The sequence below is a fragment of the Millisia brevis NBRC 105863 genome, from assembly GCF_001552615.1.
GTDB classification, from domain to species: domain Bacteria; phylum Actinomycetota; class Actinomycetes; order Mycobacteriales; family Mycobacteriaceae; genus Millisia; species Millisia brevis.
On sequence record NZ_BCRN01000014.1, the window covers coordinates 114,417 to 172,087 of the forward strand.

Annotated in this window: 47 protein-coding genes and 1 pseudogene (2 of these 48 cut by a window edge); 31 read left to right on the forward strand and 17 right to left on the reverse strand. The window is 70.1% G+C overall.

What is annotated here, in order from left to right; translation table 11 throughout:
• The 11 genes and pseudogenes from manA to recQ form a co-directional block, all read left to right on the forward strand.
• Positions 1 to 522, forward strand: partial view of a mannose-6-phosphate isomerase, class I gene (manA, locus tag MB1_RS18555; protein WP_066910787.1) — the final stretch only. 798 nt of this gene lie to the left of the window's left edge; 522 of the gene's 1,320 nt are visible here — the last part of the coding sequence; the start codon falls outside the window, past its left edge; the stop codon is at positions 520 to 522.
• Between the two features lie 500 nt (positions 523 to 1,022).
• A complete protein-coding gene (locus MB1_RS18560) occupies positions 1,023 to 2,126 on the forward strand; it encodes an alkane 1-monooxygenase (protein WP_084352180.1) in 1,104 nt (367 codons plus the stop codon).
• Between the two features lie 160 nt (positions 2,127 to 2,286).
• Entirely contained in the window at positions 2,287 to 3,792 is a 1,506-nt protein-coding gene (gene ahcY / locus MB1_RS18565) for an adenosylhomocysteinase (protein ID WP_066910790.1), read from the forward strand.
• A gap of 132 nt (positions 3,793 to 3,924) precedes the next feature.
• The gene (locus MB1_RS18570; protein ID WP_084352182.1) at positions 3,925 to 4,584 is read left to right on the forward strand and encodes a dTMP kinase; all 660 of its coding nucleotides are present in this window, start codon (positions 3,925 to 3,927) and stop codon (positions 4,582 to 4,584) included.
• A 4-nt stretch (positions 4,585 to 4,588) separates the two neighbouring features.
• Entirely contained in the window at positions 4,589 to 5,266 is a 678-nt protein-coding gene (gene mtrA, locus MB1_RS18575; RefSeq protein ID WP_066910793.1) for an MtrAB system response regulator MtrA, read from the forward strand.
• Positions 5,263 to 7,254 (forward strand): MtrAB system histidine kinase MtrB, encoded by a 1,992-nt coding sequence (mtrB, locus tag MB1_RS18580; protein ID WP_439646957.1) that lies wholly within the window; start codon positions 5,263 to 5,265, stop codon positions 7,252 to 7,254. The genes mtrA and mtrB overlap by 4 nt, the downstream gene beginning before the upstream one ends.
• Positions 7,251 to 9,029 carry an MtrAB system accessory lipoprotein LpqB gene (lpqB, locus tag MB1_RS18585; RefSeq protein ID WP_066910796.1) on the forward strand — a complete coding sequence of 593 codons (1,779 nt, stop codon included), beginning with the start codon at positions 7,251 to 7,253 and terminating at the stop codon, positions 9,027 to 9,029. Before mtrB ends, lpqB begins: the two co-directional genes overlap by 4 nt.
• Before the next feature lie 3 nt (positions 9,030 to 9,032).
• Positions 9,033 to 9,821 (forward strand): ComF family protein, encoded by a 789-nt coding sequence (locus tag MB1_RS18590; protein ID WP_066910799.1) that lies wholly within the window; start codon positions 9,033 to 9,035, stop codon positions 9,819 to 9,821.
• A 173-nt stretch (positions 9,822 to 9,994) separates the two neighbouring features.
• Complete coding sequence (hpf, locus tag MB1_RS18595) at positions 9,995 to 10,669, forward strand: ribosome hibernation-promoting factor, HPF/YfiA family (protein ID WP_066910802.1); 675 nt, start codon at positions 9,995 to 9,997, stop codon at positions 10,667 to 10,669.
• A gap of 345 nt (positions 10,670 to 11,014) precedes the next feature.
• A pseudogene (gene secA / locus MB1_RS18600) lies at positions 11,015 to 13,675 on the forward strand (preprotein translocase subunit SecA); the annotation flags it as partial.
• Positions 13,676 to 13,953: 278 nt separating this feature from the next.
• A complete protein-coding gene (gene recQ, locus MB1_RS18605; protein ID WP_218000273.1) occupies positions 13,954 to 16,059 on the forward strand; it encodes a DNA helicase RecQ in 2,106 nt (701 codons plus the stop codon).
• A gap of 130 nt (positions 16,060 to 16,189) precedes the next feature.
• Here recQ and MB1_RS18610 read toward each other — a convergent pair whose 3' ends face one another.
• Positions 16,190 to 16,798: an Rv3235 family protein gene (locus MB1_RS18610; protein WP_157084153.1), complete on the reverse strand. Its 609-nt coding sequence runs from the start codon at positions 16,796 to 16,798 to the stop codon at positions 16,190 to 16,192.
• 158 nt (positions 16,799 to 16,956) lie between these two features.
• On the opposite strand from MB1_RS18610, the gene MB1_RS18615 reads away from it, so the two are divergent.
• The 4 genes from MB1_RS18615 to MB1_RS18630 all read left to right on the forward strand — a co-directional run bounded on the left by MB1_RS18615 (position 16,957) and on the right by MB1_RS18630 (position 21,789).
• On the forward strand, positions 16,957 to 18,387 hold the full coding sequence (locus MB1_RS18615; protein WP_066910811.1) for a WS/DGAT/MGAT family O-acyltransferase: 1,431 nt from the start codon (positions 16,957 to 16,959) through the stop codon (positions 18,385 to 18,387).
• A gap of 106 nt (positions 18,388 to 18,493) precedes the next feature.
• Positions 18,494 to 19,105 (forward strand): DUF6912 family protein, encoded by a 612-nt coding sequence (locus MB1_RS18620; RefSeq protein WP_066910814.1) that lies wholly within the window; start codon positions 18,494 to 18,496, stop codon positions 19,103 to 19,105.
• Between the two features lie 46 nt (positions 19,106 to 19,151).
• On the forward strand, positions 19,152 to 20,288 hold the full coding sequence (locus MB1_RS18625) for a ferredoxin reductase (protein ID WP_066910952.1): 1,137 nt from the start codon (positions 19,152 to 19,154) through the stop codon (positions 20,286 to 20,288).
• A gap of 181 nt (positions 20,289 to 20,469) precedes the next feature.
• Positions 20,470 to 21,789 (forward strand): fatty acid desaturase family protein, encoded by a 1,320-nt coding sequence (locus tag MB1_RS18630; protein WP_084352149.1) that lies wholly within the window; start codon positions 20,470 to 20,472, stop codon positions 21,787 to 21,789.
• A gap of 61 nt (positions 21,790 to 21,850) precedes the next feature.
• On the opposite strand, the gene rsgA is transcribed toward MB1_RS18630, so the two are convergent.
• From rsgA to ybaK, 3 genes are read right to left on the reverse strand one after another with little or no spacing between them, the layout of a single operon-like run.
• Entirely contained in the window at positions 21,851 to 22,861 is a 1,011-nt protein-coding gene (gene rsgA / locus MB1_RS18635; RefSeq protein WP_066910817.1) for a ribosome small subunit-dependent GTPase A, read from the reverse strand.
• Positions 22,862 to 22,883: 22 nt separating this feature from the next.
• Entirely contained in the window at positions 22,884 to 24,203 is a 1,320-nt protein-coding gene (aroA, locus tag MB1_RS18640; protein ID WP_066910955.1) for a 3-phosphoshikimate 1-carboxyvinyltransferase, read from the reverse strand.
• A 2-nt stretch (positions 24,204 to 24,205) separates the two neighbouring features.
• Positions 24,206 to 24,763, reverse strand: coding sequence for a Cys-tRNA(Pro) deacylase (gene ybaK, locus MB1_RS18645; protein ID WP_066910820.1), 558 nt, complete (start codon positions 24,761 to 24,763; stop codon positions 24,206 to 24,208).
• 332 nt (positions 24,764 to 25,095) lie between these two features.
• Here ybaK and MB1_RS18650 point away from each other — a divergent pair, with 332 nt between their 5' ends.
• Both MB1_RS18650 and rsrA read left to right on the forward strand, forming a co-directional pair.
• Positions 25,096 to 25,833, forward strand: coding sequence for a sigma-70 family RNA polymerase sigma factor (locus MB1_RS18650; protein ID WP_439646958.1), 738 nt, complete (start codon positions 25,096 to 25,098; stop codon positions 25,831 to 25,833).
• Positions 25,830 to 26,129, forward strand: coding sequence for a mycothiol system anti-sigma-R factor (gene rsrA / locus MB1_RS18655; RefSeq protein ID WP_066910823.1), 300 nt, complete (start codon positions 25,830 to 25,832; stop codon positions 26,127 to 26,129). Before MB1_RS18650 ends, rsrA begins: the two co-directional genes overlap by 4 nt.
• 106 nt (positions 26,130 to 26,235) lie before the next feature.
• Here rsrA and MB1_RS27040 read toward each other — a convergent pair whose 3' ends face one another.
• Positions 26,236 to 26,310: a 50S ribosomal protein bL37 gene (locus tag MB1_RS27040; RefSeq protein WP_379200796.1), complete on the reverse strand. Its 75-nt coding sequence runs from the start codon at positions 26,308 to 26,310 to the stop codon at positions 26,236 to 26,238.
• Between the two features lie 215 nt (positions 26,311 to 26,525).
• On the opposite strand from MB1_RS27040, the gene MB1_RS18660 reads away from it, so the two are divergent.
• The gene (locus MB1_RS18660) at positions 26,526 to 28,028 is read left to right on the forward strand and encodes a sensor histidine kinase (RefSeq protein ID WP_066910826.1); all 1,503 of its coding nucleotides are present in this window, start codon (positions 26,526 to 26,528) and stop codon (positions 28,026 to 28,028) included.
• Between the two features lie 196 nt (positions 28,029 to 28,224).
• On the opposite strand, the gene MB1_RS18665 is transcribed toward MB1_RS18660, so the two are convergent.
• The gene (locus MB1_RS18665) at positions 28,225 to 28,479 is read right to left on the reverse strand and encodes a WhiB family transcriptional regulator (RefSeq protein WP_066910961.1); all 255 of its coding nucleotides are present in this window, start codon (positions 28,477 to 28,479) and stop codon (positions 28,225 to 28,227) included.
• A gap of 279 nt (positions 28,480 to 28,758) precedes the next feature.
• A complete protein-coding gene (locus tag MB1_RS26630) occupies positions 28,759 to 29,895 on the reverse strand; it encodes a diacylglycerol/lipid kinase family protein (protein ID WP_066910964.1) in 1,137 nt (378 codons plus the stop codon).
• A gap of 41 nt (positions 29,896 to 29,936) precedes the next feature.
• On the opposite strand from MB1_RS26630, the gene MB1_RS18675 reads away from it, so the two are divergent.
• Positions 29,937 to 30,362: a hypothetical protein gene (locus MB1_RS18675; RefSeq protein ID WP_157084154.1), complete on the forward strand. Its 426-nt coding sequence runs from the start codon at positions 29,937 to 29,939 to the stop codon at positions 30,360 to 30,362.
• Positions 30,363 to 30,413: 51 nt separating this feature from the next.
• Complete coding sequence (locus tag MB1_RS18680; protein ID WP_066910832.1) at positions 30,414 to 31,199, forward strand: ParA family protein; 786 nt, start codon at positions 30,414 to 30,416, stop codon at positions 31,197 to 31,199.
• A gap of 39 nt (positions 31,200 to 31,238) precedes the next feature.
• On the opposite strand, the gene MB1_RS18685 is transcribed toward MB1_RS18680, so the two are convergent.
• Both MB1_RS18685 and MB1_RS18690 read right to left on the reverse strand, forming a co-directional pair.
• The gene (locus tag MB1_RS18685; protein ID WP_066910834.1) at positions 31,239 to 32,459 is read right to left on the reverse strand and encodes an Rv3212 family protein; all 1,221 of its coding nucleotides are present in this window, start codon (positions 32,457 to 32,459) and stop codon (positions 31,239 to 31,241) included.
• 5 nt (positions 32,460 to 32,464) lie between these two features.
• Complete coding sequence (locus MB1_RS18690; RefSeq protein WP_066910837.1) at positions 32,465 to 34,120, reverse strand: DEAD/DEAH box helicase; 1,656 nt, start codon at positions 34,118 to 34,120, stop codon at positions 32,465 to 32,467.
• Positions 34,121 to 34,515: 395 nt separating this feature from the next.
• Between MB1_RS18690 and MB1_RS18695 the strand changes: the two genes are divergently transcribed.
• Positions 34,516 to 35,253, forward strand: coding sequence for a ferritin-like fold-containing protein (locus tag MB1_RS18695; protein ID WP_084352153.1), 738 nt, complete (start codon positions 34,516 to 34,518; stop codon positions 35,251 to 35,253).
• A gap of 73 nt (positions 35,254 to 35,326) precedes the next feature.
• Positions 35,327 to 35,554, forward strand: a complete 228-nt coding sequence (locus tag MB1_RS18700) for a DUF3107 domain-containing protein (RefSeq protein WP_066910840.1) — start codon at positions 35,327 to 35,329, stop codon at positions 35,552 to 35,554.
• 82 nt (positions 35,555 to 35,636) lie between these two features.
• On the opposite strand, the gene fasR is transcribed toward MB1_RS18700, so the two are convergent.
• Entirely contained in the window at positions 35,637 to 36,299 is a 663-nt protein-coding gene (gene fasR, locus MB1_RS18705; protein ID WP_066910842.1) for an HTH-type transcriptional activator FasR, read from the reverse strand.
• Positions 36,300 to 36,667: 368 nt separating this feature from the next.
• On the opposite strand from fasR, the gene MB1_RS18710 reads away from it, so the two are divergent.
• The 3 genes from MB1_RS18710 to MB1_RS18720 all read left to right on the forward strand — a co-directional run bounded on the left by MB1_RS18710 (position 36,668) and on the right by MB1_RS18720 (position 39,909).
• Positions 36,668 to 37,645, forward strand: coding sequence for a DUF3152 domain-containing protein (locus MB1_RS18710; RefSeq protein WP_066910971.1), 978 nt, complete (start codon positions 36,668 to 36,670; stop codon positions 37,643 to 37,645).
• 120 nt (positions 37,646 to 37,765) lie between these two features.
• Positions 37,766 to 38,974: a molybdopterin-synthase adenylyltransferase MoeB gene (gene moeB / locus MB1_RS18715; protein ID WP_084352192.1), complete on the forward strand. Its 1,209-nt coding sequence runs from the start codon at positions 37,766 to 37,768 to the stop codon at positions 38,972 to 38,974.
• Positions 38,975 to 39,030: 56 nt separating this feature from the next.
• The gene (locus MB1_RS18720) at positions 39,031 to 39,909 is read left to right on the forward strand and encodes a TIGR02569 family protein (RefSeq protein ID WP_066910847.1); all 879 of its coding nucleotides are present in this window, start codon (positions 39,031 to 39,033) and stop codon (positions 39,907 to 39,909) included.
• Between the two features lie 30 nt (positions 39,910 to 39,939).
• Here the strand turns inward: MB1_RS18720 and MB1_RS18725 are convergent, their stop codons facing one another.
• A complete protein-coding gene (locus MB1_RS18725) occupies positions 39,940 to 41,691 on the reverse strand; it encodes an NTP transferase domain-containing protein (RefSeq protein ID WP_066910850.1) in 1,752 nt (583 codons plus the stop codon).
• 44 nt (positions 41,692 to 41,735) lie between these two features.
• Positions 41,736 to 41,885, reverse strand: coding sequence for a hypothetical protein (locus MB1_RS25725; protein ID WP_157084155.1), 150 nt, complete (start codon positions 41,883 to 41,885; stop codon positions 41,736 to 41,738).
• A 59-nt stretch (positions 41,886 to 41,944) separates the two neighbouring features.
• Here MB1_RS25725 and MB1_RS18730 point away from each other — a divergent pair, with 59 nt between their 5' ends.
• Positions 41,945 to 43,399 (forward strand): aminotransferase-like domain-containing protein, encoded by a 1,455-nt coding sequence (locus tag MB1_RS18730; protein WP_066910853.1) that lies wholly within the window; start codon positions 41,945 to 41,947, stop codon positions 43,397 to 43,399.
• Between the two features lie 70 nt (positions 43,400 to 43,469).
• Here the strand turns inward: MB1_RS18730 and MB1_RS18735 are convergent, their stop codons facing one another.
• Complete coding sequence (locus MB1_RS18735; protein WP_066910856.1) at positions 43,470 to 43,775, reverse strand: MGMT family protein; 306 nt, start codon at positions 43,773 to 43,775, stop codon at positions 43,470 to 43,472.
• Positions 43,776 to 43,782: 7 nt separating this feature from the next.
• Positions 43,783 to 44,568 (reverse strand): alpha/beta fold hydrolase, encoded by a 786-nt coding sequence (locus MB1_RS18740; RefSeq protein ID WP_066910974.1) that lies wholly within the window; start codon positions 44,566 to 44,568, stop codon positions 43,783 to 43,785.
• Positions 44,569 to 44,672: 104 nt separating this feature from the next.
• Here MB1_RS18740 and MB1_RS18745 point away from each other — a divergent pair, with 104 nt between their 5' ends.
• Complete coding sequence (locus MB1_RS18745; protein WP_066910859.1) at positions 44,673 to 45,812, forward strand: DUF475 domain-containing protein; 1,140 nt, start codon at positions 44,673 to 44,675, stop codon at positions 45,810 to 45,812.
• 246 nt (positions 45,813 to 46,058) lie between these two features.
• Positions 46,059 to 47,411, forward strand: a complete 1,353-nt coding sequence (gene ilvA / locus MB1_RS18750) for a threonine ammonia-lyase IlvA (RefSeq protein WP_084352194.1) — start codon at positions 46,059 to 46,061, stop codon at positions 47,409 to 47,411.
• Positions 47,412 to 47,465: 54 nt separating this feature from the next.
• On the opposite strand, the gene treZ is transcribed toward ilvA, so the two are convergent.
• The 3 genes from treZ to glgX are packed head-to-tail and all read right to left on the reverse strand — an operon-like array spanning position 47,466 to position 54,846.
• Entirely contained in the window at positions 47,466 to 49,241 is a 1,776-nt protein-coding gene (gene treZ, locus MB1_RS18755; protein ID WP_245650255.1) for a malto-oligosyltrehalose trehalohydrolase, read from the reverse strand.
• Positions 49,242 to 49,255: 14 nt separating this feature from the next.
• Positions 49,256 to 51,637 (reverse strand): malto-oligosyltrehalose synthase, encoded by a 2,382-nt coding sequence (gene treY / locus MB1_RS18760; protein WP_066910862.1) that lies wholly within the window; start codon positions 51,635 to 51,637, stop codon positions 49,256 to 49,258.
• Positions 51,634 to 54,846, reverse strand: a complete 3,213-nt coding sequence (gene glgX, locus MB1_RS26635) for a glycogen debranching protein GlgX (protein ID WP_084352163.1) — start codon at positions 54,844 to 54,846, stop codon at positions 51,634 to 51,636. The genes treY and glgX overlap by 4 nt, the downstream gene beginning before the upstream one ends.
• Before the next feature lie 158 nt (positions 54,847 to 55,004).
• Between glgX and MB1_RS18770 the strand changes: the two genes are divergently transcribed.
• From MB1_RS18770 to bioD, 3 genes are all read left to right on the forward strand, one after another.
• Positions 55,005 to 56,285 carry an adenosylmethionine--8-amino-7-oxononanoate transaminase gene (locus MB1_RS18770; protein ID WP_439646959.1) on the forward strand — a complete coding sequence of 427 codons (1,281 nt, stop codon included), beginning with the start codon at positions 55,005 to 55,007 and terminating at the stop codon, positions 56,283 to 56,285.
• Between the two features lie 75 nt (positions 56,286 to 56,360).
• Entirely contained in the window at positions 56,361 to 57,542 is a 1,182-nt protein-coding gene (locus MB1_RS18775) for an 8-amino-7-oxononanoate synthase (protein ID WP_439646960.1), read from the forward strand.
• Positions 57,539 to 57,671, forward strand: the 5' portion of a protein-coding gene (gene bioD / locus MB1_RS18780) for a dethiobiotin synthase (protein ID WP_084352165.1). Its footprint extends 581 nt past the window's final position; only the first 133 of its 714 coding nucleotides appear in the window; its start codon is at positions 57,539 to 57,541; the stop codon falls past the right edge of the window. Before MB1_RS18775 ends, bioD begins: the two co-directional genes overlap by 4 nt.

The following is a 57,671-nucleotide window of genomic DNA, read 5'->3' on the forward strand; positions in this document are numbered from 1 at the left end:
AACCTGCACGCCTACCTCTCGGGCGTCGGCGTGGAGATCATGGCCAACTCCGACAACGTGCTGCGCGGCGGCCTCACCCCGAAACACGTCGACGTCCCCGAACTGCTGCGCGTCCTCGACTTCCGTCCGATCGACGCCTCGGCGCTGGTGCCGGAGGGGCCGGCGCCCGCCTGGTTCGATACCCCGGCGTCCGAGTTTCGGCTGGGCGCGATCGTCTTCGACCCGGCGATGACCGCTGAGGTCGGTGAGGTCGGCAAGGCCGGTGAGGTCGGTGAGGTCGGCAAGGTCGGGGGGACCGGGGAGGCCGGGGGACGGGTGCCCGTCGGGGCGGATGTCGCGTTGCCGGTCGGACGTCCGCAGATCGTGCTCTGCACGGCGGGCCGCGGTCTGCTGCGCTCCGGGGACGCCGAACTCGAGGTCCCGCGTGGGGGAGCCGCCTGGCTCGACGCCGGGGACGTGGTGGTGGCCTCGGCCGCCCAGACCGCAGAACCGACCTGCCTGTACGTCGCGGCTGCGGGCTGACTTCCGGAAGTGTATGGAATTCCGGGTCACATCAATCTTGCTGTGGTAGTCCGGTCACACCTTTAACGGCGAGCAGTTTCGATCACAGCGTGTCGATGGGGTACGGTCGCCGCGGAGTGTGATGCACCCGTTGCGACCCGCGGAAACGTGGCTCGACCACCATGGATGTGACTCCAGTATGGACATTGTGGTCCGATTTCGACACGGTCGGAGCAGTCCTTTTCGGAGACCGGCAGGTGTAGTGTCCGCTCGGAATGGCCGGTATTTGTACCTTTCACAGTACGAGCCCGCAAGTCTGTATTCGGGGGAGCAGGCTGGGTCCGGTCGATGCATACGTACGTCGTGGAAGGAGGCCGATGGCTTCGCCGGCATCGGAGGATGTACCGACAACGACCGCCCGCGCACCCCAGCAGGCCGAAAACCCCCGCTCCCGCCGGTCCGAGGGACCGATCGCCTCGGTCGGACGTCGGGTTCGACCGGATGCCAAACGGTATCTGTGGATGCTGGGCATCCTGGCGCCGGCCAGCGCGCTGCTGCCCTCGCAACTGGTGATGCAGACCGGATTGTCCATCTTCTGGTGGACCGGTCCGATGATCTTCTTCATCCTGATCCCGGTGGTCGACGGGCTGGTCGGCGAGGACGGCAACAACCCGCCGGACGAGGCGATCGAGACGCTGCAGAACGACCACTACTACCGGTGGCTGACGTACCTGTTCATTCCGGTGCAGTACATCAGCCTGTGGGTGGTGTGCTGGCTGTGGACCTACGGCACGCTCTCGCCGATCGACAAGCTCGGTCAGGCGATATCGCTCGGCCTGGTCGCCGGCATTTCGATCAACGCCGCCCACGAGATCGGCCATCGGTCGGACACCCTCGAGGGCTGGCTGGCCAAGATCGCCCTGGCGCAGACCTTCTACGGCCACTTCTACGTCGAGCACAACCGTGGACATCACGTCCGAGTCGCGACCCCGGAGGATCCGGCGAGCGCGCGCATGGGCGAGACGATCTACCGGTTCTTCCCGCGCACGGTCGCCGGTTCGATGCGCTCGGGCTGGATCCTCGAAACCCGTCGGCTCGCGTTGGCGGGCCGCAAGTGGTGGAGCCCGCGCAATCACATCCTGCAGGCCTGGATGTTCAGTCTGCTGATCTTCGCCGGGCTGATCGCCTTCTTCGGTTGGGGCATCCTGCCGCTGATCCTCATTCAGGCGGTCGTCGGGATCATGCTGCTCGAGGCGGTCAACTACGTCGAGCACTACGGGTTGCTGCGCAAGCGGGACGACAAGGGGCGCTACGAGTCGATCCGGCCCGCCCACAGTTGGAACAGCGACCGGCTGGTCACCAACATCTTCCTGTACCACCTGCAGCGGCACAGCGACCATCACGCCTACCCGGGGCGGCGGTACCAGACGCTGCGCTCCTGGAAGGAAGCGCCGCAGCTGCCGTACGGCTACGCGACCATGGTCGTCGCGGCGTTGTTCCCGCCGCTGTGGCGCCGGGTGATGGATCACCGGCTGCTCGACCACGTCGACGGCCGCATCGAGGACCTCAATCTGGCCCCGCACAAGCGGCGACGGTTGATCGCCCGCTACGGCGTCGACCGGTAGGTCGGGGCCACCCGCTAGCCTGGCTGTCGGTCCGATACCGTCGCCGCCTTCGCGCGCTGCGACGGTGCGGGCTCGATCGAATCGACACCGATCTGTTCGACAGCGATCGCTTCGACATCGATCGCCTCGATACCGTACGAACGACTGGAGGTCAGAGTCCGTGACACAGAGCGAGTCCGTGACGCAGGGTGGTAGGGATTCCGCGTCCGGTGGCCGCCTCGACTACGAGGTCGCCGACCTGTCGCTGGCGGACTTCGGCCGCCGCGAGATTCGCCTCGCCGAGCACGAGATGCCCGGACTGATGGCGTTGCGCCGCGAATACGCGGAGATCCAGCCGCTCGCGGGTGCCCGGATCACCGGGTCGCTGCATATGACGGTGCAGACCGCCGTGCTGATCGAGACGCTGGTCAGCCTCGGCGCCGAGGTTCGCTGGGCGTCCTGCAACATCTTCTCCACGCAGGACCACGCCGCCGCCGCGGTGGTGGTCGGACCGACCGGTTCGGTCGACGATCCGCGCGGTGTGCCGGTCTTCGCTTGGAAGGGCGAATCCCTCGAGGAGTACTGGTGGGCCGCCGATCGCGCGCTGAGCTGGCCCGACGCCGAGGACGGCACGCCGCGCCCGGCGAACATGATCCTCGACGACGGCGGTGACGCCACGATGCTGGTGCTGCGCGGCGCCCAGTTCGAGAAGGCCGGTGTCGTTCCCCCGGTCGACGAGGACGAGGACTCGCACGAGTACATCGTCTTCCTGACCCTGCTGCGGCAGAGCCTCGAGGAGCATCCCGGCAAGTGGACCGCGGTCGCCGAGTCGGTGCGCGGCGTCACCGAGGAGACGACCACCGGTGTGCTGCGGCTCTACCAGTTCGCCGCCGCCGGCGAGCTGGCGTTTCCGGCGATCAACGTCAACGACTCGGTCACCAAGAGCAAGTTCGACAACAAGTACGGCACCCGCCACTCGCTGCTCGACGGCATCAACCGCGGTACCGACGTGCTGATCGGCGGCAAGAAGGTGCTCGTCTGCGGCTACGGCGACGTCGGCAAGGGCTGCGCCGAAGCGCTGGCCGGCCAGGGCGCGCGGGTGACGGTCTCCGAGATCGATCCGATCAACGCCCTGCAGGCGCTGATGGACGGGTTCGACGTGCGGACGGTCGAGGAGGCGATCGGCTCGGCCGACATCGTGATCACCGCGACCGGCAACAAGGACGTCATCACCTTCGAGCACATGGCGCGGATGAAGGACCAGGCGATCCTGGGCAATATCGGCCATTTCGACAACGAGATCGACATGGCGGCCCTCGACCGCTCGACGAAGGTCACCCGCCAGGAGATCAAGCCGCAGGTCGACCAGTTCTTCTTCGACGACGGCCACTCGATCATCGTGTTGTCCGAGGGGCGACTGCTCAATCTCGGCAATGCCACCGGGCACCCCTCGTTCGTGATGAGCAACAGCTTCTCGAACCAGGTGATCGCCCAGATCGAGTTGTGGACCAAGCCCGACGAGTACGACAACGAGGTCTACCGGCTTCCCAAGGTGCTCGACGAAAAGGTCGCGCGCATCCACGTGCAGGCGCTCGGCGGTGAGCTGACCAAGCTGACCAAGGAGCAGGCCGAGTACATCAACGTCGATGTCGAGGGCCCGTACAAGCCCGAGCACTACCGGTACTGAGACGCACGCGGTCGGATGGCGGTCGCCGCGGCACCGGGGCACGGGCGTAAGGTCCGTGTTCCGGGACGCGGCGTCGCCGTCGGCCCGGCCGAGGCCGCGGTCGACGCAGGGGAGTGGACGATGGGTGAAGGAGTGCTCGTCGCCGTCGAGGGAGTCGACGGTGTCGGCAAGCAGACGCTGACGCGTGCCCTCACCCGCATCTGGGAGCAGGCGGGCGTCCGCGTCGCGCGGGTCGCGTTCCCGCGCTACGGGGAGTCGACCACCGCCGATCTCGCGGCCGAGGCGCTCACCGGTGACCACGGCGGGCTCGCCGACAGCCCGGAGGCGATGGCGGTGCTCTTCGCGCTCGACCGGGCGGCCGCGGCCACCGATCTGCGGCGGCTGCGCGCCGAACACGAGGTCGTTCTGCTCGATCGCTACGTCGCATCGAATGCGGCCTTCACCGCGGCCCGGTTGCACGAGTCCGCCGACGGGTCCGCGGTGCGCTGGATCGAACGGCTCGAACTCGGGCGATTCGCGCTGCCGGTGCCCGATATCCAGATCCTGCTCGACATCTCGATCGACGAGGCGGCCCGCCGGGTGCAGAAGCGATCGAACGAGGACGCCGGTCGGGCCCGCGATGCGTACGAGCGCGATCTCGACCTTCAGGAGCGCACGGCGGAGGTCTACCGCGACTTGGCCCGGCGCTCCTGGCTCTCCCCGTGGCGTCTCGTGGGCGCCGATCCGGACGTCCCACAACTCGCCACCGAGCTACTCCCTGTACAGACCCTCGACACGGAGATGACACGATAACCCCATGAAGCCCCGGATACTGGTAGTCGATGATGACGCGGCGCTGGCCGAGATGCTCACGATCGTGCTGCGTGGCGAAGGCTTCGAGCCGTACGTGGTCGGCGACGGCACCCAGGCGCTGGCCGCCGCTCGCGAGACGCGACCGGACCTGGTCCTGCTCGATCTGATGTTGCCCGGCATGAACGGGATCGACGTCTGCCGCGTGCTGCGCGCGGACTCCGGGGTCCCGATCGTGATGCTGACGGCCAAGACCGACACCGTCGACGTGGTCCTCGGCCTCGAATCGGGTGCCGACGACTACATCATGAAGCCCTTCAAGCCGAAGGAGCTCGTGGCGCGGGTGCGCGCCCGGCTGCGTCGCAACGAGGAGGAGCCGGCGGAGCTGCTGTCGATCGGCGACGTCGCGATCGATGTGCCCGCGCACAAGGTGACCCGCTCGGGCGTCCCGGTGCCGCTGACCCCGCTCGAATTCGACCTGCTGGTCGCGCTGGCCCGCAAGCCGCGGCAGGTGTTCACCCGTGAGGTCCTGCTCGAACAGGTCTGGGGCTACCGGCACGCCGCCGACACCCGCCTGGTCAACGTCCACGTCCAGCGCCTGCGCGCGAAGGTGGAGAAGGATCCCGAGAATCCCGAAGTCGTGCTGACCGTCAGAGGGGTCGGGTACAAAGCCGGACCCCCGTGAGCCCCCTTCGCCTACGACGTCGGCTGGCGAGCCTCTACGCACCGATCGGACAGTGGTCGCGTGCGCTGAGCGCGACGGCCGCACGCACCTGGCGGCAGTCGCTGCAGTTGCGGGTTGTCGTCTCGACGCTGAGCCTGTCGTTGATCGTGATCTCGATCCTCGGCATGGTGCTGACCAGTCAGATCACCGACCGGCTGACCGAGTCGAAGATCGACGCCGCCACCGAGGAGCTCGGCCGTGCCCGCAATACGGTCGACTCGCAGCTGGCGGGCGCCGAGAACGCGGCGACCCTGGCGAACCGGATCCAGTTGGCCCGATCGGCGCTGACCAACCGGGAGACCAGCAACGGCACCGACGAGTCGACCGCTGCCGGCACCTTCGACCCGGTGTTGATCGTGCCCGCCGACGGTCCGCGCGCCCAGGTGACCAGCGGCCCGGCCGAGCAGATCCCCGACCAGCTGCGGGCCTATATCCAGGCCGGGCAGGTCAGCTACCAGTTCGCCACCGTCACCGACGCCAACGGCAATCCCGGGCGGGTGCTGATCGTCGGCAGCCCGACCACCGGGGTCGATCCGTCGACCCTCGAGCTCTACCTGGTCTTCCCGCTCGCCGGTGAGGAGCAGACCCTCTCGCTGGTGCGCGGCACGCTGCTGATCGGCGGCGCCGTGCTGTTGGTGCTGCTGGCGGCGATCTCGCTGCTGGTGGCGCGGCAGGTGGTGCTGCCGATCCGGTCGGCCTCGCGGATCGCGGTGCGCTTCGCCGACGGGCGGCTGCGCGAACGGATGGCGGTACGCGGCGAGGACGATATGGCCCGCCTGGCGATGTCGTTCAACGAGATGGCCGAGAGCCTCTCGCGGCAGATCTCCCAGCTCGAGGACTTCGGCAATCTGCAACGACAGTTCACCTCCGACGTCTCCCACGAACTGCGCACCCCGCTCACGACGGTGCGGATGGCCGCCGACCTGATTCACGATTCCTCCGACGAACTCGACCCGACCCTGCGGCGGGCCTCGGAGTTGTTGGTCGCCGAACTCGACCGCTTCGAAACGTTGCTCGGCGATCTTCTCGAGATCAGCCGACACGACGCCGGCGTCGCGGAACTGTCGGTCGAGCAGCTCGACGTGCGGGCCTGCGTGCGGGCGGCGCTGTCGACGGTGCGGCACCTGGCGAAGGACAGCGGTACGGAACTGATCGTCGATCTCCCCGACGACGAGGTGATCGCCCAGGTCGATCCGCGTCGTGTCGAGCGGATCCTGCGCAACCTGCTCGCCAACGCGATCGACCACGGCGAGGGCAAGCCGGTGCTGATCCGGATGCGCGCCGACGACCAGGCGCTCGCGATCATCGTGCGCGACCAGGGCGTCGGCCTGCGCCCCGGCGAGGACAAGCTCGTCTTCAACCGTTTCTGGCGGTCGGATCCCTCCCGGGTGCGCCGCTCCGGCGGTACCGGCCTGGGCCTGGCGATCAGCCTGGAGGACGCGCGGCTGCACAACGGTCGTCTCGAGGCCTGGGGCGAGATCGGTTCCGGTGCCTGCTTCCGGCTGACCCTGCCGCGGATGCGTGGACGCCGGGTGACCAGCAGCCCACTGCCGCTGAGCCCGACCAAGCGGCGTCTGCCCGTCGGGATGGTGGATACCTTCTCCGACGAGCTGCCCGCCGACGCGTCCGCGCGCGCCGCCGACCTGGCGATCGTCGACACCTCGGGATCCGACGGCGCCGCTCGGCCCGAGCCGACTGCCGGAGCAGACCCGGACCTCGACTCCGGCACTGCCGCAGATATCGATACCGAGCGGAGCCCGTCGACCGCGGTGGTGCTCCAGGCGGTCCCGAGCAACGGCCGCTCGGACGTGGCGGCCCCGGATGTCGCGGCGTCCGACGGGACGGCGGCGGACCCGAAGGCCGCCGATGTGAGGGAGTCCGACCGGACGGCCGCGGAGGTGACGGCGGCGGGCGAGGACGCCGCGACGTCCGCGGAGCGGGCGCCGTGACGGTCGGTCCGGCCGGTCGGGTGCTGGCGCTGGTCGCGGTACTGCTGCTCGCGGCCGGTTGTGCGCGGCTGCCCAGCTCCTCGACGCCCCAGGCGTTGGGCACCCTGGCGAATGAGCACCCCCGCCCGGTTGTGCCGTACCCGGAGCCCGGTCAGGATCCCGATTCCCTCGTGCGGGACTTCCTGCAGGCGGGGATCGACCCGGTCGACTCGCATGCGGCGGCCCGCGCCTTCCTGACCCCGGACGCCTCGGCGGACTGGGACGACACCGCCGCCACCTCGATCGTCGACAAGGTCGAGGTCGTCGAGGATTCGCGCACCACGACCGATGCCTCGTACACGATCCGGGCCAATCAGGTCGGGTCGTTGGCGGCCGGTGGTCGATACCAGTCCGAGAACGGCCAGTTCCAGGCGACGATCACCCTGACGCGGGTCGACGGGGAATGGCGCGTCGATTCGGTGCCGGACGGGACGATCCTCGAGCGCGCGCAGTTCCGCAGCGCCTATCAGAGCAAGTCGATCTACTTCTTCGACACCTTGGGCCGCCAGTTGGTCCCCGATCCGCGCTGGATCAACGCGCCGCCCGAGCAGACCGTGCGCCGCATGATCGACCTGCTGCTCGAGGGGCCGAATACCACCCTGGCGCCGTCGGTCTCCCGTCCGCCGACCGGTGTGACGCTGCTCGCCGATCCGGTCAAGGCCGACGGCACCGAGGGACCGGTCGGGGTCGGCTTCGGCGGGGTTCGGCTCAACTTCGGCGGCCTGGAATCCCTCGATGAGCAGGCCCGCACCCGCTTCGCCGCCCAGGTGATCTGGACGTTGGCGCGCGCGGATATCGCCGGGCCCTACCAACTCGACGTCAACGGCGCGCCGATCGACCCGCAGCGGGAAGCCGGCTGGACCACCGAGGATGTCGCAAGCTTCGATCCCGGGGCGAGCACCGGCCCGAACGTCGGCCTGCACGCCCTGGTCAACGGGGCCCTCGCCACGGTCGACGAATCGGGCACCGTCACCCGCGTCGGCGGCTACTTCGGTGCGGACGGCAGCAACCTGACCTCCGCCGCGCTCTCCCGCGACGGGAGTCTGGTCGCCGGCGTCTGGGATACCGGGCAGGCCGGCGCAACGCCGGTCGACGTCCTGGTGATCGGTTCCTACGGCGGCAACGACGCGTTGACCGTCGCCCAGGGCACCTCGATCGGGCGGCCCACCTGGCAGCCGGACGGCGACGCGGTGTGGGCGGTGATCGACTCCGAGCGGGTGATCCGCGCGGTCGCGAACCGGGACACCGGAGAGGTGACGGTCGCCGACGTCGAGGCTGCGGCGATCACCGCGCTCGGCGGTCCGATCACCGAACTGCGGCTCTCGCGCGACGGGGTGCGGGCGGCGCTGATCGTCAACGGCGCGGCCTATATCGCGCTGGTCTCGGCCGGGCCGGGGGGCCGCTACGTGCTGCGCGATCCGCGCCCCGCCGCGGTCGGCTACGGCAGCGACGCGATCTCGGTCGACTGGGCGGGCGCGAGCTCGGTGGTGATCGCCCGGGCGACCGGTGAGGTCCCGGTGGTCCAGGCGGCGATCGACGGGTCCGGGGTCGACGCGCTGCCCAGCCTGAGCCTGGCGACCCCGCTGGTCACCATCGAAGCGTCGCCCAGCCGCATCTACGTCGCGGACTCGCGGACGGTGTTCAGCCTCGATCTGACCCTGCCCGCCACCGAGCGCATGTGGTTCCAGGTACCCGGCCTCGTCGGCGGCGCCGTCGTCCCCGTCCTGCCGGGCTGACCGGTGGGGGCGGCCGATCCGGTGCTCGCCCTGCTCGACCTCGTGCTGCCCCGCACCTGCGGAGGGTGCCGCATGCCGGGTACCCCGCTCTGCCCGCGATGCCGCGGACATCTCGAGGCCGGGCCGATCCGGCTGGCCCCGCGGGTCGACCCCGGCGTGCCCTGCTGGGCGCTCGGCGACTACAGCGAGGGGCGCCGGGCGACGGTTCTGGCGATCAAGGAGCATGGCCGTCGTGACCTCTGCCGCCCGGTCGGATCCGCTCTCGCCGGCGCGATCGGGCGGCTGCGCGTCGCCGGTGACCTCGACGAGGATCTCGCGGGACCCCTGCTGATCGTCCCCGCGCCGACCCGCGCGGTGGCCGCCCGACGACGCGGCGGCGATCCGGTGGTGGCGATCTGCCGGGCGGTCGCCGCCGAGCTGGGCCGTCCGCCGCGTCACCGGGTCGGCCGCGGCGGTGCATCGGTCGCGGTCGCGCCGATCCTGTCGCTCGATCGCGGTGCGCACGATTCCGTCGGCTTGACCGCGGCGCAGCGGCGCGCCAACCTCGCCGGCCGTCTGCGGATTCGCGCGCGGGAGGCGCGGCGGGCGATCGACTGGAGCCGGCAGCGCGCTCCCGGGATGGACCCGACGATCGTGCTGATCGACGATGTCCTGACGACCGGCGCGACGGCATCGGAATCGGTTGCACTCCTGCATGATTCGAATCTTCCGGTCGGCGCGGTGCTCGTGGTGGCCTCCGGCGCGCGCCGCCGCGTCGACCCCGAACGGTCAATTCGCCCGACACGCTGGTAAGCGGGCCCGGCAACGACTAACGTCGAGAGACCACCCGCACGAGCGGATGTTGCCAGGAGGTGTTGCTCATACATCTGGGGCGTCGGGTGCGGCGATTGTGTCGCTCGGCGCCTGTCGTATTCGCGCACGTGCCCGAATGATCGGGCACCGAAGAGGATTCAACGGAGGTACCGATGACTGCAGCCCCCGAGCGTTCGATCTTTGTGGACGACGGAACGGAGGAACGTCCGCTCGCCACGGTCGAAGTGGTGGTAACCGGACGCAACGTGTCCATTCCCGACCACTTTCGAGTTCATGTCAACGAGCGCCTCGGCCGCGTGGAGCGCTTCGACTCGGCGATTCATCTGATAAACGTCGAGCTGTACCACGAGCGCAACCGGCGCCAGGCCAAGAACTGCCAGCGCGTGGAGATCACCGCCAGGCGCAAGGGACCGGTCGTTCGCGCCGAAGCGGTTGCCGAGAACTTCTACGCCGCACTGGAAGCGGCGGTCACCAAGCTCGAAACGCGGCTGCGCCGTTCCAAGGAGCGCCGCCGGGTCAGTCACGGTGACAAGCGCCCGACGTCGGTGGCGGAGGCCACCGCTCCGCTGGCCGAGCCCACCGGCGACGCCGACGACTTCGCCCTGACCGAGGTCAGCGAGCGATACGAGCAGACCGCCGAGGACGGTCCGGGTCAGGTGGTGCGCACCAAGGAGCACTCCGCGATCCCGATGACGGTCGACGACGCCCTCTACCAGATGGAGCTCGTCGGTCACGATTTCTTCCTCTTCCACGACAAGGAACGCGGCGTACCCGCCGTGGTGTATCGCCGGCATGCCTTCGACTACGGCTTGATCACCCTGGTCTGACCCGACCGGTCCGACCCGAGGGGAACCGGTCGCGGTGATACCCCGACCGGTCCTCTCGAAGCCCTGTCCGCGATGGTCGCGGGGTGTCCGATCGCACGGATCGGCACCCCGCGATCGCACCGGTTCCCCGACGCTTTGTCGGCAACGCCTACCATGGGATGAGCCGGTCCCTCGTGTGCCGGCACCGCGCGGGGTCCGAAGGACCGGCATTCCCGAGTTCCTCGTCACCGCCCGGGCCCGTACGGCCGCTCCACGTGGGGCGACCGGAACAGACCACAGTAAGGACGAGTAGAGCCAGTGGCGTCGCTGTCGTTTTCCAAACTCCTCCGCGTCGGTGAGGGCCGGATGGTCAAACGGCTCGGTCACATCGCCGACCACGTCTCCTCGCTGGAGGAGGATTACCGGGATCTCGGCGACGAGGAGCTGCAGGCCCAGACCGCCATCTTCCGCGAGCGGCTCGACAACGGCGAGTCCCTCGACGACCTGCTCGGCGAGGCCTTTGCCGTCGCCCGCGAGGCCTCCCGCCGCGTCCTGGGTCAGCGTCACTTCGACGTACAGGTCATGGGCGGCGCGGCGCTGCATCTGGGCAATATCGCCGAGATGAAGACCGGTGAGGGCAAGACCCTGACCTGTGTGCTGCCGGCCTACCTCAACGCGCTGTCCGGTGAGGGCGTGCACGTCGTCACCGTCAACGACTACCTCGCCAAGCGCGACGCGGAGTGGATGGGCCGCGTCCACCGCTTCCTCGGGCTGGACGTCGGCGTGATCCTCTCGGGCCTCAACTCCGCCGAGCGTCGCGCCGGCTACGCCGCCGACATCACCTACGGCACCAACAACGAGTTCGGCTTCGACTACCTGCGCGACAATATGGCGCACAGCCTGGACGATTTGGTCCAGCGCGGACACAGCTTCGCGATCGTCGACGAGGTCGACTCGATCCTCATCGACGAGGCGCGGACCCCGCTGATCATCTCCGGACCGGTCGATACCTCGATCGAGTGGTACTCCGAGTTCGCGCGGATCGCTCCGCTGCTGAAGCCGGATGTGCACTACGAGGTCGACCCGAAGAAGCGCACCATCGGCGTGCACGACGCGGGTGTCGAGCTGGTCGAGGATCAGCTCGGTATCGACAACCTCTACGAGGCCGCGAACTCGGCGCTGGTCAGCTACCTGAACAACTCGATCAAAGCCAAGGAACTCTTCCACCGGGACAAGGACTACATCGTCCGCAACGGTGAGGTCATCATCGTCGACGAGTTCACCGGCCGCGTGCTGTCGGGTCGTCGGTACAACGAGGGCATCCACCAGGCGATCGAGGCCAAGGAAGGCGTCGAGATCAAGGCGGAGAGCCAGACCCGCGCCACGATCACCCTGCAGAACTACTTCCGTCTCTACGACAAGCTCTCCGGGATGACCGGCACGGCCGAGACCGAGGCCGCCGAGCTGCACCAGATCTACAAGCTCGGCGTGCTGCCGATCCCGACGAACCGCCCGATGGTCCGTACCGATCAGGGCGACCTGATCTACAAGACCGAGGAAGCCAAGTTCAACGCGGTCATCGACGACATCGTCGAACGCAATGACAAGAAGCAGCCGGTGCTGATCGGTACCACCAGCGTCGAGCGCTCGGAATACCTGTCGAAGCAGCTGACCAAGCGCGGTATCGCCCACCAGGTCCTCAACGCGAAGTTCCACGAGCAGGAGGCGACGATCATCGCCGAGGCCGGGCGCCTCGGAGCGGTGACGGTCGCGACCAATATGGCCGGCCGCGGTACCGACATCGTGCTCGGTGGCAACCCGGACATCCTCGCGGACGCCGAACTGCGGGAGAAGGGGCTCGACCCGGTCGAGACGCCGGACGAGTACCAGGAGGCGTGGAACTCGACGATCGCCGACCTGAAGAAGCAGGTCGCCGAGGAGGCCGACCTGGTGCGCGATGCCGGCGGCCTCTACGTGCTGGGTACCGAGCGCCACGACTCGCGCCGCATCGACAACCAGCTGCGCGGTCGCGCCGGCCGTCAGGGTGACCCGGGCGAGTCGCGCTTCTACCTCTCGCTCGGCGACGAGTTGATGCGCCGCTTCAACGGCCCGTGGGTCAACTCGATCATGAACCGCCTGAACATGCCCGATGACATGCCCATCGAGGCCAAGATGGTCTCCAAGGCGGTCAAGAGCGCGCAGACGCAGGTCGAGCAGCTCAACTTCGAGCAGCGCAAGGACGTCCTCAAGTACGACGAGGTAATGAACCAGCAGCGCCGCGTCATCTACGACGAGCGCAAGCGGATCCTGCGCGGCGAGAACATGGAGGGTCAGGTCGAGGAGATGATCACCGACGTGATCACCGCCTACGTCGACGGCGCGACCGCCGACGGCTACGTCGAGGACTGGGATCTCGCCCAGCTGTGGTCGGCCCTGCGCACCCTGTACCCGGTGTCGGTCGACCTGGACGAGTACCTCTACGACTCGACCGGCGAGCACAACGACATCTCCCGCGACGACCTGCTCGACACGCTGTTGACCGATGCGCGCGATCAGTACGCCAAGCGCAGCGAGGCGGTCAACGCGGTGATCGGCGAGGACGGCATCCGCAAGCTCGAGCGCGGCATCCTGCTACAGGTCCTCGACGAGCGGTGGCGCGAGCACCTCTACGAGATGGACTACCTGCGCGCCGGTATCGGCCTGCGGGGAATGGCGCAGCGCGACCCGGTGGTCGAGTACCAGCGCGAGGGCTACGACATGTTCTCCGGGATGCTCGACGGGGTGCGGGAGCAGTCGGTCAGCCAGCTGTTCAACTTCCCGGTCGATCGCTTGGCCCAGCAGGCCGCTCAGCAGGCGGCCGCGACCCGGGTCAACGTCACCGCGGCCAGCGCCGCGACGGCGGCCCGCGGCGGTGGCATCGCGGCACGGGCGGCCGCCCCGACGACCTCCCGTCCCGGCCCGACGAGGGTGGCGGTCGCGAAGACCCCGCCGGCCGATCTCGCGCCGGCCGCGCTGCGCGCCGAGGGACCGGGGACCCGCACCGGCGGCGCCGCCGCGGCGGCCAACGGCTCCGCGGGCAACGGTGCAGCGGGCAACGGTGCGGCGACTCGGGCCGAGGAGTCGGCGACCGACGTGGACGACGACGAGGAGCAGTTGACCTTCACCGGACCGTCCGAGGACGGCTCGGGCGTGGTCCGTCGGACCGGAGCGATCCCGAAGGTCGATGCCGCTGTGGCCGGCGGCACCCGTCGGCAGCGTCGTGAAGCGGCCCGCAAGGCGGCCAAGGCCTCGCGCGGTAAGGGGCGGTGACCCCCGGGGCGAGCCCCGGGCCGTCGATCGCGCCCGGGGCAAGCGCCCCGGCGGCGATCGAGGTCCTGCGCACCACCTTCGGATACGACGGTTTCCGGGGGGTGCAGGCGGACATCGTCGAGCATGTGATCGACGGCGGCGATGCGGTGGTGCTGATGCCGACCGGCGGCGGCAAGTCGCTGTGCTACCAGATCCCGGCCCTGGTGCGGCCGGGTACCGGCGTGGTGATCTCGCCGCTGATCGCGCTGATGCAGGACCAGGTCGACGCGCTGGCCGCCGTCGGTGTGCGCGCCGCCTATCTCAATTCCTCCCAGACCCCCGACGAACGCTCGCTGGTCGTTTCGGAGCTGCGGGCGGGGCGGATCGATCTGCTCTACCTCGCGCCCGAACGACTCACCGCCCCGGGAACTCTCGACCTGCTCGACGAGATTCCGTTGGCGCTCTTCGCGATCGACGAGGCGCACTGCGTCTCCCAGTGGGGCCACGACTTCCGGCCCGAATACCTGCGGCTATCGGTGCTGGGGGAGCGGCGTCCGGATGTTCCGCGTATCGCCTTGACCGCCACCGCTACTCGGCGTACCCGCGAGGAGATCGTCGAACGGCTCGGCCTCGCCGACGCCCGACGCTTCGTATCGAGTTTCGACCGGCCGAATATCGAGTACCGGATCGAACCGAAGGACGGCGCGGTCAAGCAGTTGCTGTCGTTCCTGCGCACCGAGCAGGCCGGCAACGCGGGCATCGTCTACTGCCTCTCGCGCGCCTCGGTCGACAAGACGGCACAACAGTTGCGGGCCAACGGAATCGACGCCCTGCCCTATCACGCCGGGATGGATGTCCGGGAGCGCGCCCAGAACCAGAGCCGATTCCTGCGCGAGGACGGCATCGTCATGGTCGCCACGATCGCCTTCGGCATGGGCATCGACAAGCCCGACGTACGCTTCGTCGCGCACCTCGACCTGCCGCGCAGCGTCGAGGGGTACTACCAGGAGACCGGCCGCGCCGGCCGCGACGGGGCCCCGTCGACCGCCTGGATGGCCTACGGACTGCAGGACGTCATCCAGCAGCGGCGGATGATCGAACAGTCGCAGGGCGACCAGACCCATCGGCGGCAATTGCAGCTGCACCTGGACGCGATGCTCGCGCTCTGCGAGACCGTCGACTGCCGACGGGTGCGCCTGCTCGACTACTTCGGTGAGGCCATCGAGCCCTGCGGCAATTGCGATACCTGCCGCACCCCTCCGGAGACCGTCGACGGCACGATCCCCGCCCAGAAAATCCTCTCGACCGTCGTCCGGCTGGACCGGGAGAAGGGCCGCAAGGTCGGCGCCGGACAGGTGATCGACATCCTGCTCGGCAACGAGACCGAACGCGTCCGCAGCGGGGGATACGCGAGCCTGTCGACCTTCGGCATCGGCGGTGAGATGGACGCCGCGCGCTGGCGCGGGGTCGTCCGGCAGCTGCTGGCGGCCGGATTGCTCGCCGCGCGTGGGGATTACGGGGTCCTGACGCTCACCGAGGCCAGCGGCGACGTATTGCGCGGTCGGCGGGAGGTGCGGCTTCGCCACGATCCGGTCCCGACGCGGCGCAGCCGCGGGTCCGGCGGCTCGAAGGCCGCGGCGTCGGTGCCGCAGCAGGACGCCGACCTGTTCGAACGGTTGCGGCGGTGGCGGACCGGCGTCGCCAAGGAGCAGGCCGTCCCGCCCTATGTGGTCTTCTCCGACGCGACGCTGCGTGCGATCGCGGCCGATCGTCCCCGGACGCTCGACGCGATGTCGGCGATCTCCGGGGTCGGCGCCAAGAAGCTGGACAGCTACGGCGCCGCGGTGCTCGCCGTCGTTGCCCGGGAGGACGGCGAGCAGGGCGACGGTGCTCCCGAGGACGGTGCTCCCGAGGACGGTGCGCGGGACGAGGGCGTGCGGGACAGCCGTGCGCAGGGGTCCCGTGGGCAGCGTGGCGGCGGGCGGCGTGCCGGTGTGCGCAGGACCCGCGCGCAGGACCCCGGAACGGGGCAGTTCGGCGGGCGGGACGATGACGACCCGGGGTTCTTCGACCGGGAACCGCCCGACGACTACGCGGACCCCGGCTTCCCGGAGGACTACTAGCGACGTTCGGCCGAACCCGGCGCTCGTGATCCGGCGGTCGTCGTGATCCGGTGCCGGAGGTGATCCGGCGTCGGTGGTGGTCCGCCCGCGGTGATCCGGCGTCGGTGGTGATCTGCCCCCGGGGTGATCCTCAGCCGAGCCGCAGGGCGGTGATCGCCCATTCCGGTCGCGACCGCACCCGCAATCGGCGGGCGGGCAGCGCCGCGCAGTACGGCGCCGCGGCGGGCGATGGATCCGCTGGGGTGCGACCGGCCGGCGGGGTGGGCGGTACGAGGCGGGGGCGATGGCGCTCGGCTATCGGTTGGACACATCCGGCGAAGGCGTGCAGCCGCCGACCGCGGGTGTAACTGCCGAACACCTCGGCCGCGCCGGCGGCCGTCCACTGCACGCGCACCCGGTGGACGCGGGCCGGCGTGGCGCAGGCCTGCGCCGGCCGATGGCGGCTGTGGGCCAGCACCGCGGCGATCGCCGGCTCGGAGAGATACCCGGTCAACTGGGCAACGGGCCGTCGGCGATCGACGACCTCGAGGACCATGCGCAGCGTCGACTCGGTGAAGGCGATGACGGCGCTGTCGGGTGCGACCGGCCGAGAACCGACCGGTGGGCACGACAGGGCGTCCGGGTAGGGGCGGTGCCGCCGCGCCGCGGGCATCCGGCCGGGGTCGTCCGGCTCGCAGGCGGGCGCGGGAATCACCAGGTGAGCGTCCTCGATTCCGTCAATCGCCGCCTCGACGCTCATCGCCGACCGTCCGCGCGGGCGGTGCATGCGATCCGCCGGCCCGATCCCCGGAATCCGCGGACACGACCCGGGTAGGCTGCAGAGGTTCGTGCGCGGATCTCGCTGTCGGTGCACGATGGGTAGCGACCGGCGGCGGCGGAAAGGCGGATGCTCGGAGCATGACCACGAGGCTGACGGTCCAGGACGCATCCTTCTTCTTCCTCGAGGGTGGCGCCACTCCGATGCATATCGGGTCGCTGGCCGTCTTCCGTACGCCCCGTGCCGGATTCAGTTATGACGACCTGCTCAATCTGGTCGAGAGTCGACTCCCGCTCGTGCCTCGCTATCGGCAGAAGGTGCGGCAGGTCGCCCTCGGATTGACCCGACCGGTATGGATCGACGACACCGACTTCGACATCACGTACCACATCCGGCGCTCGGCCCTGCCCAAACCGGGATCCGACGAACAGTTGCACGATCTGATCGCCCGGTTGATGTCCCGGCCGCTCGATCAGAGCAGGCCGCTGTGGGAGATCTATCTGGTCGAGGGCCTCGCCCGCAACCGCTTCGCGATCTTCGCGAAGTCGCACTCGTCGCTGGTCGACGGCGAAAAAGCTCTGGAAATCACGCATGTCATCTTCGACGCGCGTCGCACACGGCCGGTTCCCACCGACGAGGTGTGGGTGCCGGCGCGCGAGCCCGGCGATGCGGAACTGGTTTTCGAGGCCGTGGCCGAGATGGTGTCCCGACCGGGCGAGGCGGTCGCCCGTGCCCGCGAGGCGGTCGACGGGGTCGCCTCCGGCGTGGCCTCCGGGATCGGCGAGGCCGGTCGCGTGGTCGGCCGGTTGGCGGCCGTCGTGCGCACCGCCGCCCAGGTCGCCCCGGTCAGCCCGCTCAACGCGGTGGTCAGCCGGCACCGGCGCTACGCGGTGGCGGCGACCAATCTGGACGACTACCGGCTGATCAAGGCACGGCGCGGCGGCACGATCAACGACGTGATCCTCGCGGTGGTCGCCGGGGCGCTGCGCTCGTGGCTGCTCTCGCGCGGTGAGCCGATCACCGCCTCGACCACGGTGCGCGCGCTGGTGCCGATGTCGGTCTACGTCGCCGGGGAGACGGCGCCCGGAGCGATCCGGGATACCAGCGGGGTGTCCTCGATACTGGTGGATCTTCCGGTGGGGGAACCCAATCCGATGCTTCGGTTGTCCCATATCGCGCATTCGACCGCCGTGACCACCGGGCAATCCCCGGTCACCGCCGCGACGCTGGTGGCGCTGTCCGGATTCGCCTCGAATACCTTGCACGCCATGGGCGCCCGGGTGGCCAGCGGTTTCACCCAGCGGGTGTTCAACGTCCTGGTCACCAACGCTCCCGGCCCCCAGTCGCCGCTCTACGTCGGGCAGGCCCGGATGGTCGAGATGTATCCGGTACCCCCGCTGTTGCGCAACCAGGCGCTCGCGATCGGCCTGACGTCCTACGACGGGCACGTCTTCTACGGCCTGAACGCCGATCGGGAGGCGATGGCCGACGTCGAGGTGCTGCCCGGCATGTTGATCGAATCGCTCGAGGAACTCGCCGAGGTCGCCGGCATCACCGGGGATCGGCGATAGCGCCGCGCCGCCGCGGCGGGGTGGGCTGCGCCGTCGCCGTCGAGCCACCCATACTTGGCGCGGAGAACACGAGCGGCGTGTTCCCCGAGCGATCGGAGACTCGACGGTGAGGGTGTACCTGCCTGCCACGGTGCGCATACTGCGCGACCTGGTCGATCGGTCCGAGTTTCGACCGCTGGGCGGAACCGCCTTCGCGGTGACGCCGGCGCTGCGGGAGGCCTACGTCTCGGGTGACGACGAGGAACTCGCCGAGGTGGCGATGGCGGAGGCCGCGCGGGCGGCGATCCGGTTGCTCGCCGCCGAGGCCGACGGGCCCGAGCCGGCAGCGGCGGACACCGCCGCCGAGGCCGACGGTGCGCCCCTGGTCGTCGACCCCGACGGCGCTCCGGTGACCGGGGACACCCGAACGTCCGGCGACACCCCCGAGGGCGGGCGCTGGCGGCGTGCGGTGATCGCCGCGGATATCGACGAGGTCACCGCCCGGCCCGACCTCGACGACGCGGTGGTCAGGATCGCGGGCGTCGTGCCCTTCTCCGCGGTCGCCTCGGTCCATCTCGACCTCGCGGACGCCCGCGATGCGGTGCGCCGGGCGGCGGAGGTGATCGACGCGGCCGACCTGGGCGACGTGGATGCCGAGTTCGTTCTCGGCGACGCGGAGGATCATCAGTTGGCGTGGTATGCCCCGCAGGAACTGCAATTCGTCCTCGACCTGATGTGAGCGTGCGCGCGATGGGGTTCCGCGTCCCGAAGGGTGGGTGGTGACGGTGGGAGTTATGCGCTGGCTCGCCGGACCGGTCGGTCGTGCGGCGTCGACCCGTTCGCCACTGTTCGACGCGATCCGCGGTGCGGCCGCACGCGTGACCACGCCGCTGCTGCCGGACGACTACCTGCAGCTGGCCAATCCGCTGTGGTCCGCCCGCGAACTGCGCGGTCGCATCGTCGAGGTGCGTCGCGAGACCGAGGACTCGGCGACCCTGGTCGTTCGGCCCGGGTGGGGATTCGACTTCGACTATCGACCCGGTCAGTACGTCGGGATCGGTGTGGGCGTCGAGGGGCGGTGGCATTGGCGGTCCTATTCGCTGACCTCGGTGCCGCGCCGCAACGACAAGCTGATCTCGATCGCGGTCAAGGCGATGCCCGATGGGTTCCTGTCCGGCCACCTCGTCGACGGGCTGCCCGCGGGCACCGTCGTACGGCTGGCCGCCCCCGCCGGGAACTTTCAGTTGCCGGAGCCGCCGCCGCGCCGGGTGTTGTTCCTCACAGCCGGCAGCGGGATCACCCCGGTGATCGCGATGTTGCGCAGTCTCGATCGGCATCGGGAGATGCCCGATGTCGCGCACGTGCACTCCGCCCCGCGCCCCGTGGACGTGATGTTCGCGGACGAACTCGACGACTACTCCCGCCGCTACCACGGTGAACGGCCGGACGAGGGGCGCTACCGCCTCCACGTCCAGCTGACGCGGTCGACGGGGCAGTTCACCCCGGCCGATCTGGACGCGACCTTCCCCGACTGGCGGACCAGGGAGACGTGGGCCTGTGGTCCGGCGGCCCTGCTCGACACCATCGAGGTCTTCTGGGCGGCCAACGGTTTGCGAGATCGCCTGCACACCGAGCGATTCGAGCTCTCACGCGCCGACGTCTCCGGCCGGGGTGGCACGGTCGAGTTCGGGGTCAGCGATCGGTCGACCACCGTCGACGGGGCGACCACCCTGCTCGAGGCGGGGGAGGCGATCGGGGTACGGATGCCTTTCGGCTGCCGCATGGGTATCTGCCAGACCTGCGTGGTGCCGTTGGCCGCCGGACACGTCACGGACCTGCGATCCGGGCGTCAACATGCTGCGGGCGAGTTGATCCAGACCTGCGTGTGTTCGCCGGCGGGGGATTGCCGGCTCGATCTGTGAGCGGGCGCCGACATATCGATCGGCCCCGGCGTTGGCCGTTAGGCGTGGTTACTCACCGGTAGCCTCAGCTCGTCTACCCTGGATCACGCACGCGGCAGCTACCGCGCTCACCGTGAACGAACACCACGCCGGCGTCCCCGTCGGGGCGTGTGGTTCGGCCCTCGAGAGAAGAGCAGTTCGGTTGGCGATTACCGATATCAAGGCGTATGCACATCTCAGCGAGGATGATGTTCGGCAGCTCGGCGCCGCGCTCGACGCGATCCGGGCAGATGTCGAGGCCTCCCGTGGGCTGCGCGATCACCGCTACATCCACAACACGATCCGCCTGCAGCGCGTGCTCGAGGTGGCCGGTCGGTGCGCACTGCAATTCGCGCACAAGCGCCCGACCCGCGTCGCCGGTACCACGCTGCTGACCTTCGCCAAGATCATCGAGAACATGGAGCTCGGGCACAACATCAGCCACGGGCAGTGGGACTGGATGAACGATCCGGAGATCCACTCCACCAGCTGGGAGTGGGATATGTCCGGGACCTCGGCCCAGTGGCGGACGGCCCACAACTACTCGCATCACGTCTACACGAATATCGTCGGGATGGACGAGGATGTGGGCTTCGGCATCCTGCGGATGACCCGGGACGAGCCGTGGCGCCCGATCAATCTCGCCCAACCGGTGGCGAACGTCATTCTGGCGCTCGGCTTCGAGTGGGGTATCGCGCTGCACGATCTCGGGGCGCAAAAGGAGCGCGACGGCGTTCCGCGCAATGACGTGCTGTCCGAGCCGAATCTGCAGTTCTGGCGCAAGGCCGGTCGGCAGCTCAGCAAGGACTTCCTGCTGTTCCCGCTGCTGGCCGGACGCAACTTCCGAGCGACGTTCACCGCGAACCTGACCGCGAATGTGCTGCGCAATCTGTGGACCTACGCGGTGATCTTCTGCGGACACTTCCCCGATGGCGCGGAGAAGTTCACCGTCGAGCAGTACGCGACCGAAACCCGCGCGGAGTGGTATCTGCGGCAGATGCTCGGCAGCGCGAACTTCAGGGCCGGCCCGGTGATGGCGTTCCTGAGCGGCAATCTCTGCTACCAGATCGAGCATCATCTGTTCCCGGATCTGCCCAGCAACCGGCTGGCGGAGATCTCGGTGCGCGTGCGTGCCCTCTGCGAGCAGTACGACCTGCCGTACACCACCGGATCGCTCGCCAAGCAGTACGTGCTGGCCTTCCGCACCATCCACAAGCTCGCCCTCCCGGACGAGTGGCTGTGGCGGACGTCGGACGATGCCCCGGAGACCGCCTCCGAACTGCGCTTCGCCGGGGAGCGGACCGACGGGGTCGGCGGCGGCCGGCGGCGTGGTCTGGCGTCGGCGCTGCGCGAACTGCGCACCTCCCGTCGCGGCGGCCGCCGGCGGAGGCGCGGACCGGATGTCGGGGTGGATGCGCCCGGCGCCGGGATCGCGACGGCACCGTCGTCCGTCGACCCCGCGGCGGCCCGCGCCACCCACTGATCGATACCGCGTCGCGGCCCACCGGGTCCGCTCGGAAGGTCTGCCCGTGTCGGTGGGTGGGTCAGCCGTGTGGGTTGACCGAACTCAGCGCGACCAGCAGTCGACGGGCCGCGGCCACCCGTCGCCGGGCCGCCGGCTCGGTCAGATCGTCGAGGGCGCATTCCGGGTCCGCCGGCGGCCCCAGGTGGCCGCAGCCGCGGGGGCAGTCGCGGGCTGCCAGCGCCAGGTCGTCGAAGGCGGCCAGCACATCGTCGGCGGTCACGTGCGCCAGACCGAGCGAGCGGATCCCGGGGGTGTCGATCACCCAACCGCCGTCGGTATCCGGACCGCTCGCGGGCAGCGGCAGCGCCACCGACTGGGTGGAGGTATGCCGCCCCTTGCCGACGCCGGAGACGTCGCCGGTCGCCCGGTCGGCGTCCGGGACCAGCCGGTTGACCAGCGTCGACTTGCCGACACCGGAATGCCCCAGCAGGACGGTGGTCTTGCCGTCGATGCGTTCGTACAGATCGTCCAGGGGGCGTTCCCTGCCCACCAGGAAGATCGGCACCTCGAGGTCGGCGAACTGGGCGGCGAAGGCCTCCGGATCGCCGAGGTCGTCCTTGGTCAGCCCCAACATCGGTACGACACCACCGGCAACGGCCGCGACCAGGGCGCGATCGACCAGCCCGGCGCGCGGTGGGGGATCGGCCAGCGCGACCACGATCAGCAGCAGATCGGCGTTGGCGACCACCACCCGCTCCGTGGGGTCGGTGTCGTCCGCCGTGCGCCGCAGCACCGATGTCCGCTCCTCGACCCGCACGATCCGCGCGAGGGTGTCCCGGTCACCGGACAGGTCCCCGACCAGGGCGACCCGGTCGCCGACCACGATCGGGGTGCGGCCGAGTTCGCGGGCGCGCATCGCGACCACCACATGATCGGGCCGCCCGCCCGGAGCGCATCCCCAGCGACCGCGATCGACGCTGATCACCATCGCCTCGGTGGCATCGGCGTGCGCCGGTCGGCGCTTGGTGCGCGGACGCGAGCCCTTACCCGGTCGGACCCGCACATCGGATTCGTCGAAACGATGACTCATGATGGGCGGGTACGCGCGCGGCTCAGTGCGACCCCGGGGTGCCGGCCGGCACCTCGTCGGCGCGGATCAACGGCACCCACAGGTCGGCGAAGCCGGGGAGGGTCTTGCCGGTCGAGTCGATGTCGTCGACCAGGACGCCCGGTACCGCGGTACCGATGATCGCGCCGGCGGTCGCCATCCGATGGTCGGCGTAGGCGTGCCAGACCCCGCCGGTCAGCGGGCGCGGGCGGATCTCGAGGCCATCCTCGAGCTCGGTGACATCGCCACCGAGCAGGTTGATCTCGGTCGCCAGGGCGTGCAGCCGGTCGGTCTCGTGGCCGCGCAGGTGGGCGATACCGGTCAGCCGGGAGGGGCCCTCCGCCAGCGCCGCGAGCGCCGCGACCGAGGGCGTCAGTTCGCCGACGTCGTGCAGATCGATCCGGATGCCGCGCAACCGCTTCGGCCCGCGCACCAGCAGACCGCGGTCGGTCAGTCCCACCTCGGCGCCCATCCGCGCCAGGATGTCGCCGAAGACGTCACCCGGCTGCGAGGTCTCCTCGGGCCAGCGCGGGATCAGCACCTCGCCGCCGGTCACCGCGGCCGCCGCGAGGAACGGTGTCGCATTGGACAGGTCGGGTTCGATCGTGCGGTCGATCGCCCGAATCGGGCCGGGCAGCACCGTCCAGGCATCCGGTACCGAGGTATCGGCCGGGGTGAGCACCTCGACGCCGCTCTCGCGCAGCATCGCGATCGTCATCTCGATATGCGGCAGCGACGGCAGACCGGCGCCCGGACGCTGCGCGCGGTGGCGCAGTTCGACGCCGAGGTCGAAGCGCGGTGCGGACAGCAGCAGCCCGGAGACGAATTGGGAGGAGCGCGAGGCGTCGATCGTCGCGGCGCCACCGCGCAGGCTGCCGCGACCGCGCACGACCAGGGGCAGTTGGTCACCTTCGATATCGGCGCCGAGTTCGCGCAGGGCCCCGATGATCTCGCCCTGCGGGCGGGTGCGGGCGACCGGATCGCCGTCGAATCGGCTCGCCCCGGTCGCCAGGGTCGCCACCGGCGGCAGGAACCGCATCACCGTGCCGGCGAGGCCGCAGTTGACCGCGGCGCCGTACATCTGATCGGGAACGACGCGCACCGTGGTGCCGGTCGCGCGGTCGCCGAGGACCTTGACCATGACGCCGAGGTCCCGCAGGGCCTGCATCATCAGGTCGGTATCGCGGCTGCGCAGCACGCCGGTCAGGACCGATTCGCCGTCGGCGAGCGCGGCGAGGACCAGGGCGCGGTTGGTGATCGACTTCGATCCGGGGATCTCCACGATCCCGCGGACCGGCCCGAGCGCGATCGGTGCATTCCACATGCTCACGCCTCCATACTCCCATCCGGGTCCAGCCCATTTCGGCCGCCGTCCGAGGGCGGCGCGGCGATATCGGCCACCGTCGCCTCGGCCGCCGCGACCAGATCGCCGGGGGCGACCTCGATCTCCAGACCCCGGCGACCTCCACTGACCAGGACGGTGGGGTGGGTCAGGGCGCTGGCATCGATCACCGTCGGCAGCCGCCGGCGCGACCCGACGGGGGAGATCCCGCCCAGGACGTACCCGGTCGTGCGCTCGGCGACGGTGCGGTCGGCCATCGTGGCCCGGCGGGCGCCGAGCGCCGCGGCGACCGCCTTGAGCGAGAGCGTCGTGGTCACCGGTACGACCGCGATCGCCGGCTGGGCGGGCGCGCCGTTGGGTGCGGTGTCGACCACCAAGGTCTTGAAGACGCGTGCGGGGGAGTAGCCGAGCGGCTCGGCGACCGCGGTGACCGCTTCGGCCCCGAAGCGCACCACCGCGGGGTCGTGGGTATAGCTGTGTATCCGAAATGTGACTTTTCGGCGGGTCAATGCCGTAGTCGCCGGGGTGGTCCGCGCCGCCATGACCTCACAGTATGCCCCGCTGGGGGCCGATTCCCCCACGCGCGGCCGCCCGAGCGGGTCGGCCGCCGGGAAACATCCGCGGCGGCGCGGTGTTGCACCGGGTGACGTTCGGCGATCACGGCCCCGCGAAGCGCGCGGCGTACCCGGCCGAACACGTGTGGAGGGTGCACATGGTGGCAGCGACAGCGGCGCGCAGCGGCGCCGCGCGATGGGTCGACGACGACTGGGAGCGGGCATTCCTCGCATCCCCGTCGCCCTCGAATGCCCCTGCGCCGATCGGATCGCACCCGCTACCGGTAGCCTCGACTGGCGGGACGATCGAAGGGATCGGTGTGGACGAAGCTACCCGGGATGACGCGAGCGACGACGACGCGGCCGATACCGACGGTGTCGGCGCCGATGTCGCGCGCGCTTCGGAGGCTTCCGAGTCGCCCAACGAGCCGAACGAGTCGTCGAACGATCCGAACGAGTTGGCCCGACGATTCGAGACCGAGGCTCTGCCGCTGCTCGATCAGCTCTACGGCGCGGCCCTGCGCATGACGCGCAACCCGGCGGACGCCGAGGACCTGGTCCAGGAGACCTACGCCAAGGCGTTCTCGGCCTTCGGGTCCTTCCGGCAGGGCACCAATGTGCGGGCGTGGCTCTACCGCATCCTGACCAATACCTACATCAACTCGTACCGGAAGCGGCAGCGTCAGCCGGCGCAGTACCCGACCGACGAGATCACCGATCGCCAGTTGGCCGCGACCGCCGAGCACACCTCGTCCGGTCTGCGTTCGGCGGAGGTCGAGGCGCTCGACGCATTGCCGGACGACGCGATCAAGTCCGCCCTGCAGGAGCTGCCGGAGGACTTCCGGATGGCGGTCTACTACGCGGACGTCGAGGGTTTCCCGTATCGGGAGATCGCCGAGATCATGGGCACGCCGATCGGCACGGTGATGTCCCGTCTCCATCGCGGCCGCCGCCAGCTGCGCGGATTGCTCGCGGACGTCGCCCGCGAGCGCGGTTTCACCAGGACCAGCACCGACCGGGACCGGGCCGATGCAGTGACATCGGAGGTAACGCCATGACATCCCGGGATGGGGCGTCGCAGGACCGCGTCGCCGCGGAGCAGTTCGAGAGCCTCGACTGCTCGGCGATGCTGTCGGATATCTGGTTGGCGCTCGACGGCGAATGCGACGAGCGGAATTTGGCGCGTCTGCAGCGGCATCTCGACGAGTGCGGGCACTGCCTGAGCGTCTACGGGATCGAATCGCGCCTGAAGGAAGTTCTCGCTCGCAAATGTGGGGGCGAGCGTGCGCCGGAGACCCTGCGCAGCCGCCTGGTGGTGGAGATCCGCCAGTGGGAGATACGCGGCGGTCACTGACCGTTCGCGATCGTCCACAACCGGCGCCGGCGATCGATCCGGTGTCGAACGCGGGGGGAGACTCGGTGTTGAGCCCGGAGGGTGGTGACCACCCTCCGGGATCGGCTCAGCTGTTGGGGCGCTTGCCGTGATTGGCTGCGCTCTTCTTACGGCCGCGCTTCTTGCGTCCACGCTTTCCCACGGGAGTCTCCTTCCTGACGACAATCTCGGCGATCAGTGTGGCATTACCGACCGGTGTGCCGTCCGTGCGGGTGGCAGTTGCGGCCGCGGCGCGGCGGGGATCGTCGGTGCGCCCCCGTACTATCCGTAACCGAGAGCCATCCGAAAGGGACGAGGCGAGGGCGGGTGGCGACGAGCGCAGGACGCGACGACCACCTCCGGGTTGGAAGGACAGTCGTGACGACGCTCAGTGAATTGCTCGCCGGCCATACCGATCTGCCCGGCGCCGCGGTCGACCATCTCCAACGCATCGTCGGGGATTGGCAGTTGGCCGCAGATCTGTCGTTCGCCGATCTGCTGCTGTGGGTGGGTACCGACGAGCTCGGCATCGACGGCACCGGTGCGCCGGTGCTCTGTGTGGCGCAGTGCCGTCCGACCACCGCCCCGACGGTCCTGCCGGTCGACCGGGTCGGTGCGGTCGCCGGACAGCCCGGACACGGCCACGTGGTGCGGGCTCTGGTCGAACGTCGAGTGATCGTCCACGAGAGTGGGGAGTCGGATTCGACCGGTTTGATCAGCGAGGCCATTCCGCTCTGGTGGCAGGGTCACGTGATCGCCGTGCTGACCCGCGACCGCGAGCGGGAGCCGCACCGCGGGGCCAGCCGGCTCGAGGCGGCCTACCGCGAATGCGCGAATGTGTTGTGTCGGATGATCAGCGAGTCGATCTACCCGACGGCCGAGGAGGTCGCGGGGGTCAATTCGAGCCCTCGGGCCGGTGACGGATTCATCCGATTGGGTGTGGACGGCACGGTCACCTATGCCAGCCCGAATGCCCAATCCGCCTATCACCGCATGGGATTGAATACGGACCTTTTGGGCATGGAGCTGTCGTCGCTCACCGGGAAATTGGTGAGCGATACGTTCGACGCCCGGGAGGTCGCCGACCATCTCGGCGCGGTCGCCGCGGGCGAGCGGGGCCGGCGGATCGAGGTCGACGCGCGCGGCGCGACGATCGTGATGCGCACAATCGCTTTGCAGCACAAGGGAACCCCGATGGGCGCCGCGGTGCTGGTCCGCGATGTCACCGAGGTGAAGCGGCGCGATCGAGCCCTGCTGAGCAAGGACGCGACCATCCGCGAGATCCACCACCGGGTGAAGAACAATCTGCAGACGGTAGCCGCGCTGCTCCGCCTGCAGGCTCGCCGTACCGACAATGTCGAGGCGCGTCACGCCCTGTCCGAGTCGGTCCGAAGGGTTACCAGCATCGCGCTCGTCCACGACCTGTTGTCGATGTCGGTCGACGAGGAGGTCGATCTGGACGAGGTGATGGACAAGCTGTTGCCGATGGTCACCGATCTCGCCGCATTGTCCGGCCGCATCGACGTCCATCGCGCCGGGGCGATCGGGGTCTTTCCGGCCGAGCGTGCCACCCCGTTGGCGATGGTGATCGCCGAACTGGTCCAGAACGCCATCGAACACGGATTCGACGGTGCGACAACCGGAACGATCACGGTGGACGCTCGTCGGTCGTCGCGCCTGCTGGAGGTGGTGGTCTCCGATTCCGGTCGAGGCCTACCCGACGGGTTCGATCTGGCTGCGTCGGATCGACTGGGCCTGCAGATCGTGCGAACCCTGGTCGACGTGGAACTGGGTGGTTCGTTGGAGATTGTTCCCGGTCGGGATAGGGGAACCGATGCGATCGTTCACGTTCCGCTCGGTCGGCGTGCCGTGCGGAGCTGAGTGCCTCGCCCGGCGGACGTCCGGTGGATCGATCCCGATGCCCGGTTCCCGTCCCTGTGGTGGTGAGCTGTTCAGTTGTCTCGAAGGTGATTGTCGGTCCGCGGGCCACGGGCCGTTCGATCGTGGTAGCAACCCCCTCAACGAAGGGGACCCGGCACTCGAGTGTGCCGGGCCCGAATCGTCGATTGGGGGACGGCTAGACGCTCGACTTGGCTCGTGTGCGAGCGTTGCGTCGCTTGAGGGCACGCCGCTCGTCTTCACCCATTCCGCCCCAGACTCCGGCATCCTGACCCGACTCGAGCGCCCAGGTGAGGCACTCGGTGACGACGGGGCAGCGATTGCACACGAGCTTGGCGTCCGCGATCTGCGCAAGCGCAGGTCCGCTGTTCCCCACCGGGAAGAACAGTTCCGGATCCTCGTCGCGACAGATGGCTTTATGGCGCCAGTCCATTCCTAGCTCACTCCTCACTTGGCGCTGGTGGAGCGCCTTCGATGTTCATTCGGTCCACGGTTCACAGGTTTGGAAGTAATAGGTTCCAAACCACAGCCTGTGAATGCTTTCACGACCGTGCGTAAAGTCAAGGAAACATTCCGGTGACGTGGTCAACCTCACGGTGTAAGGCTGACCTGACCGACGTTGTTCCTCGAGCCGCAGCACGGGCCAAGCCCCCGACGCCGTGTCATTCCCCGATGGCTATCGTTCTTCTATACACGATTATTGGCCGGTCGGCTACAGAAAATGGGGATTCCGGGGCGCGAAGACCTCCAGGGCCCGCGGAGCGGACGAGAAGACCATCGAGGAGCGTAAGCCCAGGTAGTCGCCGTCGAGCTGGAGCCCGATGGGTCGATCGGACTCCACTCGAACGGCCGCGACATCGTCGAATCGCGTCAGATCGGCACCGCTGGGATTTCCGTTCGGTTTCAACAGTTGACGAACCAGCAGGAGCGACCTAAAGATCTCCGTGGTGCGCATGGCGAAGAGGCCCAGACCGGTGTCGAATGTCGTTCCCGGGTTGGTGTGCGCGGCGCGACCGTCCAGAAATGTCCAAATGTTCGTATTCGATACGAACATGTAATGCACCCCGTGTACCGGAACTTCGACGATCTGTTCGCGGCCCGACGAGCGACCGCCGGCGGCCGGTTCGCGCGGTTCGATGCTCGCGACCGCGCCGGTCCGGCTGTCGCGGCGGGCGATCGTACGACCGGGGTCGGGATAGCGGACCTTGCGCGCCTGCGCGTCCTCCTCGGCAGCGAGGGCCCGGGCGCCGGTCAGGGTGACGTGCAGCGTCAGTGACGGCGGTCGTTGGCGGGCGGCGAAGAAGGATCGGACCGCGGCCCGCACATAGCGGGCCGGCGTCGCGGACTTGCCCTTGCGGCGGACGGCGTCGATGCGGGCGCAGACCTCCGCGTCGAGGCCGACCCCGGCGTTGAAGGTGAACCAGCGCCGATCGGCGTGCCCGAGGCCCACCCAGCGCACCGAACGCTCGGTGATCAGGTCGATCACCTGGTTGGTCGCCTCGACGGGATCGGCCGCGATGCCCAGCGAGCGCGCGAAGACGTTCGCAGACCCGCCGGGGACGATCGCCAGCGGCGGGATCGGGCCGACGGTCACCGACTGGTGGGCGGTCGGCGCCGGAACGCCGAGCAGCCCGTTGACCACCTCGTTGACCGTGCCGTCGCCGCCGAGCACGATCACCGCGTCGATCCCGGTCAGCCGCGCCTCGCGAGCCAACTCCGCGGCGTGCCCGCGATGCGTCGTCGGCGCGACGGTCAGGTTCAGACGGCTGCGCAGCGCATGCGCGACCAGTTCGCGCGTCGCCGGGGTGGTCGACGTCGCGTTGGGATTCACGATCAACACAGCCCGCACGCGCCGAGCGTAGCCGGGCATCTTTTCGCTATGTTGGGCCGGTGGTTACCGCCCCGCCTCCCCCCGCTCTGCGTGTCGCCGGTGCTCTGCTCGCGTTGCAGGGGGTGGGGCTGCTGATCTCCGCCACGGTCCTGGCGTTTCGCGGCCTGCAGGCCGGTGGCGTCGACGGCGGACTGGTGATCGGATCCTGGTTCGCGATCGCCGGCGTCGCGCTGACCACCGCGGGGGTCTGCCTGGTGCGCGGGCGGCGGTGGGCGCGCAGTTTCGGGTTGGTGATCCAACTGTTGCTGGTTCCGGTGGTGTGGTCGTTGACGACCACCGGACAGGGGACCATCGGGGCGCTGCTCGGGGTGGTCGTCGTCGCGGTGCTGCTGTTGCTGTTCACCCCGGCCTCGGTGCGATGGTGGCGCGGGCTCGACGACGAGACGCCGGCCGAGCCGCCCGCCGACCGCAAGCGTGCGCGGTAACGTTCGCCCGATCTGTTCCCCCTCGCGTCCGAATAGGCAAGGATCGGTGTCGTGACCAGGGTGCTGGCGGTAGCGAATCAAAAGGGTGGCGTCGCCAAGACGACGACTGTCGCGTCCTTGGGGGCGGCGTTGGTGGCCGCCGGGCGCCGGGTGCTGGTGGTCGATCTGGACCCGCAGGGCTCCCTGACCTTCTCGCTCGGGCACAATCCCGACCGCCTCGAGGTCTCGGTCAACGAGGTCCTGGTGTCGAATACCCCTGTGGCGGAGGCGCTCCTCGATACCGAGGAAGGAATGTCCCTGCTGCCGGCGACAATCGACCTCGCGGGCGCGGAGGCGCTGTTGTTGATGCGGCCCGGACGGGAGTTCGCTCTGCGACGCGCGCTCGAACCGGTGTCGGATCGCTTCGACGTCGTCCTGCTCGACTGCCCGCCCTCGCTCGGCGTGCTCACGCTCAACGGTTTGACCGCCGCCGACTCGGTTCTTGTTCCCCTGCAATGTGAAACGCTCGCCCACCGGGGCGTCGGCCAGCTGTTGCGGACGGTTCGGGAGGTCCAGCAGGTCACCAATCCGGAGCTGGCTCTGATCGGTGCGCTGCCCACGCTCTACGATGCGCGCACCACCCACAGCCGGGATGTGGTCGCCGATATCTCCGATCGCTACGGCCTGCCGGTGGTCGCCCCGCCGATCCCGCGGACCGTGCGCTTCGCGGAGGCGTCCGCCTCGGGTGCGACCGTCCTGGCCGGGCGCCGGCACAAGGGGGCGCTGGCCTACCGCGATCTGGCCGCGAACCTGCTCGACTATTGGGACGGCAAGGAGTTGCGGACCTTCCGGCCCTGACCCCCGGCGCCCGTGGGTCGGGGTGATGCGGGGTGTCGGCTATCCGAGGCCGACGACGACGTCGCCGCGCTGTTCGATCACCATGCGGCCGACGACGGCGGAGGCGACCGGTCCGGTCCAGCCGGCCCGATCGACCGGGATGACCCGACTGTCGGTACCGGTGCTCGGATCGGTGACGGTGATCCCGCCGGGCACCGGGACCAGGAGCGAGCCCGCCATCGCGACGCCGGGCCCGAGGGTGTCCTCGCGCATCCACGACACCGTCGTGCCGCCGTCCGGCAGGGCGGCGGTCGCATCGCCGGACCACCAGGAGCGCACGGTGCCCGCGTCGACGACGTCGTCCTCGACCGAGGTGATGCGCGGCAGCGGCTGCATTCCGCTCGCCGGTACCGCGCCGTCGTCGTAGACGTACAGCCGCGAGGGCTGGTCCCCGGAGGCGGCGACCGCGACCGCGGTGCGACTGCCGTCGAGGGCGATCACCCGGGCATCGGTCGAGTCGATCGGCAGCTCGGTGCGCTCGGCCGAGACGATGTCCTTCGGCTCGGTGGAGTCGTCGGGGGACGGCTCGGTCACCGTCAGGCGCAGGAACTCCTCGCCGGGGCAGCGCTCGAGCAGCGCGAGCCGCTTGTCCAGTGACCGTCCGGACAGGAAGGTGCAGCCATCGCGGGGTTGGCGACCGGACTCCGCCGGGGTGGGTACGCGCCCGTATTCCAGGGTGCGCACCAGATCGGATCGCAGCACCTCGACGCGGGTCGGTCCCATCACGACCAGATGGGTGCCGTCCCCGGTGACGGTGATCTGCCCGTCCATCTCCGAGGAGCGGGTCGCGGTGACCCGCCCGGTCTGACCGTCGAGCCGGACGACCTGGCCGCAGCCGCGGTCGTCGCGGTAGAAGGCGACCACCGAGGTCCACTGGCCCGCCACCGCGCAGAGCTCGCGATCGCGCCGGTACGTCCAGGCGACCTGCCCGGTCTCCGGATCGCGACCGGTGATCGTGTGGGCGTCGTCGGCGACGACGATCGCACCGTCCGCGACCACCGGCGGGAAGTCCGCATCCGCGGGAACCTCCCACCGGGTGGCCACCGCATCGGGTGCGGCGGCGGCGCTCGGCGGTGCGACCAGCGGGGTATCGGCGAGGACCGACGTCGATCCTCGCGCGTCACCGGTGAACCACACGGCGCCGACCAGAACCAGCACGCCCACGGCGATCAGGGCCGCGACGATCAGATCACCGCGGGTGCGGCGTTCCGGTGACAGCACGAAGGTCAGTCCACCGCCACGCCGGCTGTCGGCTCGCTGCCGGCGGTCTCGGTCGAGCGCGGACCACGACGCCGACGGCGCCGACGCTTACGCACGGGGGAGTCGTCGTCGGCCGAGGTCTCGACGACCGTCGACGCGTCACCGGCGCTCGTCTCGGTCGCGGTATCGGCCGCGGGAGCCGGTTCCGTCGAGTCGACCGCGGTCTCGGCGCTCGCATCGGTCTGGCCGGCGCGGGTGCGACGCCGCTTGCGGGGGGTGCGGGGCTTGTCGTCCCCGGCCGAGCGGGGGCCGCGACCGTTCGTTTCCGGGGCGGCGGTGGCCTCGGCGGGCACCGCGGGTGCCTTGCGGATCGAGCCGCCGGCGTCGCGCGGGATGTCGAGATCGGTGTACAGATGCTCGGAGCTCGAATAGGTCTCCACCGGCTCGGGGGTCCCGAGGGCGAGAGCCTTGTCGATCAGCTGCCACCGCGGAACGTCGTCCCAGTCGACCAGGGTGATCGCGGTGCCGGTGCGCCCGGCGCGGCCGGTGCGACCGATCCGGTGGACGTAGGTCTTCTCGTCCTCCGGGCACTGGTAGTTGATGACGTGGGTGACGTCGTCGATGTCGATACCGCGGGCGGCGACGTCGGTGGCGACCAGCACATCGGAGCGACCGGAACGGAAGGCGGCGAGCGCCTTCTCCCGTGCGATCTGGCCGAGGTCACCGTGCACGGCGCCGACCGAGAAGCCGCGCTCGGCGAGGTCGTCGGCGACCTTCTGAGCGGTGCGCTTGGTGCGGGTGAAGATCATCGTCGCGCCGCGACCGCGCGCCTGCAGAATGCGGGCGACCATCTCGGCCTTGTCGAGCGCGTGGGCCCGGTAGATGACCTGCGTGGTGCGTTCGTGGACCGCCGACGAATGCGCCTCCTCGGCGCGGATATGCGTCGGGCGGTTCAGGAAGGCGCGGGCCAGGGTGATGATCGGGCCGGGCATCGTCGCCGAGAAGAGCATCGTCTGACGCTTGGCCGGAACCGCCTCGAGGATCCGCTCGATATCGGGCAGGAAGCCCAGGTCGAGCATCTCGTCGGCCTCGTCCAGCACGAGGATCGCGACCTTGCCCAGGATCAGGTGGCCCTGTCGGGCGAGGTCCAGCAGTCGGCCCGGGGTACCGACGACCACGTCGACGCCCGCCTCGAGGGCGGCGATCTGCCCCTCGTAGGGGCGGCCGCCGTAGACCGAGAGCACCGAGACGGTGCCGGTGCTGCCGGGCAGATATCGAGCGGCGTCGGAGAGGTCCTTGCTCACCTGGATGCACAGCTCGCGGGTGGGGACGATCACCAGCGCACGCGGCGTGCCGTCGAGGGGGGTGATCGATCCGGCTGCCGCACCGTCGGCCGCATCGGCGGTGACCAGGCGGTTGAGCAGCGGGACGCCGAAGCCGTAGGTCTTGCCCATGCCGGTGCGGGCTTGACCGATCAAGTCGTCGCCGGCCAGCGCCAACGGCAGGGTCAATTCCTGGATGGCGAAGGTTCGCTCGATGCCCTGCTCGCCGAGGGCGCGGACGATCTCGGGCCGCACCCCCAACTCGGCGAACGTCGGCGGGGTATGCGACTCGTCGAGGACTGCGGATACCGTCTCCGAGACGGGCGAGTCGCCCTCGTGGTCGATCGTGATCTTGCTCAGTGCTTCGGCCCTTTCCTAGCGCACCATCCCGGTGCGCACGGCGGGCGGGGCCCGGTGCGTCGACGGGGGATGCCTCGTCGGTCACGATCACGATTCGCTGCGCCCGGGTCGGGCGGACCGCGGCGCCGGAGTCGGTACCTGCGTCGACGCATGATGGGCGACGCGTATCGACTCACTCGGCGACGGCGAACTGTGATGTGGACACATCGATATGTCGTCGAGTTTCGACCGATCACGGCCGACGGGCGTGCTGTCGGGACCCGGACGGGCCGATACTCGAGTGCAATTCTATCCGGGCCTTCCACGCAGGTCGGACCCGGAGCGCCTTGTCGGCGCGGCGGACCGGTTCGCGCGCGGTCGGCGGGAGTTCCCGGCGCGCACGTAGGCTTGCGGACATGACCGCGGAGACACCGGGATTGGCCACATCCGACGTCGATGACGACCAGCCGGCAGCCGGCCCGCCGACAACCCTGCGCGGCCGTGCCGGCATACCGGAGAACCACCCCGGCATCGCCGATCTGTTCGCCGTCCTCGCCTGCGGTGAGATCTCCGCCTTCTACCGCCTGTCCGAGGACGCCCGCTTGGCCCCGACGCTGCGCGATCGCATCGCGCTCGCCTCGCTGGCCGCCGCCGAGATGGGCCACTTCGAGGAGCTCGAGGCCGCCCTGCGCGGACGCGGGCTCGACGTCGTGGAGGTGATGGCGCCGTTCGCCTCGGCCCTCGACGAGTACCACGCCTCGACCACCCCCTCGACCTGGCTCGAGGTGCTCGTCAAGGCCTATGTCGGCGACGGGATCGCCGCGGACTTCTACCGGGAGGTCGCCGGCGGGCTGCCCGAGGAGGCGCGCGCCACCGCCACCGGGGTGCTCTCGCAGACCGCGCATACCGACTTCGTCGTGCACGAGGTCCGCACGGCGGTCGCCGCGAGCACCGTCGACAAGGACCGGCTGATGCTGTGGGGACGGCGTCTGCTCGGCGAGGCGATCACCCGCGCCCAATACGTATTGGCGCAGCGCGACGAATTGACCGAACTGGTCATGTACACCTCGGGGGACCTGACCGGAGTGATCGCGCTGTTCGACCGGATGCAGCAACGGCACGGGGAGCGGATGGCGGCCCTCGGGCTGTCCTGATTCGCGGCGGCGCCCCGTGCACTAGCGTGGTGGAGCAACGCTCGAGTGGGAGCTACGAAAACGGAGGAACCGCGTGGACGTCAAGATCGGTGTGTCGCAGAGCCCTCGGGAGTTGGCCCTGGTCAGCAGCCAGACGGCGGAAGAGGTCGAGGCGCTCGTCGCGGGCGTGTTCGACGGCAGCAATCCGGTGCTGAGCCTGGTGGACGAGAAGGGCCGCAAGTTCCTCGTCCCCGCCGAGAAGATCAGCTACGTCGAGATCGGCCCGAGCGACTCGCGCAAGGTGGGATTCGCCACCTCCTGAACGCACCGGAACCACCGCGATACGACGACGGCCGACCGGATCATCCGGTCGGCCGTCGTCGTACGGGTTGTGTATGAGGGCGTCAGCCCGCCTGCAGCGGAACGTGCGACAGTCCACCCCAGGCGAGGCTCACGGCGGTGTCCACCGCGATCTCCTTCGGGATCGGACGATCGGCCTCGAGCCAATAGCGAGCGGTGAACTGGCTCGCGCCGACCAGCCCGACCGCCAGCATGCGCGCCCGATGCGGGTCGAGGCCGGAGTCGTGGCTGACCAGGTCGAAGACCGCGTCCACACAGGCTTCGGTCGCCGCGTCGACGCGCCGCTGGACCCGCGGATCACCGCGCAGATCGGACTCGAAGACCAGCCGGAAACCCTGGCTGTCGCTGTCGACGAAGTCGAAGTAGGCGAGCACCGCGGCGCGGACGCGCTGCCGGTTGTCGGTGGTGGAGCGCAGGGCCTGGCGAACGCCGGAGACCAGCGAGTCGACGTAACTGTCGAGAACCGCGATGTAGAGGTCCAGCTTGCCGGGGAAGTGCTGATAGAGCACCGGCTTGCTCACCCCGGCGCATTCGGCGATCTCGTCCATTCCGGCGGAGTGATAGCCGCGCGAGACGAAGACTTCGCCCGCGGCATCCAGCAACTGGGCGCGGCGTACGCTGCGCGGCAACCGGGCCGCTCCCCGGGTGCGCGTGGTGCGTCGGCCGGCCGCGTCGGTGCGGCCCCCCGAGTTGGCCAGCTCGGTCATCGGTAGTTGGTTCCCATCCGCTTCGTCCCGGTCTCTCGGTGGTGCCGCGAGCCGGGGAGCTCACGCCGAATCGTTCCGTCCGACGATACTCGCGCGGCGGCGGCTCGGGTTGGGAAGTGGTGTGAGAACCTGTCTCGGTGCCGGATAGCACACGAACAGTAGCCGGGTCTGCCTCCGACGGTTCCGATCGATGGAACGCCGGTACCGATCGGCGACCGAACGACGGCGTCGATGCTCGACGGGACGTCGGTGTCGATGCTCGACGGGACGTCGGTGTCGATGCTCGACGGGACGTCGGTGCCGATTCGCGACGGGACGTCGACGACAGCGATCGGGAGCTCGGCAGAAACGATCGCTCGCATCAGCCCCTGCGCGCGCATTGGGATCCCACCGGTGGCGACGAAGCCGCCCCGGTCATGTCGCGCGCCGCGCGGCGCGCGCGGCCCGCCCGCACCGCGCGCAAGCAGAGCCGTTTCGGCCGATTCTTCGCGACCTACGGGTGGCGCGCCTATCTGCTTCCCGTGCTGGTCGTCGTCACGATCCTGGTCGCCTACGACGCGTGGACGGTCACCGGCGGCGAGACCGCGACCGAGGCATCCGGGGACGCGCTGGTCGTGCCGGGGTTCGGCGAGCTGACCGATACCGAGCAGAGCACCGACGTCATCGGGGTGCCACCCGCCGCGGATGGGAGCTTCGCCGGCTCGATCCCCTCCGGTGAGCTGCCCGCCGGCGGCCCGTTCACCGCTCAGGGGCTCGGCGACTGGCATATCGTGCCCGGGACGACCGGCCAGGTCGGCGTCGGTCGCGATCGGGTCTTCACCTATACCGTCGAGATCGAGGACGGTGTCGACACCACGTCCTTCGGCGGTGACGGTTCGTTCGCCGAGATGGTCGACGCCACCCTCGCCAATCCGAAGAGTTGGATCGGGGACGAACGGTTCGCCTTTCGACGCATCGACTCCGGCGACCCCGACTTCCGCGTCTCGTTGACCTCGCAGATGTCGGTGCGGCCGGCCTGCGGATACGACATCCCGCTCGAGGTGTCCTGCTACAACCCGTCGATCGGCCGAGTGATCCTCAACGAACCGCGCTGGGTCCGCGGCGCGATCGCCTTCCAGGGCGACGTCGGCTCGTATCGGCAGTATGTGATCAACCACGAGGTCGGCCACGCGATCGGCTACGCCGCGCACCAGCCCTGCGAGAGCAACGACGGTTTGGCCCCGATCATGATGCAGCAAACCTTCGGCACGGCCAACGACGACATCGCCGCGCTCGATCCCGCCGGGGTGGTGCCGATGAACGGCCTGGTCTGTCGCTACAACCCCTGGCCCTATCCGCGTACCTGATCCACGCCCCGCAGACGTTCGGCCGCACCCGGCCCGGCCGCCCGTGCCCCGGGCGGTGGGACGATGGGCGGACGACCCGGTGCGTGCGGTGCCGGGAATCGGACGGCACGAAGGATGACGATGGAAACGCTGCCACCGTTGGTGGAACCGGGCCCGCCGCTGGCGCCGGAGGAGACGACGCGGTACAGCCGCCACCTGCTGCTGCCGGGGATCGGTTCCGAGGGGCAGCGGCGTCTGCGCAACGCCCGGGTCCTGGTGATCGGCGCCGGGGGACTCGGCTCGCCGGCGCTGCTGTACCTGGCGGCCGCTGGAGTCGGCACGATCGGGGTGATCGATCTCGACGAGGTGGACACCACCAACCTGCAACGTCAGATCGCCCACGGCGAGGCGGACGTCGGCCGCCCCAAGGTCGACAGCGCCCGCGACGCGGTGGCCCGGATCAACTCGTCGGTCGCGGTGGAAACCCACCGGGAGCGCCTCGCCGCCGACAACGCGGTCGACCTGTTCTCCCGGTACGACCTGATCCTGGACGGCACCGACAACTTCGCGACCCGCTACCTGGTCAACGACGCCGCCGAATTGGCGGGCAAGCCGTACGTCTGGGGATCGCTCTACCGGTTCTCCGGACAGGTCTCGGTCTTCTGGGCGTCCGCGCCGAACGGGCGGGCCCGCAGCTACCGCGACCTCTACCCGCAGGCCCCGCCGGCCGGCACGGTGCCGTCCTGCGCCGAGGGTGGGGTGCTCGGCGCGCTGTGCGGGACGATCGGATCGCTGATGGTCACCGAGGCGCTCAAGCTGATCACCGGCATCGGCGAGAGCCTGCTCGGCCGCGTCCTGGTCTACGACGCCTCCGCGATGAGCATCCGCACGCTGACCCTGCCCGCCGATCCGCACCGCGCTCCGGTGACCGGACTGATCGACTACGAGGTCTTCTGTGGGCTCGCACCGGCCGCCGCCGGGGCCGAGAACGGGGACGCGACCACGGCGGCGGCCGACGGGGGAGCGGCGCTCACCATCGACGCCGCCGAGTTGGAGCGCCGCCGCCGGTCCGACCATCCGCCGGTGCTGATCGATGTCCGCGAGCCCGTCGAATGGGAGATCATCAGCATCCCGGACGCGATCGGTATCCCGGTCGGCCGGATCCTGGCCGGTCCGGGCCTCGACGAGGTCCCGCACGATGTCCCGCTGGTGCTCTACTGCAAGACCGGGATCCGCTCGGCGTACGCCCTCGACGCGGTCCGCGCCGCCGGATTCACCGACGCGGTACACCTCGCCGGCGGAATTGTGGCCTGGTCCGCGCACGTCCAACCCGCCGCCGCGACCTACTAGGCGTTACCGTCGTTGATCGTGACGGGTGAATCGCAAGGGTACGGACGTGACACGACATGCCCCCGGGTAGCGTGAGGCCCGTGTTGACTGGTGTTGAGCCGCCGCCCCATGTCTGCGCGACCTTCGGGCTGCGTGACCGGGAACCCGTGCCGCTGGGGGCGGAATGGGAGGTCGGCTGGCGCCTGGGCGATGTCGTGCTGTCGCCGGTGGTCGACGCCGGGCGCGCGGCCTGGTCGGCTCGGGTCCGCGAGACGTTGGTCGTCGAGGGGGTCCGCCTGGCGCGGCCGGTCCGCTCGACCGACGGTCGCTATGTCGTCTCCGGGTGGCGGGCCGACACCTTCGTCGACGGGGAGCCCGAGTCGCGCCACGACGAGGTCGTCTCGCTGTCCGGTCGGCTGCACGCCGCCACCGCCCAGCTCGATCGGCCGCGATTCCTCGCGCACGCGCCGGCGGCGCCGTACCAGGGCGGCGACCTGTTCCTGGCCGCCGACCACTCCGCCTGGGACGCCCAGCCCAGCCGCGTGCTGCGCACCCAGATCCCGGAGGATCCGCCGCAGGGCGCGCTGCGCAGCCTGGAGCTGATCGGTCAGCTCGGCACGCTGCGCCGGCAGGTGTCCTCGCCGAACCAACTCGTCCACGGTGACCTCTTCGGCACCGTGCTGTTCTCGGGCAACCTCGCCCCGGCGATCACCGACATCACCCCGTACTGGCGTCCCGCCGGGTGGGCGGCGGCGGTGGTGGTCGTCGACTCGCTCGCCTGGGGCGGCGCCGACGACGGCTTGATCGGCCGTTGGGAGGACATCCCCGAGTGGCCGCAGATGCTGCTGCGGGCGCTGATGTTCCGGTTGGCGGTGCACGCGCTGCATCCGCGGGCGACCGAGGAGGCCTTCCTCGGGCTGGCCCGCACCGCCGACATGGTCCGGATGATCCTGTAGCCGACTCGGCCCGGCCGTTCGCGGAATCGATCAGTCGCGCGGCAGGCCGATCAGCTCGATATCGCGCCGGCCGAAGCGCACCGCGGCCACCGCGTCGGCGGCCGCCAATCCAACGAGGGTCGCCGTGCGGACCGACGCGGCGACGTGCCACCGGCCCCGGTCGTCGGCAGTCGCCGGCAGCAGTCGGTCGATACCGGCCGGGCCGGAGAGGGTCACATCGTCGGCGAGCAGACCATGGCGGCGGCGCAGCGGCATCGCGGTCAGGGCGGCGGCGAGCGCGCTGCCGGTCCACAGCGCGGTGACCACGGCGGCATAGGGATTGCCCGGCAGCCCGAGGACCAGATGGCCCCCGGGGAGCCGCGCGACCACCTGGGAGCCTCCCGGCCGTGAGCGGACCCGGCCGATCTCGGTGGTCGCCCCCGCGGCGTCGAGCACCGTGCGCAGGCCGTCGCGCACCCCGAAGCCGGTCGCGCCGACGACGATGGTCAGGTCGGTGGCCTCGGGGTCGTCGGGCAGCATCCGCTGCGGCGACTCGTCGTCGACGTAGTCGACCGTCTCGACGGCGATACCGATCGAGGCCAGGAAGCGGGGGAGCACCGGGCCGACCGAATCGGTGGTCAGATGCGATCGCCCGGCCGGCGCCGGTCGGATCTCGTTGCCGGAGATCACCAGGCGGGCGCGGACCGGACCGCGCACCAGCAGGCTCGGCGTTTCGGCGGACAGGGCCACCGATGCGAGCGCCGGCGTCACCGGCCTACCGGCCGCGGCCAGGACGGCGCCGACGGGCCAGTCCTCGCCGCTGCGCCGGATGTCGTTGCGGGACGGCGCGGTCGGCGCCGGGTTCAGCATGTCGCCGGATACCTCGAGGAATTCGTCACGGTGGACCGCGTCGGCGCCCTCGGGAACCACCGCGCCGGTGGTGATGCGGACCGCCGTTCCGGGCTCTATCGGCCGATCCGCGCGGTCGCCGGCGAGTTGGACCCCGGCGCGGATGCGCCACGGCGGTCGGCCGCGCACCGCGTAGCCGTCCATCGCGGATCGGTCGCGCGCGGGGAAGGGGACCGCGGCGGTCAACGGTTCGGCCAGGACCGTGCCGATCGCCGCGATCGGATCGGCGCGCCGCTCCGGCAGCGGTGCGGCGATCGTGCGGACCCGGTCGGCGACGTCGGTGAGATCCGGGGGGAGCGCGGCGCGGGCGCGCCGCAGATCTTCGGGGGTATCGCAGTCGATCGCGTGCGGCAGCGCGATGCGCGGGAATCCCGGCGTCAGCAACTGTCGTACCGCGCGATCGCGGGTATCGCCGATCGCGTCGATCGCGACCGCCAGCGGGATCGGCCGCCACGCGCCGACGAGGGATTGGACCCGCCCGTCGTGTTCGGCGAGCACCACGTCCACGGACTTGTCGACCACCGCGTCGGTCAGGGCGAGCAGGTCGGCGGCGGTGATCGCGGGCAGGTCCGCGGCCAGGACGACCACCGCGTCGGCCTCGGGGTCGGCGTATCCGCGCAGCACCCGCAGTCCGGCCGCCAGCGCGTGGACCGGACCGGTGCGCGGTGGGTCCTCGCGGGTGAGCGAGATGGCGTCGCGGCGCAGCCGTCGGTCGACGATATCGCTCAGATCATCGGGACCGACCACGACGATGCGGCGGCAGAAATCGGTCGCGTCCAGCGCGATGTCCAGCAGCGTGGACGCGCCGATCGTCAACCGGGGTTTGGCGGCGCCGTTCATCCGGGAGGAGGCGCCACCGGCCAGGATCACCGCATCGACCGTCCGAGTCCGCATACCGGACAACGGTAGCGATGCGGCTGTGCAGGGTCGGTCCCGGATCAGCGAGCTTCCAACGGCCACGTCGGGCCGTCGGCGTGCAGGCTGCGGGGCGGGCCGGAGTGGGCGCTGCGTCCACCACCCGGAAGGCTGGTCGCCAGAGCGACCAGAGCGGCCACGAGAACAACAAAAAGCATGCCAATGAGGATCATGACTTCAGCATCTCGCCAGTTGGCGCGAAAAGTGGACTGACTTCTGTTTGAATGGCCTGATGACTCTCGCCTCCGATGGGTCCATTGACGCAAATGGACTGGCTTTGCTGGTGGCGGCCGAGAACGGCGACACCAGCGGCTTCCTCTACCGCGAGTTGGCGGACGATCTGATGCGCGCGATCTCCCGTTCCGGATTGCCGCCCGGCACCAAGCTGCCCGCCGAACGCGCGCTCGCCCGGGAACTGGGTATCAGCCGGGTGACCGTCGCCGGCGCCTATCGGCTGCTGCGCGAGGACGGCTGGATCGATTCGCGCCGCGGCGCGGGCACCTTCATCACCGGCCGGCGCCGCGAGGAGCAGCCGTGGGGATCGATGCTCGGGTCCGCGTCCCCCGACGCGATGGAGCTGATCAACGCCGCGCCGCGGATCACCCCGGCCGTGCGCGAGGCCTATGCGATCGGCACCGCGGCGACCGACCTCGACAGTGTCGGCTATCAGCCGGGCGGTTCCTACGCGGTCCGCTCGGCGATCGCGGACCGGTTCACCGCCCGCGGTGTGCCGACGCGACCCAACAACATCCTGGTCACCGCCGGCGCCAGCGACGCCGTGCACACCGTTCTGGAGAGCTACGTCGCCCCCGGCGACCGGGTCATCTGCGAGCATCCGACCTATCCGGGACTGCTCGAGGAGATCCGGGCGGTCGGCGGAGTCGCGGTCCCGGTGCCGATCGATCCGCTCCATCCGGAGGCCTTCGTCGACGCGGTGGCCCGCGCCGCTCGCCAATCCGCGCCCACCGTCGCCTTCCTGATCCCCGACTTCGCCAACCCCACCGGGACGCTCCTGCCCAACGAGGTGCGTCGGCGGCTGGCGGCGACCCTGATCCGCTACGGCATCCTCGCGGTCATCGACGAGGTCTCGACCGAGCTGAGCATCGACGATCTCGACGCGCCGATCGAACCCTTCGGCGCCGCCACTCCGGAGGGGACGACGATCTCGCTCGGCGGGCTGAGCAAGGTCGCCTGGGGAGGTCTGCGGATCGGTTGGGTGCGGGCGGATGTCGGCGCGATCGGGCGACTGACCGACGGCTATCAGCGCCGGCAGCTGTCGGTATCAGCGGTCGATCAGCAGGTGGCGGTCGCGGTCTTCGCCGATCTCGACCGGATCCGGGAGGAGCGGCGCGACTACCTGCGGATCCGGCGCGACCGGCTGGTCACCGACCTGAGCACACTGTTGCCGCGCTGGGAGTTCGTCGTCCCCGCCGGCGGGATGAGCCTGTGGTGTCGGCTCCCGAACGGCCTGTCCTCGACGATGGTGGTCGAGCAGGCCGCCCAACGGGGCCTGCGCCTGGCCGCGGGCACCCGGTTCGGCACCGGCTACGACTTCGACGACCACCTGCGGCTGCCGTTCGTCCGCAGCCCGGAGGAGTTGGCCGCGGCGGTGGGACTGCTGGCCGGGGCCGCGCCGGTCGCACCGCGCCGCCCGGCGACGCGCACCCCCGCGGCGATGGTGATCTGAGCGGACCGATCTCCGCCGGCGGAACGTGCGGGGTCTGACGGTCTCACGGCCTCAGGGGCATCCCGGGGCGTCAGGTCTCGGGGAAGTCGTGCCGGTGGCGACGCATGTCGACCCGCCCGTCGACGGCCAGGACCCCCTCGGCCCGCAGCCGTTCGAGTTGCGGGGTGCGCAGATGCTCGGCCACCCGGCCGTCCGCGCGCAGCACCCGATGCCACGGCAGATCCGCGGAATCGGTGCGCATGATCCAGCCGACGATCCGCGGGCTCGACAACTCCGCGGCCGCCGCGATCGCACCATAGGAGCTGACCGAACCCGGCGGGATCGATGCCACCAACTCGCGGACCCGCTCGACCTGCTCCTCGGTTACCGGTGCCATCGCGGCCTCAGCGGGGCGCCCGCGTCGGCAGCAAGCCGGCCGCCAGCGCCGCGCTGTCGGCCTCGCGCTCCTGCGGAATCATGTGCTCGCAGTCCCAGTCGAGGACCGTCGCGCCGCCCGCGAGCAACGCATCGACGTGGTCGGCCCGCAGATAGGGCGGCTGCACCTTGCTCGCCCGCACCACCGTGACCGGCATTCCGGCCGGCGGCAGCACCCACGGCTTCGCCAGCTCGCCCCAGGTCGTCACCACGGCGGGGATCGACATGCGCCAGCCGACCCGCCCCCGCGGGTAGTCGATCAGGTGGGTATCGAGCTCCTCCCGCAGCACCTCCTCCGGGACGTCGGTCCAGCCGGTCGCCCGCTTGTCGTGCCACGCCTCCTCGGCGTCGGTGTAGTCGCCGTCCCATACCGTCGACTCCGCGGCCGCGGCCATCCGCGCCGGATCGACCGCCATCGCCGGGTCGAGCAGCAGCAGCCCGCCGATCCGGTCCGGCAGTCGGCGCGCGAGGTGCAGGGCCAGGCAGCCGCCGTAGGAGTGGCCGACCACGGTCACCGGACCCTCGCCGGCGCGGTCGAGGACGGCGGCCAGCGCGTCGACCTGATCGTCGATATCCCAGGGCGGCAACCAACTCGACCGACCGTGCCCGATCAGGTCCGGCGCGAGCACCCGCGCCTGCGGAATGCGCCCGGCCCAGCGTCGCCACCGGTCGCCGTGCCCGGTGACGCCGTGAATCGCCAGAATCGGAAGGCCGTCCGCCGGGCCGAACTCGTGGACGTAGAGATCGTGAACCACCACGGGGACGCTACTCGGGCCGCGTCGGAATCGCCGGACGCCGCTCACAGCGGACTCCCGGGCGCTGCCGGCAACCTCCCGGGCAGCGGAGGTACGTTGGCCGAATGATCGTGCGAACCTTCGGAGTGGCATCGATCATCGCCCTGCTCGCTCTGGCGGTGGCCTTCCTCTATCAGGGCTGGACGGGACTGGCGCTCTGCGCGATCCTCGCCGTGCTCGAGGTGTCGTTGTCGTTCGACAACGCGGTCATCAACGCGACCATCCTCGAGCGGATGAACGCCTTCTGGCAGCGCATGTTCCTGACCGTCGGCGTGCTGATCGCCGTCTTCGGCATGCGCCTGTTCTTCCCGCTGGCGATCGTGTGGATCACCGCCGGGCTCTCCCCGGTGCGCGCCTTCGAGTTGGCGATGAATCCACCCGCCGACGGCTCCGATCGGTTCCCGGACGGCAGCGCGAGCTACGAGTTGATCCTGCGGGAGGCCAATCCTCAGATCGCGGCCTTCGGCGGCATGTTCCTGTTGCTGCTGTTCCTGAACTTCATGCTCTCCAACCGTGAGTTGCTGTGGCTGCGATGGCTGGAGCGGCCCCTGGCGGCGCTCGGCAAAGTCGACGCCCTGTCGGTGGTCATCGCCACCGGCGCCCTGCTCGCGATCGCGGAATTCCTCGCGCCCGCTGCCGACCGCTCGACCGTCCTGGTCGCCGGGATGCTCGGCATGATGACCTATCTGCTGGTCAACGGGCTCAGCGCGCTCTTCGCCGGCGAGAGTCCCGGCGAACCGGACGACCTCGACGGCGATCCGGTCGGAACGCCGACCCGATCGACCGGCCCGACCGAGGTGGCCAAGGCGGCCGGCCGGGCCGGATTCTTCCTCTTCCTCTACCTCGAACTGCTGGACGCGTCGTTCTCCTTCGACGGGGTGATCGGGGCCTTCGCGATCACCGCCGATCCGATCCTGATCGCGCTGGGCCTGGGCATCGGGGCGCTGTTCGTCCGGTCGCTGACGATCTTCCTGGTCCGCAAGGGGACGCTCGCCGAGTACCGCTATCTCGAACACGGTGCGCACTGGGCGATCGGCGCACTCGCGACGATCCTGCTGCTGAGCGTGCGGCTCGAGATCCCCGAGATCGTCACCGGGTTGACCGGTATCGCCTTCATCGGTGCGGCCTTCGTCAGCAGTATCCGAGCCAACCGACGCGACGCCGCGCGCGCCGAGTCGGCCCGGGTGCCCGCCGCGTCCCACTAGCGCCGGCGCGCCCCGCGACAACCGGCCGGTCCCGATATCCCCCCTGCTCCGGTAACCGCCCTGCCCCGGTAACCGCCCTGCCCCGATAACCGCAGCGTGCGGGGCGGCCGACGGCCTGCGCACCCCTGCCGGCACCATATTCCGGTGACCACATCCACCGAACGGCCGGCTTCGGCCCCGACGATCGCTGCGACGCCGACTTCCGGTGCGACCGATCCGATCGCGACCGACGGCGCCGGTGATCCGGTGGAGCAGGACGCCCCGACGGCAGCACCCGCCGACGAGCATCCGTTGCCGACCGCCGACTCGATCGACGGCGCCCATCAGCGACTGCGCGGCGTGGTCCAACGCACCCCGCTCGACCCCTGCGAGCGCCTCTCGGTCCGCAGCGGAGCGCGGGTCTTCCTCAAGCGGGAGGACCAGCAGCTGGTCCGCTCCTACAAGCTGCGCGGCGCGTTCAATCTGATGGCGCAGCTCGACCCGATGCAGCTCGCGGCCGGTGTCGTCACCGCGAGCGCCGGCAACCACGCCCAGGGGGTCGCCTTCGCCTGCAAGCGCCTCGGGGTGCGCGGCCGCATCTACGTGCCCTCGAATACCCCGCGTCAGAAGCGCGAACGGATCATCTTCCACGGCGGCGGGATGGTCGAACTGATCACCTCCGGCACCACTTTCGACGCCGCCGCCGCGGCGGCCGCGGCGGATGTCGCGCGCAGCGGGGCGACCCCGGTGCCGCCCTTCGACCATGTCCGGACCGTCGACGGCCAGGGCACGATCGCCGTCGAGATCCTCGGTCAGCTCGGGTCGGCGCCCGATGTGGTGCTCGTCCCGGTCGGTGGCGGCGGTGCGCTGTCCGGGATCGCGACCTATCTCGCGGAGCGTTCCCCGTCGACGGTTGTGGTCGGGGTCGACCCGACCGGCGCGGCCTGCGCGGCCGCGGCCCTGCGCAACGGTGCGCCGATCACCCTCGACGAGATCGACACCTTCGTCGACGGGGCGGCGGTCCGCCGGCTCGGCGACGTGCCCTTCGAGGTGTTGACCGCTCTCGGGGCGCACGCGGTACCGGCCGCGGACCTCGCCGACGTCGTGGCCGACGCGGTCGCCGCCCGGACCGGTGGCCTGCTGCTGACCGATGTCGACGAGGGCGCGGTGTGCACCGCGATGCTCGAGATGTATCAGAACGAGGGAATCATCGTCGAGCCGGCGGGGGCGCTGTCGGTGGCGGCGATCGACCTGCTCGCACCGACCAACGGCTCGACCGTGGTCAGCCTGATCTCCGGCGGCAACAACGACGTCTCGCGCTACGGTGAGGTGATCGAACGGTCGCTGGTGCACCGCGGTCTCAAGCACTACTTCCTGGTGACCTTCCCGCAGGAGCCGGGTGCGCTGCGCCGCTTCCTCGACGAGGTGCTCGGCCCCGACGACGACATCACCCTCTTCGAGTACGTCAAGCGCAACAACCGCGAGACCGGTGCGGCGCTGGTCGGTATCGAACTCGGGTCGCCGGACGGCTTTGCGGCGCTGCGGATGCGGATGGCCGATTCCCCGATCGACGTCGAGCATCTCGCCCCCGGCAGCACCGCCTACCGCTACCTGACCTGATCTGATCTGATCTGAACTGACGGCCGGCCCGGCGCGGTCTCGGGCGGCCGATCGTCAGGTCCGGTCGAGGATCACGAAGGAGTGGCCCGGCACGGCGGTCACGGTATCGGTCGTCTCCGGCTGATCCCAGAACAGCACCGGCGTACCGCCGTAGGGCACCTCGACCGGGTCCGCCGACAGATTGCAGACCAGCGTCAGCGCGCCGCGCTCGACCGCGATCCAGGAACTCTCGTCGTGCGCGACCCGCACCGACCGCAGCCGCGGATCGGTGATCTCCGGGCGGGAGCGCCGCAGCGCCAACAGATCCCGGTAACTGTCGAGGGTCCGCTTGAACGGTGGCCGGCCCGGCTGGGTCCAGTCGAGATGCGACCGGGCGAAGGTCTCCGGGTCCTGCGGATCGGGCACATCCTCGGTGGCCCAGCCGTGTTCGGCGAACTCGGCGCGCCGCCCGTTCGCGGTCGCCTCGCCGAGCTCCGGTTCGGGATGCGAGGTGAAGAACTGGAACGGGGTGGTGGTGCCCCACTCCTCGCCCATGAAGATCATCGGGGTGTACGCGGAGAATGCCACCAGCGCCGCCTTGATCATCAACTGACCGGGGGACAGGTAGGCGGCGGGGCGGTCGCCGATCGCCCGATTGCCCACCTGGTCGTGGGTGGTCGTATAGGCGACCAGCGCGCTGCCGGGAACGGTGTCGATGTCGAGGCGCCGGCCGTGAAGGCGCCCGCGGAACGACGAATAGGTCCCCGCGTGGAAGAAGCCGCGGGTCAGCACGGTCGCCAGGGTGCTCAGTGCCCCGAAATCGCCGTAATAGCCCTGCCGTTCGCCGGACACCGCGGTGTGGATCGCGTGGTGGACGTCGTCGTCCCATTGGCCGGTCAGCCCGTAGCCGCCCGCCGCGCGCGGGGTGATCAACCGCGGGTCGTTGAGGTCGCTTTCGGCGATCAGGCTCAGCGGCCGCCCGAGATGCGCCGACAACCGTTCGGTCTCGATCGCGAGTTCCTCGAGGATATGCGTCGCGCGGGAGTCGATCAGTGCGTGCACCGCGTCGAGGCGCAGCCCGTCGATGTGGAACTCGTCGAACCACCGCAGTGCGTTGTCGAGGATGTACCGGCGGACGGTATCGCTGTTCGGTCCGTCGAGGTTGATCGTCGGGCCCCACGGATTGGCCGCTGCCGCACGGGTATACGGGCCGAACCGATCGAGGTAGTTGCCCGACGGACCCAGGTGGTTGTAGACCGCGTCGAGCACGACGGCCAGGCCCGCGCGGTGGCAGCCGTCGACGAAGCGCTGCAGTCCGGCCGGGCCGCCGTAGCTCTCCTGGACCGCGTACCACAGCACGCCGTCGTAGCCCCAGTTGTGCACCCCGTTGAACGCGTTGACCGGCATGATCTCGACGTGGGTGACGCCGAGATCGATCAGGTGGTCGAGGCATTCGAGCGCCGCGTCGAAGGTACCCGCCGGAGTGAAGGTCCCGATGTGCAGTTCGTAGAGCACGCCGCCGGCGAGCTGTCGGCCGGTCCAGGCCCGGTCGGTCCAGGCGAAGGTGCGCGGGTCGTAGACCGCCGACGGTTCGTGCACCCCGCCCGGCTGACGCGGGGAGCGCGGATCGGGCAGAACCGTCGGGTCGTCGTCGAGCAGGAAGCCGTAGCGGGCACCGGCGGCGGCCGGAGCGGTCAGCGTCCACCAGCCGTCGGCGGCCGGGCGCATCGGCAGGACTGCGCCGTTCAGGTGCAGCGCGACCGACTCCGGCCGCGGTGCCCACACCGCGAAGTCGACCGTTTCGGTGATCGCCGGGGACGGCTGGGAGGCGGTCGGGGCGGCTTCGGTCACGGGGTAAGACTCCGTCACTGCTGGGGGGCGGGGGACGACGAGCGGGTCAGGACCACCACCGGCAGGTGGGTGAACAGGTCGGTCGCGGACACCGATCCGGTCAGGGTGCGCCCGGTCAGCGCGTCGACCCATTCGCCGTCCGGCAACGGCAAGGTGGTGCCGGCGCGCAGATCGTCGGTGAAGGTGACCGTCAACCGGGTGGTGGCGACCACGACGCTCGGTTCGTCGCCCCGATCGGCGCGGGCGAAGGCGAACAGATGGTCCGCGCCGATGCCGATCGGCCGCAACGGCCGGTAATCGCCACCGACCATGGCATTCGGGTGGTCGCGCCGCACCCGTAGCGACCGCGAGACCACCCACAGCTTGGTGGCGTCCGCGGTCGGCTCGTCCGGTGGGAGCGTCGCACCGGCCATCGCGCCGAGCAATTCCTGGCGGTAGGCGAAGTCGACCGGGCGGCGGTTGTCCGGGTCGACCAGCGAGTCGTCCCAGACCTCGGTGCCCTGGTAGGTATCGGGGACCCCGGGTCCGAGCAGTCCGATCACGGTGCGGGCCAGGGCATCCGCGGCAGCGTGCGGTGCGACGTCGGTCAGCAGGTCGGTGATCTCCGCGGCGACCGGCCCGTCGATCACCGCGTCCAACCAGGTCTGCACGGCCTCCTCGAACGCCTCGTCCGGCTCGTTCCAGGAGGTGCGCAGACCGGCCTCACGGATCGCCTTGAGCGCGTACGCCCGCACGCGGGCGCGGATCTCCCCGGTGACCTCGCCGTCCGCGGGCCAGACCCCGAAGAGGTTCTGCCACAGGAACAGCCCCGTGCGCGCGTCCGGGCTCGGCGCGAGCTCCTCCCACTGCGCCACCGCGCGCGCCCAACGGGCGGCGACCTGGGAGAGCACCGCGATGCGGGTGCGCACATCGGCGCTGCGCTTGGTGTCGTGGGTGCTCGCGGCCGACATCGTCGCCGGCCATTCCCGGGCCCACCGCTCGAGGCGGGTATGCGCGACCGCCGGCGCCACCGCGAACAGGTCCGGCTCGCCGCCGACCTCCTGCAGGGCGACCAGCCGCGAGGTGCGGTAGAAGAGGCGATCCTCGACCGCCTTGGCGGTGGCCGCCCCGGTGAGTTGTTGCAACCGCAGCGCGGCGGCGCGGTTGCGGCCCAACGCCGCGCTCAGCGCGACCGCGATGTCCTCGCCGGGTCCGCCGGGCAGCCCGGCGACCGCTTCGATCGCCTCGGACAGCAGCAGCGAGGTGGTGCGATAGTCGCTGCGGTAGACCGGGATCCGGGCGATCACCTCGACGATCATCGCGGCGAGGGTGCGCGGGTCGTCGTCCGGTCCGGCGAGCGCGCGCACCAGGCGATGCAGCTCGGGGACCAGCTGCTCGGTGACCACCCAGCGCTTGAGCTCGAGGGTGCGGGCGTGCAGCCAGTCGGCGTCACCCGGCTCGCCGGTGCGGGCTGCGCCCAATTCGGTCAGCGCGTCGCGGCCGGTCGGATCGACGAAGAGCCGGTCGATCACCGCGAGGATGTCGTATCCGGTGGTGCCCTCGACCGGCAGGATCGGATCGAGCGATTCGTCGTAGGCGAGGATCTTCTCGATCACCACCCAGGCGTCCGGGCCGATCAATTCCCGCAGCCGCCACAGATAGTCGGTCGGGTCGGCCAGGCCGTCCGGGTGATCGATGCGCAGGCCGTCGACGAGATCCTCGGTGAACCAGGAACCGATCTGATCGTGGGTATCGGCGAAGACCTCCGGCACCTCCTGGCGGATCGCGGCCAGACCGGTGACGGTGAAGAAGCGCCGATACCCGAGCACATCGGAGCGCCAGTCGACCAGGCGGTAATGCTGCTGATCGTGGACCTCGGTCGGCGTGACCACCGCCGGGTCGAGGTCGGGGCGCACCGGAAGCACCGTGTCGTAGTAGCGCAACACCCGTTCGCCGTCGACGACGTCGAGCCGCAGTTGGTCGAGATCCTCCGCGCTGCCGAGGATCGGCAGCACCACTCGACCCTCGTAGCCGGGGACCGACCAGTCGATGTCGTACCAGTCGGCGTGCTCGGCGGTCGGCCCGTGCCGCAACACATCCCACCAGGATCGGTTGAGATCCGGCCGCTCGACGCCCATGTGGTTGGGCACGATGTCGACCACCAGGCCCATATCGCGCTCGCGGGCCGCCGCGGACAGGGCCTCGAGCCCCGCCCGTCCGCCCAGACCCGCCGAGACGGTCGTCGGGTCGATCACGTCGTAGCCGTGCATCGAGCCCGGCACCGCGGTCAGGATCGGCGAGAGATAGAGATGCGAGATCCCGAGATCGTGCAGATATCCGACCACTTTGCGGGCATCGTCGAATGTGAAGGCGTCCGGGCGCATCTGCAGCCGATAGGTGGCCGTCACCGGGATCATCGGCGTCGCCGCCGCAGAACCAGCAGGCTGCGCCCGCGCACCGTCATCGGCAGGCCACCCTCGCAGGTGCGCCCCCGCAGCCCGTCCGGCGCGGCGGTATCCAGGGCCACCTCCCAGACGTCGCCGTTGCCATTGGAGGGGGTGACGAAGTCGAGCGGTTCGTAGTGCGCGTTGAAGCAGAGGTAGAACGAGTCGTCCTCGATGTGCTCGCCGCGATCACCGACCTCGTTGATCCCGTTGCCGTTGAGGAAGACCCCGAGCGACTTGCCGAAACCGCTGTCCCAGTCCTCCTCGGTCATCTCCTCGCCCGAGGGGGTCATCCACGCGATATCGCGCATCTGATCGCCCGATCGGATCGGTCGACCCGCGAAGAAGCGGCGCCGCCGGAAGACCGGATGTTCGCGCCGCAGGGCGATCGCATTGCGGGTGAAGGCGAACAGGTCGGAGTTCTGATCGAGCGACTCCCAGTCCATCCAGGCGATCTCGTTGTCCTGGCAATAGGAGTTGTTGTTGCCCTGCTGAGTTCGACCGATCTCGTCGCCGTGCGCGATCATCGGGGTGCCCTGGCTCAGCAGCAGGGTCGCGAGCATATTGCGGATCTGCCGCTCCCGCAGTTCGACGATCTCCGGATCGTCGGTCGGACCCTCGACGCCGCAATTCCAGGAGCGGTTGTGGCTCTCGCCGTCCCGGTTGTCCTCACCGTTGGCCATATTGTGCTTCTCGTTGTAGGACACCAGGTCCCGCATGGTGAAGCCGTCGTGGGCGGTGACGAAGTTGATGCTCGCGCTCGGTCGGCGGCCGGTGTTCTCGTAGAGATCCGACGAGCCGGTGAAACGGGAGGCGAACTCGCCGAGCGTCGCCGGTTCCCCGCGCCAGTAGTCGCGCACCGTGTCGCGGTACTTGCCGTTCCACTCCGTCCACAGACCGGGGAAGTTGCCCACCTGGTAGCCGCCCTGGCCGATATCCCAGGGCTCGGCGATCAGCTTGACCTGGCTGACCACCGGATCCTGCTGGACGAGGTCGAAGAAGGCGCTCAGCTTGTCGACGTCGTGCAGTTCGCGGGCCAGCGTGGAGGCGAGGTCGAAGCGGAAGCCGTCGACGTGCATCTCGATCACCCAGTACCGCAACGAATCCATGATCAGCTGCAGCGTATGCGGGTGGCGGGCGTTGAGACTGTTACCGGTGCCGGTGTAGTCCATGTAGTACTGCGGATCGTCGTCGACCAGACGGTAGTAGGCGCCGTTGTCGATACCGCGGAAGGAGATCGTCGGGCCCATGTGATTGCCCTCGGCGGTGTGGTTGTAGACCACGTCGAGGATCACCTCGATGCCCGCCTCGTGGAAGGTCCGCACCATCGTCTTGAACTCCGGCACCATGCCGGACGCGGAGTCGGAGAACCCGTACTCGTTGTGCGGGGCCAGGAATCCGTAGGAGTTGTAGCCCCAGTAGTTACGCAGGCCGCGGTCGAGTAGATGCTGGTCGTGCATGAACTGGTGGACCGGCATCAATTCGATCGCGGTGACCCCGAGATTGGTCAGATAGTTGATGATCGCCGGATGCGCCAGGCCCATATAGGTGCCGCGCATATCCTCCGGGATATCCGGATGTGTGGCGGTCATGCCCTTGACGTGGGCCTCGTAGATGATCGTCTCGTGGTACGGCCGGCGCGGCGGCCGGTCGTTGCGCCAGTCGAAGAATGGGTTGACCACCACGGTCGTCATCGTGTGGCCCAGCGAGTCGTAACCCGGCCGCTCGTTCGAGCGCGTGTCGTCCGCCCGGACCTGCTGCTCCTCGACCTGCTCGGCGGTCTCTTCGGTCGCGGCGGGCTGCGCCGGTGTCTCCGGCTCCGCGGGCGTGTCGGGAGCCTCCGAGGCTTCGGCTTCCGCCGGCGACTCGGGGGACGCGTCCGGCTCCGGGGCGTCGGCCGGGTCGGCGGGTGTGGCGTCCGGTGTGTCGGCCGAGGTCTTGTCGGCGGTGGCGGGGGAGGCGGTGACGGCCGTTGTGCCGCCCGCGATCTCCGATGTTTCGGTTGCCCCCGAAGGGGTCGCCGCTTCGGCGGGCTCGGACGGGTCGGCCGCCCCTGCCGGCTCGATATCGTCGTCGGACACGGTGTTCGGGGTCGACGAGGAGTCCGCGGCGGCTGCCGCCGATGCGGCGCGCGCCTTGCCGCCGGCTTTCCCGACGCTTCTCGGTGCGGTGGCCCCGGGCTCGGCGGCGGCCGGGGTGTCGACCGCGGTCGCCTCGGAGTCGGCGGCGGAAGCGGCCTTTTCGGCGGTTTCCGCATCGCCCGGGCTCGCATCGGCGGCGGTTGAATCGGCCGGCGCCGCGTCGGCGGTGGTCGCGGCCTTCGGTGCGGTCGACCCGGTGTCGGCCGGGTCATCGGGAGTGTTGTCCGGTGTGTCGGCCGAGGTCTTGTCGGCGGCAGCAGGCTCGGTCGGATCCTCGCCGCCGGCGGGTTGCGATGCGTCGGCCGGTCCGGTTGCGCCGGGGCGTCCGGTCTTCGCGGAGCGGGTCGGCGGGGTCGCGGGGCGCACGTCGGCGATCAGCGGCGCGCCCGCATCCGCCAGGGTGGTCGCCTGTGCCTCGACGCTTTCGGAATCCTCCGTTGTCGCGGAATCCGTTGCCGCCGTAGGGCTGTCGGCAGTATCGTCGGCGGTCGGCGGCACGGCGGAGGCGTCGTCCGCATCGGTGTCGGCGGTCGGCTCGTCGGTCGCCTGCTCGTCGGTCGCCGCAGCGTCCGGCTCGTCGTCGGTAACGGCCCGGGGCTTCTCGGCGTCCCGCTCGTCGGATTCCGGTTCCTCGTGGTCCGGCTCCTCGGCCGGCGGATCGGCCATGACGATGGGGTAGCTGAACAGCGAACGGTCGCCGTCGAATCGTCCGGTGAACGCCTTGCCGTAGGGGTCGAGCAGCAGCTTGCTCGGATCGCACCGCAGTCCCGCGCCCGGATTCCACGGGCCGTGCACGCGGTAGCCGTACCGCTGGCCGGGCTCGACGCCGGGCAGATAGGCGTGCCAGACGTAGCCGTCGACCTCTTCGAGCGGGATGCGCACCTCTCGACTGTCGCCGTCGATCAGACACAATTCGACGGCCTCGGCCACCTCGGAGAACAAGGCGAAATTGGTGCCGGCGCCGTCGTAGGTGGCGCCGAGTGGGTAGGGACTACCCGGCCATACCGGACGGTTTCTTTCACCGCTGTGGTCGCGTGCCATGATCGTTCACCCTAGTGGTTTTCCGGGTGCGGTACTGCCCGACGGCAGGGTGTCGGATAGGTGAACCTGACGGAATCCAACCGGTCGATCGACCGAATCCGGCCGGTGGATCGACCGAATCCGATCGGTCGATCGGGACGGCCGCTACTGTCGGGCCGGTGATTCCCGCTCGGGTCGCGATCGATGTCGCGGCGATCGATTCCGCCCATATCTGGCACCCCTACGGAGCCTTCCCCGCGGTCATGCCGCCGCTGGAGGTGTCCGCCGCGTCGGGAGTTCGCCTCTGTCTCGCCGACGGTCGCACGCCGATCGACGGGATGAGCTCCTGGTGGGCGGCGATTCACGGCTACGGCCACCCGATGCTCGACGCCGCGGTGCGCACCCAACTCGACGCGATGAGCCACGTGATGTTCGGCGGGTTGACCCACCGACCGGCCGCCGAGCTGGCCGCGCGCCTGGTCGAGCTGACCCCCGAGGGCCTCGACCGGGTCTTCTTCTGCGACTCCGGATCGGTATCGGTCGAGGTCGCGGCCAAGATGGCGCTGCAATACTGGCGCGCCCTCGACCGCCCGGAGAAGTCGCTGCTGGCCACCTGGCGCGGCGGCTACCACGGCGACACCTTCGAGGCGATGAGCGTCTGCGACCCCGATGGCGGCATGCACACGCTGTGGACCGACGTGCTGCGCCCCCAACTCTTTGTCGACGCACCGCCCTCCGAGTACCGCGACGAGTACGTCCGGATCTGGACCGAACTGCTCGACCGGAACGCCGACCGGATGGCCGCGATCGTGGTCGAACCGGTGGTCCAGGGCGCCGGCGGGATGCGCTTCCACGACCCGCGCTACCTCGCCGACCTGCGGCGCCTCTGTGACGAACGGGACGTGCTGCTGATCTTCGACGAGATCGCCACCGGATTCGGACGCACCGGCGAGTTGTTCGCCGCCGATCACGCCGGGGTCGCCCCGGACATCATGTGCGTCGGCAAGGCGCTGACCGGCGGATACCTGACCCTCGCGGCCACCCTGTGCAGCGGCACGGTCGCCGAGACCATCAGCGCCGGTTCGGCCGGCGGCCTGATGCACGGCCCGACCTTCATGGGCAACCCGCTCGCCTGCGCGGTCGCGGTCGCCTCGATCGATCTGCTGCTCTCGCGGGACTGGCGCGGCGAGGTCGACGGGATCGAAGCCGGCTTGCGTGCCGGGCTGGCGTCCGCGGTCGAGGTCGCCGGGGTCGCCGAGGTGCGCACCCGCGGCGCGATCGGGGTGATCGAACTCGACCACCCGGTCGACGTCGCTGCGGCCACCGCCGCGGCCCTCGATCGCGGGGTCTGGCTGCGGCCGTTCCGCAATCTGATCTACGCGATGCCGCCGTTCGTCTGTACCGAGGAGGAGGTCGCGACGATCGCGGCGGCGATGGTGGCGGCCGCCCGCGTCGGCTGACCGTTGACCGTGCGGCGTTCCCGTGGGAACGATGGCCCGCTTGAACAGTGTTCAAGTCGGTCGTAGTCTGACCCGGTGACCCGCGATATCACTCCCGCCGCCGACCCGTCAGCCGCCCGCGGCCTGTCCTGGCTGGAGGGAGCGGCTCGCGCGCGGTTGGCGGCGGGCCTGCACCGGACGTTGCGACCCCGCAGGTCACTCGACCGGACGATCGACGTCGCCTCCAACGACTACCTGGGCCTGTCCACCGATCCCCGGGTCACCCGGGCCGCGGCGGACGCCGCGCTGCGCTGGGGTGCGGGCTCGACCGGATCGCGCCTGGTCACCGGCACGACGGAGGAGCATCAGGCGCTCGAGGAGGAACTCGCCGACTTCGTCGGAGCGCCCGCCGCCCTCGTCTTCGCCAGCGGATACGCCGCCAACCTCGCGGTGCTGAGCGCCCTGGGCGGCTCGGGGTCGCTGATCGTCTCCGACCGCGCGTCCCACGCCTCGATCGTCGACGGCTGTCGGCTCTCCCGGGCGCGGGTCGTGGTGACCGAGCACTCCGATGTCGACGCCGTCGATGCGGCATTGGCCGCCCGCGACGAGGATCGGGCCCTCGTGGTCACCGACTCGGTGTTCAGCGCCGACGGTGATCTGGCCCCGCTCGCACGGCTCTACGAGGTGACCCGCCGGCGCGGCGCGGTCCTGGTGGTCGACGAGGCGCACGGCATCGGGGTGCGCGGCCGCGGCGGGCGCGGGCTGGTCGAGGAGGTGGGCCTGGCCGGCGCTCCCGACCTGGTGGTCACCGGCACCCTGTCCAAGGCGTTGGGCTCCCAGGGGGGAGTGGTCTTCGGCTCGGCCGCGGTCCGCGAGCACCTGATCGACACCGCGCGCACCTTCATCTTCGACACCGGCCTGGCGCCTTCTGCGGTTGCGGCGGCACGTGCGGCATTGACGATTCTGCGCGCCGAGCCGAGCCTGGCCGATCGGGTGCTCGACCGGGCGGCGCGGCTGGCCGCCTCCGCCGGGGTACCCGCCCCGCCGTCCGCGGTGGTGTCGGTGGTGCTCGGCGAGGCCGACGCCGCGGTGGCCGCCGCGGCCCGGTGCGCCGAACACGGCGTGCGGGTCGGCTGCTTCCGCCCGCCGTCGGTGCCGGTCGGAACCGCCCGGCTGCGGTTGACCGCGCGCGCGGATCTGTCGGCGGGCGATCTGGCGGTCATCGACGGGGTCCTCGCGGAGGTTCTCGTCGGGCGCCGGACGGTCCCGGTCGGATGAGCATCCTCGGGATCACCGGCACCTCCACCGATGTCGGCAAGACGGTGGTCACCGCCGCCCTCGCCGCCCTCGCCGCTCGCGAAGGCGTCCCCGTCCGGGTATGTAAACCGATTCAGACCGGGGTGCTCC

Bases quoted from the DNA above. Each gene is read 5' to 3' on its own strand.
- MB1_RS18560 (WP_084352180.1), top strand. From the start codon at position 1,023: ATGCTGGGCATCCTGGCGCCGGCCAGCGCGCTGCTGCCCTCGCAACTG.
- mtrA (WP_066910793.1), top strand. From the start codon at position 4,589: ATGAAGCCCCGGATACTGGTAGTCGATGATGACGCGGCGCTGGCCGAG.
- hpf (WP_066910802.1), top strand. From the start codon at position 9,995: ATGACTGCAGCCCCCGAGCGTTCGATCTTTGTGGACGACGGAACGGAG.
- MB1_RS18610 (WP_157084153.1), bottom strand. From the start codon at position 16,798: ATGAGCGTCGAGGCGGCGATTGACGGAATCGAGGACGCTCACCTGGTG.
- MB1_RS18615 (WP_066910811.1), top strand. From the start codon at position 16,957: ATGACCACGAGGCTGACGGTCCAGGACGCATCCTTCTTCTTCCTCGAG.
- rsgA (WP_066910817.1), bottom strand. From the start codon at position 22,861: ATGAGTCATCGTTTCGACGAATCCGATGTGCGGGTCCGACCGGGTAAG.
- aroA (WP_066910955.1), bottom strand. From the start codon at position 24,203: ATGTGGAATGCACCGATCGCGCTCGGGCCGGTCCGCGGGATCGTGGAG.
- ybaK (WP_066910820.1), bottom strand. From the start codon at position 24,763: ATGGCGGCGCGGACCACCCCGGCGACTACGGCATTGACCCGCCGAAAA.
- rsrA (WP_066910823.1), top strand. From the start codon at position 25,830: ATGACATCCCGGGATGGGGCGTCGCAGGACCGCGTCGCCGCGGAGCAG.
- MB1_RS18665 (WP_066910961.1), bottom strand. From the start codon at position 28,479: ATGGACTGGCGCCATAAAGCCATCTGTCGCGACGAGGATCCGGAACTG.
- MB1_RS18695 (WP_084352153.1), top strand. From the start codon at position 34,516: ATGACCGCGGAGACACCGGGATTGGCCACATCCGACGTCGATGACGAC.
- fasR (WP_066910842.1), bottom strand. From the start codon at position 36,299: ATGACCGAGCTGGCCAACTCGGGGGGCCGCACCGACGCGGCCGGCCGA.
- moeB (WP_084352192.1), top strand. From the start codon at position 37,766: ATGGAAACGCTGCCACCGTTGGTGGAACCGGGCCCGCCGCTGGCGCCG.
- MB1_RS18720 (WP_066910847.1), top strand. From the start codon at position 39,031: ATGCCCCCGGGTAGCGTGAGGCCCGTGTTGACTGGTGTTGAGCCGCCG.
- MB1_RS18725 (WP_066910850.1), bottom strand. From the start codon at position 41,691: ATGCGGACTCGGACGGTCGATGCGGTGATCCTGGCCGGTGGCGCCTCC.
- MB1_RS25725 (WP_157084155.1), bottom strand. From the start codon at position 41,885: ATGATCCTCATTGGCATGCTTTTTGTTGTTCTCGTGGCCGCTCTGGTC.
- MB1_RS18730 (WP_066910853.1), top strand. From the start codon at position 41,945: ATGACTCTCGCCTCCGATGGGTCCATTGACGCAAATGGACTGGCTTTG.
- MB1_RS18735 (WP_066910856.1), bottom strand. From the start codon at position 43,775: ATGGCACCGGTAACCGAGGAGCAGGTCGAGCGGGTCCGCGAGTTGGTG.
- MB1_RS18745 (WP_066910859.1), top strand. From the start codon at position 44,673: ATGATCGTGCGAACCTTCGGAGTGGCATCGATCATCGCCCTGCTCGCT.
- treY (WP_066910862.1), bottom strand. From the start codon at position 51,637: ATGATCCCGGTGACGGCCACCTATCGGCTGCAGATGCGCCCGGACGCC.
- glgX (WP_084352163.1), bottom strand. From the start codon at position 54,846: ATGGCACGCGACCACAGCGGTGAAAGAAACCGTCCGGTATGGCCGGGT.